43 protein-coding genes (1 of these 43 running past the window's edge) are annotated in these 57671 nt (G+C 40.1%); 20 read left to right on the forward strand and 23 right to left on the reverse strand.

Annotated elements, in window-relative coordinates; translation table 11 throughout:
- Positions 1 to 179 precede the first annotated feature (179 nt).
- The 5 genes from HMPREF9075_RS07660 to sufD are packed head-to-tail and all read left to right on the forward strand — an operon-like array spanning position 180 to position 4963.
- Positions 180 to 2042 (forward strand): M1 family metallopeptidase, encoded by a 1863-nt coding sequence (locus HMPREF9075_RS07660; protein ID WP_009415945.1) that lies wholly within the window; start codon positions 180 to 182, stop codon positions 2040 to 2042.
- Between the two features lie 31 nt (positions 2043 to 2073).
- A complete protein-coding gene (locus HMPREF9075_RS07665; protein ID WP_009415946.1) occupies positions 2074 to 2268 on the forward strand; it encodes a hypothetical protein in 195 nt (64 codons plus the stop codon).
- Between the two features lie 15 nt (positions 2269 to 2283).
- Positions 2284 to 2871 (forward strand): Uma2 family endonuclease, encoded by a 588-nt coding sequence (locus HMPREF9075_RS07670; RefSeq protein WP_009415947.1) that lies wholly within the window; start codon positions 2284 to 2286, stop codon positions 2869 to 2871.
- A 37-nt stretch (positions 2872 to 2908) separates the two neighbouring features.
- Positions 2909 to 3646 (forward strand): Fe-S cluster assembly ATPase SufC, encoded by a 738-nt coding sequence (sufC, locus tag HMPREF9075_RS07675; RefSeq protein ID WP_009415948.1) that lies wholly within the window; start codon positions 2909 to 2911, stop codon positions 3644 to 3646.
- A gap of 15 nt (positions 3647 to 3661) precedes the next feature.
- Positions 3662 to 4963 carry a Fe-S cluster assembly protein SufD gene (gene sufD, locus HMPREF9075_RS07680; RefSeq protein ID WP_009415949.1) on the forward strand — a complete coding sequence of 434 codons (1302 nt, stop codon included), beginning with the start codon at positions 3662 to 3664 and terminating at the stop codon, positions 4961 to 4963.
- Positions 4964 to 4971: 8 nt separating this feature from the next.
- Here the strand turns inward: sufD and HMPREF9075_RS07685 are convergent, their stop codons facing one another.
- The 8 genes from HMPREF9075_RS07685 to HMPREF9075_RS07720 all read right to left on the reverse strand — a co-directional run bounded on the left by HMPREF9075_RS07685 (position 4972) and on the right by HMPREF9075_RS07720 (position 12538).
- On the reverse strand, positions 4972 to 5655 hold the full coding sequence (locus HMPREF9075_RS07685) for a DUF6348 family protein (protein ID WP_009415950.1): 684 nt from the start codon (positions 5653 to 5655) through the stop codon (positions 4972 to 4974).
- A gap of 15 nt (positions 5656 to 5670) precedes the next feature.
- Complete coding sequence (locus tag HMPREF9075_RS07690; protein ID WP_009415951.1) at positions 5671 to 6687, reverse strand: SMI1/KNR4 family protein; 1017 nt, start codon at positions 6685 to 6687, stop codon at positions 5671 to 5673.
- Positions 6680 to 7672: an SMI1/KNR4 family protein gene (locus HMPREF9075_RS07695; protein ID WP_009415952.1), complete on the reverse strand. Its 993-nt coding sequence runs from the start codon at positions 7670 to 7672 to the stop codon at positions 6680 to 6682. Before HMPREF9075_RS07695 ends, HMPREF9075_RS07690 begins: the two co-directional genes overlap by 8 nt.
- A gap of 35 nt (positions 7673 to 7707) precedes the next feature.
- Positions 7708 to 8643 (reverse strand): hypothetical protein, encoded by a 936-nt coding sequence (locus HMPREF9075_RS07700; RefSeq protein WP_009415953.1) that lies wholly within the window; start codon positions 8641 to 8643, stop codon positions 7708 to 7710.
- Positions 8644 to 8743: 100 nt separating this feature from the next.
- Positions 8744 to 9529, reverse strand: coding sequence for an SDR family NAD(P)-dependent oxidoreductase (locus tag HMPREF9075_RS07705; protein ID WP_009415954.1), 786 nt, complete (start codon positions 9527 to 9529; stop codon positions 8744 to 8746).
- A gap of 24 nt (positions 9530 to 9553) precedes the next feature.
- Positions 9554 to 10078 (reverse strand): hypothetical protein, encoded by a 525-nt coding sequence (locus HMPREF9075_RS07710; protein ID WP_009415955.1) that lies wholly within the window; start codon positions 10076 to 10078, stop codon positions 9554 to 9556.
- Between the two features lie 28 nt (positions 10079 to 10106).
- Entirely contained in the window at positions 10107 to 11963 is a 1857-nt protein-coding gene (locus tag HMPREF9075_RS07715; protein ID WP_009415956.1) for an RNA-binding domain-containing protein, read from the reverse strand.
- Positions 11963 to 12538, reverse strand: a complete 576-nt coding sequence (locus HMPREF9075_RS07720; protein WP_009415957.1) for a Uma2 family endonuclease — start codon at positions 12536 to 12538, stop codon at positions 11963 to 11965. The genes HMPREF9075_RS07715 and HMPREF9075_RS07720 overlap by 1 nt, the downstream gene beginning before the upstream one ends.
- 302 nt (positions 12539 to 12840) lie before the next feature.
- On the opposite strand from HMPREF9075_RS07720, the gene HMPREF9075_RS07725 reads away from it, so the two are divergent.
- From HMPREF9075_RS07725 to ric, 8 genes are all read left to right on the forward strand, one after another.
- Entirely contained in the window at positions 12841 to 13668 is an 828-nt protein-coding gene (locus tag HMPREF9075_RS07725; protein ID WP_009415959.1) for a universal stress protein, read from the forward strand.
- Positions 13669 to 13941: 273 nt separating this feature from the next.
- Positions 13942 to 14205, forward strand: coding sequence for a DUF6364 family protein (locus HMPREF9075_RS07730; RefSeq protein WP_009415960.1), 264 nt, complete (start codon positions 13942 to 13944; stop codon positions 14203 to 14205).
- Complete coding sequence (locus HMPREF9075_RS07735) at positions 14202 to 14615, forward strand: PIN domain-containing protein (RefSeq protein WP_009415961.1); 414 nt, start codon at positions 14202 to 14204, stop codon at positions 14613 to 14615. The genes HMPREF9075_RS07730 and HMPREF9075_RS07735 overlap by 4 nt, the downstream gene beginning before the upstream one ends.
- Positions 14616 to 14743: 128 nt before the next feature.
- Positions 14744 to 15208: a ribosome assembly cofactor RimP gene (rimP, locus tag HMPREF9075_RS07740; protein WP_009415962.1), complete on the forward strand. Its 465-nt coding sequence runs from the start codon at positions 14744 to 14746 to the stop codon at positions 15206 to 15208.
- Positions 15209 to 15225: 17 nt separating this feature from the next.
- Positions 15226 to 16461 (forward strand): transcription termination factor NusA, encoded by a 1236-nt coding sequence (nusA, locus tag HMPREF9075_RS07745; RefSeq protein ID WP_009415963.1) that lies wholly within the window; start codon positions 15226 to 15228, stop codon positions 16459 to 16461.
- A gap of 71 nt (positions 16462 to 16532) precedes the next feature.
- Complete coding sequence (infB, locus tag HMPREF9075_RS07750; RefSeq protein WP_009415964.1) at positions 16533 to 19409, forward strand: translation initiation factor IF-2; 2877 nt, start codon at positions 16533 to 16535, stop codon at positions 19407 to 19409.
- 280 nt (positions 19410 to 19689) lie between these two features.
- The gene (locus HMPREF9075_RS07755) at positions 19690 to 32007 is read left to right on the forward strand and encodes a T9SS type B sorting domain-containing protein (protein WP_034557191.1); all 12318 of its coding nucleotides are present in this window, start codon (positions 19690 to 19692) and stop codon (positions 32005 to 32007) included.
- A gap of 632 nt (positions 32008 to 32639) precedes the next feature.
- On the forward strand, positions 32640 to 33362 hold the full coding sequence (gene ric / locus HMPREF9075_RS07760; protein WP_009415967.1) for an iron-sulfur cluster repair di-iron protein: 723 nt from the start codon (positions 32640 to 32642) through the stop codon (positions 33360 to 33362).
- An 80-nt stretch (positions 33363 to 33442) separates the two neighbouring features.
- On the opposite strand, the gene HMPREF9075_RS07765 is transcribed toward ric, so the two are convergent.
- Positions 33443 to 34438, reverse strand: a complete 996-nt coding sequence (locus HMPREF9075_RS07765; protein WP_034557201.1) for a phosphatase PAP2 family protein — start codon at positions 34436 to 34438, stop codon at positions 33443 to 33445.
- Between the two features lies 1 nt (position 34439).
- Entirely contained in the window at positions 34440 to 36962 is a 2523-nt protein-coding gene (locus tag HMPREF9075_RS07770; protein WP_232305081.1) for a BamA/TamA family outer membrane protein, read from the reverse strand.
- Between the two features lie 365 nt (positions 36963 to 37327).
- Here HMPREF9075_RS07770 and HMPREF9075_RS07775 point away from each other — a divergent pair, with 365 nt between their 5' ends.
- The 7 genes from HMPREF9075_RS07775 (at position 37328) to HMPREF9075_RS07800 (ending at position 44075) form a co-directional block, all read left to right on the forward strand.
- A complete protein-coding gene (locus HMPREF9075_RS07775) occupies positions 37328 to 38725 on the forward strand; it encodes an aromatic amino acid ammonia-lyase (protein WP_009415971.1) in 1398 nt (465 codons plus the stop codon).
- A gap of 147 nt (positions 38726 to 38872) precedes the next feature.
- Positions 38873 to 39142: a hypothetical protein gene (locus tag HMPREF9075_RS12890; protein WP_009415973.1), complete on the forward strand. Its 270-nt coding sequence runs from the start codon at positions 38873 to 38875 to the stop codon at positions 39140 to 39142.
- Positions 39143 to 39172: 30 nt separating this feature from the next.
- Positions 39173 to 40840 (forward strand): formate--tetrahydrofolate ligase, encoded by a 1668-nt coding sequence (locus HMPREF9075_RS07780; protein ID WP_009415974.1) that lies wholly within the window; start codon positions 39173 to 39175, stop codon positions 40838 to 40840.
- A gap of 85 nt (positions 40841 to 40925) precedes the next feature.
- On the forward strand, positions 40926 to 41630 hold the full coding sequence (locus HMPREF9075_RS07785; protein WP_009415975.1) for a MotA/TolQ/ExbB proton channel family protein: 705 nt from the start codon (positions 40926 to 40928) through the stop codon (positions 41628 to 41630).
- A gap of 12 nt (positions 41631 to 41642) precedes the next feature.
- Positions 41643 to 42029 (forward strand): biopolymer transporter ExbD, encoded by a 387-nt coding sequence (locus HMPREF9075_RS07790; RefSeq protein WP_009415976.1) that lies wholly within the window; start codon positions 41643 to 41645, stop codon positions 42027 to 42029.
- 9 nt (positions 42030 to 42038) lie between these two features.
- Positions 42039 to 42854 carry a hypothetical protein gene (locus HMPREF9075_RS07795; RefSeq protein ID WP_009415977.1) on the forward strand — a complete coding sequence of 272 codons (816 nt, stop codon included), beginning with the start codon at positions 42039 to 42041 and terminating at the stop codon, positions 42852 to 42854.
- Positions 42855 to 42857: 3 nt separating this feature from the next.
- On the forward strand, positions 42858 to 44075 hold the full coding sequence (locus tag HMPREF9075_RS07800) for a folylpolyglutamate synthase/dihydrofolate synthase family protein (RefSeq protein WP_009415978.1): 1218 nt from the start codon (positions 42858 to 42860) through the stop codon (positions 44073 to 44075).
- A 34-nt stretch (positions 44076 to 44109) separates the two neighbouring features.
- On the opposite strand, the gene HMPREF9075_RS07805 is transcribed toward HMPREF9075_RS07800, so the two are convergent.
- The 13 genes from HMPREF9075_RS07805 to HMPREF9075_RS07865 form a co-directional block, all read right to left on the reverse strand.
- Positions 44110 to 45183 carry a mannose-1-phosphate guanylyltransferase gene (locus HMPREF9075_RS07805; protein WP_009415979.1) on the reverse strand — a complete coding sequence of 358 codons (1074 nt, stop codon included), beginning with the start codon at positions 45181 to 45183 and terminating at the stop codon, positions 44110 to 44112.
- 16 nt (positions 45184 to 45199) lie between these two features.
- Complete coding sequence (locus HMPREF9075_RS07810; RefSeq protein ID WP_009415980.1) at positions 45200 to 45802, reverse strand: SprT-like domain-containing protein; 603 nt, start codon at positions 45800 to 45802, stop codon at positions 45200 to 45202.
- A gap of 96 nt (positions 45803 to 45898) precedes the next feature.
- A complete protein-coding gene (gene lnt, locus HMPREF9075_RS07815) occupies positions 45899 to 47527 on the reverse strand; it encodes an apolipoprotein N-acyltransferase (RefSeq protein ID WP_009415981.1) in 1629 nt (542 codons plus the stop codon).
- A gap of 10 nt (positions 47528 to 47537) precedes the next feature.
- Complete coding sequence (locus tag HMPREF9075_RS07820) at positions 47538 to 49577, reverse strand: oligopeptidase B (protein WP_009415982.1); 2040 nt, start codon at positions 49575 to 49577, stop codon at positions 47538 to 47540.
- Positions 49577 to 51640, reverse strand: coding sequence for a glycoside hydrolase family 97 protein (locus tag HMPREF9075_RS07825; RefSeq protein WP_009415983.1), 2064 nt, complete (start codon positions 51638 to 51640; stop codon positions 49577 to 49579). The genes HMPREF9075_RS07820 and HMPREF9075_RS07825 overlap by 1 nt, the downstream gene beginning before the upstream one ends.
- Before the next feature lie 16 nt (positions 51641 to 51656).
- A complete protein-coding gene (gene ruvX / locus HMPREF9075_RS07830; RefSeq protein ID WP_009415984.1) occupies positions 51657 to 52115 on the reverse strand; it encodes a Holliday junction resolvase RuvX in 459 nt (152 codons plus the stop codon).
- Positions 52112 to 52522: a DUF2752 domain-containing protein gene (locus HMPREF9075_RS07835; RefSeq protein ID WP_034557193.1), complete on the reverse strand. Its 411-nt coding sequence runs from the start codon at positions 52520 to 52522 to the stop codon at positions 52112 to 52114. Before HMPREF9075_RS07835 ends, ruvX begins: the two co-directional genes overlap by 4 nt.
- 15 nt (positions 52523 to 52537) lie before the next feature.
- A complete protein-coding gene (locus HMPREF9075_RS07840; RefSeq protein WP_009415986.1) occupies positions 52538 to 52876 on the reverse strand; it encodes a TM2 domain-containing protein in 339 nt (112 codons plus the stop codon).
- Between the two features lie 6 nt (positions 52877 to 52882).
- Complete coding sequence (locus HMPREF9075_RS07845) at positions 52883 to 53293, reverse strand: hypothetical protein (protein WP_009415987.1); 411 nt, start codon at positions 53291 to 53293, stop codon at positions 52883 to 52885.
- An 11-nt stretch (positions 53294 to 53304) separates the two neighbouring features.
- Positions 53305 to 53532, reverse strand: coding sequence for an AtpZ/AtpI family protein (locus tag HMPREF9075_RS07850; protein ID WP_009415988.1), 228 nt, complete (start codon positions 53530 to 53532; stop codon positions 53305 to 53307).
- Positions 53498 to 53914 (reverse strand): polymer-forming cytoskeletal protein, encoded by a 417-nt coding sequence (locus tag HMPREF9075_RS07855; protein ID WP_009415989.1) that lies wholly within the window; start codon positions 53912 to 53914, stop codon positions 53498 to 53500. Before HMPREF9075_RS07855 ends, HMPREF9075_RS07850 begins: the two co-directional genes overlap by 35 nt.
- Before the next feature lie 133 nt (positions 53915 to 54047).
- Positions 54048 to 56126 carry a peptide MFS transporter gene (locus HMPREF9075_RS07860; RefSeq protein WP_009415990.1) on the reverse strand — a complete coding sequence of 693 codons (2079 nt, stop codon included), beginning with the start codon at positions 56124 to 56126 and terminating at the stop codon, positions 54048 to 54050.
- A 26-nt stretch (positions 56127 to 56152) separates the two neighbouring features.
- Positions 56153 to 57671: the 3' portion of a putative porin gene (locus tag HMPREF9075_RS07865; RefSeq protein ID WP_009415991.1), read on the reverse strand. Its footprint extends 563 nt past the window's final position; the window shows 1519 of its 2082 coding nt (coding positions 564-2082); its start codon lies beyond the right edge, outside the window; it ends in the stop codon at positions 56153 to 56155.

The raw sequence follows: 57671 nt of genomic DNA on the forward strand, positions 1-57671 counted from the left end.
AAGATAACTGTAAACCTTTTTTAGGACGTGACACTTCCCCTTATCTTCCCCTTACCTTCCCCTTACCTTCCCCTTATCTATCGCTTAGGCGTGAGGGTGAATTGGCGTACTAAACACTAACGACTAACGACTTTTTTTTGTATCTTTGCACCCTGAATGTAATTAATATAAGAAATATAATGAAAAAATCTATCCTTACACTCTGTGCTTTCGCTTGGTCTATCGGCATTTTTGCTCAAGACAATGCTTGGCAACAACAGGCTGATTACCAAATGGATGTAACAATGAACGTCAAAAACTTTCAGTACAAGGGTGTGCAAAAACTTACATATACTAATAATTCCCCCGATACGCTCTCTACCGTATTTTTTCACCTTTATTACAATGCGTTCCAACCCAATAGCGAAATGGACACTAACCTGCAAAACCTACCCGACCCCGATAGCCGTATGACAATTAACAAAGGAACACGTCAGCAGCCGGTATATGAAAGTAGAATTGCCAAACTTGCCCCCGATGAGATGGGCTACCTGCGCATTAAATCGCTTACACAAGACGGCAAAAACGCTACTTTTTCGCACGAAAGTACAATCCTGAAAGTAATACTTCCTACCCCTATATTGCCTCATAGCAAAATAGTTCTCAACTTAAACTTTGAAGGTCAGCTACCGGTGATGATACGCCGTGCAGGGCGCAATAGTCCTGATGGGGTAGCGCTTTCTATGGCACAATGGTACCCCAAAATGGTAGCTTACGACCACAAAGGTTGGCACACTACCGAATATTTAGGACGTGAATTTTACGGCGTATGGGGTAATTTTGATGTAAAAATCACCCTTGATAAAACCTACCTTGTAGGTGCTTCAGGCGTATTGCAAAATCCTAACGAAATAGGCTTTGGCTATGAAGATAAGGGAGTAAAAGTGCCTGCTACTAAATCGCCTACCAAAACGTGGCACTTCATCGCAGAGCGCGTACACGATTTTACGTGGGCTGCCGACCCCGAGTATGTACACGACAAGCATCAATTGGCTGACGGCAAAACGATTCACTTCATCTATAAAAAATACCAAGATACGTGGAAAAAAATACAACAGCCTATGTTGCAGGTATTCGCTTACTACAATCAACTTGTAGGTAAATACCCTTGGCCTCAGTATTCGTTTATACAAGGCGGAGACGGTGGTATGGAATACGCTATGTGTACCCTTATGGTAGGTAACGAAAAGTACGAACGTTTAGTAGGCACTGCTGCACACGAACTCGCTCACGCTTGGTTTCAGCACCTACTTGCTACCGATGAGGCAGCTTATCCTTGGATGGACGAAGGCTTTACTTCTTATATAGAATATCTTGCCGAACACTATGTTTTGAATTTGAACCAAAGCGATGACCCTTTTGAAGATGCTTACGAAGGCTTCTTTAGAATGGTAAAAATGGGATTGCACGAGCCCACCATTACCCACTCCGATCGCTTTGCTACCAATCGCGGCTATACCGCTACTGCTTACTATAAAGGCTTGCTATTCCTCACCCAGTTAGATTATATTATGGGTAATGAAGCACTGATAAAAACCCTTAAACGCTATTATAAAGAATATGCTTTCAAAAATCCTACTCCCAACGACTTTATACGTATAGCTGAAAAAGTATCGGGAATGCAATTGCAGTGGTTCCTCAACGAATTTATGGAAACAAACCACACCGCCGACTATGCCATTGACAAGGTAGAAAGCAAAAACAACAAAACCGAAGTAACGCTAAAACGCTTAGATAGACTTCCCTTGCCTGTGGATATATGGGTAACCGACAAGGCAGGTAAGGTGCGCTATATATACATACCTTTGCGAATGACTTATGCCGAAAAGCCTAACGTTTATCCAGCTTATGAGCGTACAGTGTTGCCCGCTTGGGGCTGGGGAAACCCTACATACACTTTCACACTCGATATGCCACTAACCGACATAAAAAGCATTATTATAGATCCTAAAAATAGGAGTATAGATATGAACAAGGATAATAATTTGTATAATTCAAAATAATATCCGACCTTTGCGACTTAAATAAGAGTTTATGGAAGAAGATAAACCATTGTTTCTCATAACCGTAGGTGATGTACAATATTGGGCTGAAGAAAAATTAGGCAGAAGACTTACTTACGAAGAGCTTCAAAAAGCGCAAAAAGGCTTGGAATGGGGATTGTGTGAAGGAATAGATGTGGTATATAACGCTATTTTTGACGAAATGAAAACAGATGAGAGAACCTAAAATAAACAATGACGTATGGAAATCACTAATATCAACCAGTTAGACCCTCTGTATGGGGTGTATTCGTATGCTGATTATCTGTTGTGGAAGTTTAAAGAGCGGGTAGAACTCTTTAAAGGGAAGCTCTTTAAGATGTCTGCCCCATCGGCACTTCACCAAGAAATATCAATGCGATTGGCAGGGGAACTCTATCAGTTTTTCAAAGGAAAAGATTGTAAGGTGTTCCACGCTCCTTTTGATGTACGTCTGCTTAAAGAATCACAAGACGATAAGAACATTTATACGGTAGTGCAGCCTGATATTTGTGTGGTATGCGACCCTGAAAAGATTGATAAACGTGGTTGTGACGGTGCCCCCGACTTAGTGGTTGAAATCCTTTCACCTGGCAACTCTAAAAAGGAAATGAAATACAAATACGCCCTCTATGAGGAAGCCCAAGTGCCCGAATATTGGATCATAGACCCCGACCATCAGAACGTATTGGTATACATACTAAAAGACGGAAAATACCTAAACCCTATCAATATAGTAGAAGGCAATATCCCCTCACAAAAATTTCCCTCTCTTAGCATACACACCGATGATATTTTCAGCAATAACTAAAAAAATAACAGTTCAATAAATTATAAAATAAATAACGATGTTAATAATAAAAAATCTCCACGCTGGTGTGGACGGCAAAGAAATCCTTAAGGGGATTGACTTAGAAATAAAGGCAGGTGAAGTACACGCTATAATGGGACCTAATGGAGCGGGCAAATCAACGCTCTCTTCAGTGGTTGCTGGTAATGAAAATTTTGAGGTAACAGAGGGCGATATTCTCCTCAATGGCGAAAGTCTGTTAGAAGATGCTCCTGAAGAGCGCGCTCATAAAGGTATCTTTATGTCTTTTCAATATCCTGTGGAAATTCCTGGTATTTCGGTAACCAACTTTATCAAAACAGCTATCAACGAGAGTCGTAAGGCTCAAGGGCTTCCTGATATGCCTGCTGCCGAGCTGCTCAAAAAAATACGCGAAAAAGCAGCCCTTTTAGAAATCAATCCCGACTTTTTGTCGCGATCTCTCAATCAAGGGTTTTCGGGAGGAGAGAAGAAACGCAACGAAATCTTCCAAATGGCAATGCTAGAACCTAAAGTTGCTATTCTTGACGAAACCGATTCTGGTCTCGACATTGATGCGCTGCGCATTGTCGCTAATGGCGTAAACAAACTCAAAAACGAAAACAACGCTGTGCTTGTCATTACTCACTACCAACGCCTTTTAGACTATATTGTGCCTGACTATGTACACGTGCTTTCCGATGGTAAAATCGTAAAAACAGGCGATAAAAATCTCGCCTTAGAATTGGAAGCAAAAGGCTATGATTGGCTGAAATAATTAGCAAATTAAACTATGGATTTAAAAGAAAAATGGGTGGCTTCATTTGAGGCTTTCCCTCATAAAGATGATATATTAAAAGATATTCGCAAAGAAGCCCTTAGTTTCTTTGCCGAAAAAGGCTTCCCTCATAAGAAAGTAGAAGCGTGGAAATACACTTCACTCTCCAACCTTCAAGCTACTGATTACAGCTTATGGCAGCCTATTCACAATAAAACAACTCTTTCGCCCGAAGTGTTACATAAGTACGCCATTGCAGATTGTTATTTGCTCGTGTTTGTAAACGGCTATTACAGCCCCGAAATGTCCAGCAAAGCAATTGCAGGTGTTACTGTTACACCTTTATTGGAGGCACTACACAAAGGCGGTGAAGCGTTTATCAAAAAATACTTCAATACCAATACCGAAAAAGGCGATGTATTTACAGCCCTCAACACTGCTTTTGCCTCAGAGGGGGTATATATAGAAGTGCCCAAAGGGAAAGTGGTAGATAAACCTATACAGCTGCTGTATTTTAACGACGGAGCAGAAACTACTTGCTACCAGCCGCGCAATATTATTGCAGTGGGCGAAAATGCACAACTCAAAGTTATTGAAATACACCAAAATGTATCAAATACCGCTACGGCTATCCTTACCAATGCTGTTACTGAAGTGTTTGTAGCCAAAGACGCTTTCCTTGACTATTACAAATTGCAAAACGACCGCCTGACGGCTTCGCTCATTGATAATACTTATATTTCGCAAGAAGCTAACAGCCACGCCAGTGTGCATACTTTCTCGTTTGGCGGTACACTCACTCGTAACAATCTCAATTTCTATCACCAAGGCGAGTATTTAGAATCAACCCTCAAAGGTTTGAGCATTCTTAAAGGCTCACAACACACCGACCATTATACGCTGGTGAACCACGCTCACCCCAATTGCGAGAGTCATCAGGACTATAAAAGTATCGTAAATGATGAAGCGACCAATGTGTTCAATGGTAAGATAATGGTAGAGCAAATCGCCCAGAAAACGAATGCTTATCAGCAGAACGACAATATATTACTATCCGATAAGGCAACAGTATACACCAAGCCACAGTTAGAGATTTTTGCTGATGATGTGAAGTGTTCGCACGGCTGTACAGTAGGTTCGCTTAGTGATGATTCATTGTTTTATCTGCAATCACGTGGCATAGGCAAAAAAGAAGCCTCAGCTTTGCTTACCTATGCTTTTGCTAATACCGTATTGGAGAGTGTAAAGATACCTGCACTTTCAGCTTATATCAATGCTATTATTGCTGAAAAATTAGGTGTAACAGTAGATTTTTAAAAGGTTCATTATGATATAGGTTCATTATGTATTGCGTCACAAAGGCGGAATATTAATAGTTGTTTTATAGATAGAAATGAAGCATTGTCTTGCCAAACTTGGGCGTATTGTCGCAGACGTTCTGCTCCTTCGAGCCAATCTTCATTGTTTAATAAACATTCGGCTACATATCCGCCTTTTGTGCGTGCTACAAAACATTTCAGTGACTGGATACGGTATTTTGTAGTGAAATTTTGAGGTAAAATATCTATTAAAAGGTTATAGAAATCTCTTTCATTGCGAGGCGTTTGCCATTTTCCTAACAAATATAGTTTGCCTATAGAGGTATGCCAATGATAATTGTCCCGATAAATGTCGCAACCTTTATCAAAAAGACAACTCAAACTATTGATGATGGTTTGGAATGTAGTGGAGAGGTAATTTTCTATGAATGAATCTATTTTTTCTTCATCAGTATCACCAAAACCTGCTATATTATCCAAAATTCCTTGTGGAAAAAATCCATCTTCTAAATAAGTACCTATATGCATTGGCAACACACTTTTATGAATGTCAGAGGTGATGGGAATAGGCTCGAGCTCAATACGCATTTTGTCGCCTATTCGTATCATAAGATTAGGCAAATCAGGAGTAGCGTCATACCCTTGATCTCTTATCTGTTTAGAAAGTTCTAAAAGGATTATTTCTTCCATAATATCTAAATTTTATTAGCTTAGTTTTTCTAAAAATTCTAAGAAAGTTCCCGATACTTTACGCCATTTCCACTGACCTGCACCGTGGGATGCTTTGTAGATGGGAGCTTCATTTCCGTCACTTTTAGAAAGGTCGAGTATATAAGGATCGGCATCTTTATCAGCGATTACGAGCCAATGGGCTTTCCAATCGGGAAAGAGCTCATCATTGGGGCTACTAAAAGCATAACCGCATTGATGCGCTATTAAAGTATTAGCACCATACAGATTGATGTCTTTGAGGAAAGCATCCTCGGCAGGCGAAAAGCGTTCTAAGAAAGTGAGATAGACCGCAGGCAGCTGCCAACGTGTTTTAATCTCCTCGATAACTTGCTTTTTGGGTACTTCCAAAATAGTGCGGTTATATTGATATGATTTTACGTGCCAAAAATCTCTCTCTTTTGCTAAAACCTGCTCTATTTTAGCCATTATTTTTTCTAAGTTGGTTTGTGGATTTTGTATCAAAAAAGGAAACTCGTTTTGAGCTTGTTTTTTTGGATAACCTTGTGCCTGCCATTCAAGTACTTTTTCCATAGGTAGGGTTTTCCAATAAGCAGGGTCAGAGGGCAAATCGTTATTAAAAGGTTGTCCGCTATGCTCGGCTAAGGCAATGATAGCGCTCCCTTTATTCTCTTTACTATCTTCCTTTTGCAAGTAGTCTACCAAAAAAGGATAGCACTTGTCGCCTTCTACTTTCAGCAGTCCGCTAAAAGCCCAATAGGGTAAACCTTTGTTTATCATTTCGTAGAAGAAAGGCGCAAACTCAGTGTCGTTTTCGGTTACAAGTTCCGAGATACGTGCGATTACAAAGTTGCGAGCGTGGGTAATTTTGCTTTCTTTTACTGCTTGTGCTAAGGTTTGTAAGGTCTCCCGATGCATCTTCTCGCCGTACTTCTTCACTATTTTTCTTACCAATTCGTGATACTCACTACCATCGGTAGTGGTGAGGAGTTTTTGAGAGAGGTCGCTGAAATCTTTTTCTTGTTTAGTCATTGTTTACTTGTTCAAAAATTACGGTTACATTGGGGAATTGCTTCAGCGCCTCAATACGCTCTTTGAAAGCGCCTAAAATATACTCTTCCCACGGAACGCCATACTGGTCGTTGTAATACAATTGCATTTTCTTGCTGTACTCTAAGCGATCGGTAACGGCTTTGTTTTGTCGCCAATTCAGGGCTTTGAGGGCATCATACACTTTGTCGTTTTTGACAGGGATAGGACTTACTCGTACATATAGCGTTCCGTCTATATATCGCGGAGGGGTGCTTTCTACCTCATTTTCAGTTGTATACACAAAGGTCTTTTCGCCTGCTATGGGGATATGTTGCTGCAGAAGTTGCTCCAATTCTTCATCAGATAATAATCCTTGATAGGTTTGGGTAGAATGTGGCAACACACGTGTGAAATTGGTGAGTTTCCGGCTGTAAACTTCTTGTATTACTTGCCGTTGCGCTTCGTTGGTTATATAAGGCAGGTGGCTTTGTAGTAGGCGGGTAATATTTTCGTAGAAATCACCTTCACTGCGTACGAGCGATCCTTCATATATATCGTTTACCGAGTTGAGCATCTCATAGAAAAAGAAGTCTTCGAGGGTGTTTGCCAATAGCTCAGCCTCGTCCGAGTCGTGTTGTAACAAGGCAATAGGAGGAGTAGGTTTAGGAGCGTTTTGGTCGTACAAAAAGCAATAATAATCACCGCCGCCCGTTTGTCCGAATGGAATAAAAAGGTAATCGGGGTTGATACTGAACCAACTGTCCTCGCCGTTGAGTTCTTCGATAGTTTTGGCAATATTAGCAAGTGGAATCAACTCAAAATCACCGCTGTACAAAAAGAGTGGAGGGTGATTTTTCAAGCGGGGATATACTTCTTTACTCCAAAGTGAAGTATATTCGCCTATATCGAGCATTTGCTCAGCATAAAGCCGATGATATAGTTTAGGATATTGAAATTGGTATTGTTGTTCTAAGGTTCTTAACATAAGAGGAAATTAGTGAATTTTAATACTTCTCTTTATTAGTACTCATATTTCTCAATAGTACCGTCATACCCATCTATCACTTTGGTAATTTTAGTAGCGTAACTTTGCGGATTATTAGCTTCATTTTTATATTCTGTACTTAAGTATGGGTTACCTGTAGTAAGTCCTAAGTTGGGATTGTCAGAGTCTTTTAGTTGTTGGGTTCGTTCGAATACTTTCACTACAAGGTTTTTGCTATTAGTGGCTTCATAAAGCTCATAAAAGGTGTAATTTTCTAAAGGAGTGTTTGCTAACGCGATAAGTTGTATTTGCAGGTTTCTCTTCGGGTTTTTCTTCTGTAAGTCATATTCATATAGATAGGTCTTTCTAAAAGAAACTACTCCATTTGTGAGATTATCGTACACTTTCTTTATCAAGTTGCCTTCTGGACTAAAAGTATAAGTATATGTGTCGTATCCAGAATCTCCCGTTGCCACCACAGTATGGGCGTCTGGGTAGGTAAGATTGTAAACTGCTGAAGGGATAGGGGCAAATTTACTTAGCTTCCCATCTTTGTATTCAAAAGTAATAGACATAGAAAACTTTCCTAATTCACTTTTTTTAATTTCAGTAACTTGGTCTTGGTCGTTGAAGCTGAATTCTACAACTTCTTGAGCGATACCATCTTTATCAATATCTATTCTGGCAGGAAGCTTTTTACCTTTTAGGGGGGTAATCATCAAATGTTTGACCTCCTTTCGTTCTGATCCAGAAATTTCGTACTCTTTTGCATCTTTGATAAAACCATCCTCTACGGTGTAAACCATTTCGGTGGAACTATCTGCTGAATATTCTATGATGTACTTTTTAGGTAATATAATCTTTTCTTCCCACGGGTCAGGGATGTTGTTTTTATTATTGTTGTCATCATCATTTTTGCAACAAGCAACTCCAATGACAGCAAGACTTCCTAAGATTAACAGTTTCTTCATAACGTTTTTTTATTAAATTAGGGAATAAAGATAATGTTTTTTGTTGTAACATAATCCAAAAAATAATTAATTATCAGAGCAATCAACTTTGCTAAATTGACTAATTTGTCAATTTGTGAACGTGAATAGCATCTGCTTGATGCAGCGGAGTGACAGTAATATCAGTAATTTGAATTTTGTCAGGCAGATTGACGATGTAGGCGATAGTGTCGGCAATATCTTCGGCATATAAGGGCGTAATGCCTTTGTACACATTATCCGCTTTCTGCTGGTCGCCTTTGAAACGCACCTTGCTGAAATTAGTTTCTACCAGTCCTGGTTTTACGTTCGTTACCTTTATGTTTTTGTCCATTAGCTCTATGCGCATTGCATCGCTGAGGGCTCTTACGGCAAACTTGGTCGCACAATAGATACTGCCATTGGGGTAGGCTATTTCCCCCGCTACCGACCCTACATTCACGATCGTTCCCACCTTGCCAGTGGCGAGCATCAGCGGAATCACACTATTAGCGATATAAGTAAACCCTTTAATGTTGGTATCAACCATCTGGTCTATATCTTCTGCGGCGTAGGTGTGGAGGTGTTGCAATCCTATTGCCAAACCCGCATTGTTGATGAGCATATCAATTTGTCGCCATTTTTCAGGTAAAAACTGAATATTTTTCGCCACCTCTTGGTAGTTTCTCACGTCAAAAGCTAAGGTGATGACCTCCACAGCGTGTTCTTTTTCTATTTTAGCTTTCAGTTCAGCTAAAACATCTGCTCTTCGTGCACATAGAATAAGGTTTGCCCCCATTTGAGCCAATTTTTCGGCTACTGCTTTACCTATCCCACTACTGGCACCCGAGATAAAAGCAATTTTTCCTTTAATACGATTTAGTTCCATTTGTTTAGATATTTAAGTGTTAGGTTATTTCCATATTTTCTTCATTACCTCCTCCACAGTAGGTTGGAGATACTTACCATTTTTATACTCTGTGGTATTGAGCACAGTAGGGTCGAAATGCGGACAGTTCAGTGCTAAAAACTTATAAAAGTACTGATGCGCGTAGAACATATCCATCATAAACTTCCTTTGAAAGTCGTTTTCGCACTCAAATTCACAGTCTATGATGATACGTACAAAAGCAGCGATATCTTCACGAGTGAGGTTGTTGTGTTTTACAGGGTCGGGCATTGCCAAATCAAAAGCAAAAGCCTCAATACCATTACACTCCCACCATTCCCATAGCCAAGTATCGGAAAGGTCTTTACCAGTGAGTTCGCTGAGGTATTGCTCCATTGCTTTATATTCTTTATCAAATACTTCTTCGGGAGTATCTTCACTTTGAGCATCGCAAAAGGTTTCGTACTTAATCAAGCGGTCTAAAACTAAAGGGTACAGCTTTTCCGCTGTCGCAAAATCAGGGCGAAGTACTTTTCTTAGTGTTTTCATTAGTTTATTAATTTTATATAGTTAAAAGTTAGTGATTTTTCTTTGTATATATATCAGTTGTTTTATAGGCTTGTTCAGGGTGGTTGGGGTTTAGTGGGTATTTTTTCTCTAACTTTCCTTGTTTTACCATATTTGGAAAAATCTTGTTTTTTAGATAGTCTAATGACCGTTCTACTTGTTCTGCAATAACCTCCATCTTTACGTATTTTTCATTACAAATATCCATTATAAGAAACTCTAAACCACCCTTACTAATTCTCTTTGTAAGGTTAGAGGTGTCAACCTTTTGGCTTGAGGTGTCAACCTTTTTGGTCTTAGAGGTGTCAACCTTTTGGCTTGAGGTTGCAACCTTTTTTCCTTTGATATGGTAATTAGCCCAACGGCGTTTGTTATCACTTTCTAAATAACCTCTCTCTACCAATCCTTTTAACAAGTAGGTTATGTCAGTAGGGTGTAATTTAAGTATATATTGCAATCTATTGTTTGAAATACAGCCTTCTACACTACAAAAAGTAAGTGCTGTTAGCTCATTGGTAGTTAGCTCTCCTATGGTAGGAAACTGCTCCTGAAGATTTGCCATTACTTGTTCTGGCAATATGTGAAACATTGGCAAAATGAGTTTTACTCTATTAGGTTGCTCCTCTAATTTTAAGTAAGGTTTACTCCAATGCAAATCATCCCAGCCTCTCATAATTTTATCTACCCCACTACCTGATTTTTCTGCTCTACCAATAAGCATAAACATCTTTTGTAAAGAAGGATTTCTGCATTCACTGATACCCCCTTCGTAATATTGGTCCAGTGATACTAAAAGAGTACCAGGGTTAGAAATTACAAATTGTTGTTTTTCAAGAGTTACAATAATATTGCCACTTTGTGAATAATCAGTGTGTACTAAAGCATTTACAAAAGCCTCACGCAGTGCTATATGTGCAGAGGTTTCTTCTATACGAGTGTCTTTTTCTAAATGGAATGGTTTAGGAAGTACTGAAGTGATTTTAGGAAGTACTCTTAGGTAAAACTGCAAAAGATTGTGCTCCCAAGTACCATCGGGGTATATTCTATCTGTCCAACGAATAGCCTCAGAGAGATGTTCCCGATATTCAGGAAAGAAATTAGGAAGTGCCTCTTGTTGGTTAAGGCTATCTCCTTTGCCAAACATTAGCAATCCTGCCAAAGTAATACCCTCTTTACCTGTTTTTCTATCCTTGCGATAAGCCCCTATTTTAGTAAAAAGTTCTATATCGCTGAGAGCATTCCAAGGATGCGAAGCATTGAAAACAGAAAATAACTGTCTGAATTGTCTCACAGAAGTAGGGTCAAAATCCTCAGTGGTAAAACATTCTAAAATAAGGCTATCACGCCTCAGCTCACCTGTAGCATCAGCTATCATTTGCCGCACTTCATCATCTGTACAATGATAATCACCCTCATTATTCCGTTTGTAAGTATTCCCAAAAGGATTGGGAGTTAAATATATAGGTCGTTGTGTTCTCGTAGCAAAGGGCACTTTGAATACTAATACCTTCTTACCAGCAATTTGTAAGGTGCGTACATCACTATTGCTCAGAAGATTGGTGTTAATGGTGTTAGGATTGTTGCAGTTATTCCAGAAAGTTTTTTGGTAACTTTCAATAGCTTCATCGGTAAGACCTTCAATAAGTAAGCCGTCTTTTTTTTCTTTTATACCAAGAATGATAAAGCCCGTATGAGTATTGGCAAAAGCCGAATAAGTCTTCCAAAATTCTTTCATTGGAAAACCTTCCTTAGCCGATTTGTATTCAATTTCATAACTTTCCTTAGGCAGAAAAGCACTGTCTATCAAAGAACAAATGCTATTTTCATCATCAAAATCAAGGAAAGTAGGGGAGGAGGTGTTGTTCATTATTCTTCAAAAATTTTGTTTGCAGGAAAGCGCAAGGCAGGATAACTCACCGATTGCACCTCATCGTTTTCTAAAATAGGCGAAAGCGCAATATAGTTGCCTTCGCGGTACAGATAAATTTGCACCGTTTTATGGTAAGGATCTACTACCCAATATTCAGGCACCCCTTGCTCTTGGTAAAGGTCAAACTTCAGTTTGGTATCGTTGTTTTGAGAGCCTCTTGAAAGAATTTCAATGATAAGATTAGGAGCCCCTTCACAGCCTCGTGAGGTGAGTTTCTGGCGGTCACATATCACACAAATATCAGGCTGCACTACCGACTCTTTGCCGTCAGCACTCTTAAAAAACACATCAAATGGAGCAGAATAAATCTTGCATTGTTGTTCTTTAAAAAAAGGAATTAGTAGGGCGTTGAGATTCGTAGAAACTTCTTGATGAAACCTTGTTGGTGCAGGACTCATTGCAAAGATTTTTCCTTTAAAGAGCTGTATTTTCTCTTTGAGTTTCCATAGCAAATAATCCGCATAGGTATAACTACCTAAAGGGTCTAACTGACTGATATGCGTAATCTCCATAGTTTTAAAAACAAGTAATTAGGACACAAAGATAAAAATAATTTATCAATTAGCCAATTGAAAAAATGAAAAATCAACCAAAGCGAACCTTGAGCGAAGGATAAGCGAAGGAAAGTCGGTGAGCTGGCACAGCCGAGTATGTGACGAAGGATAAGCGGAAGATAAGCAGAAGATAAGCAAAAAATAAAAAAAATAGTAGAAAAAAATTGTTTATTCAAAAAATATTTGTACCTTTACATCGTCAAAAAGAAAATTCTGAATTTAGAATTAATAAATAATAATTAACTTAAATATATAACCTTATGAAAAACATTCTTGTAACTACCGATTTCTCTGAAAAATCTATCGCATCACTACACGTAGCGATAGGATTAGCAAAGCAGCACAAAGCCAAAATATACTTGTTGCACGCTATCGAGTTGCCCGTGCGCTTGATGACCAACAGTCAGGCTTCCTTGCCAGAAACGCTCTATTTCTTGACGCTTACCAAGCAACGCTTTGAAGAACTTCACAAAGAGCTCGATACAGATGTAGAAATCATAGACCTTGTAGAAACATCATCACTACCCGATGCCGTGAACGAAGTGATTGAAAAACACAAAATAGACCTTGTGTTTATGGGCTCTAACGGAGCTTCAGGAGCTAAAGAACTCTTTATAGGTTCTAATGCCGAAAAAGTAGTACGCTCGGCTTCAGTGCCCGTTTTGGTGATTAAAAATCCTCACGAAAAGCTCAAAATTAAGCAAATAATGTTTGGCTGCGACTTTTCTAAACGCTTTGCAAAACCTTTTGAAAAAGCCGTAAAACTTGCCAAAATATTCAATGCTAAAATAGATTTGGTGTATGTAAATACCCCCTATCAGTTCCTCACCACTACAGAAATCAATAAACGTATGCACGAATTTTTGAAAGAACAAAAAGGCTCACTCAAAAAGTTTGAAACACACGTTTATAACGATATACGAGTAGAAACTGGGATACTGAACTTTGTCAAAGAACACAAAGTGGATCTTATTTGTATGTTCCCTAATGGGCGCAAAGGTATTGCTCATTTTTTCAATGGTAGTATCAGTAGTGATTTGGTAAACCACTCCGATACTCCTGTGCTTACCATAAAGCTTGAAAAGTAAGGGATGGCGATGTGCTAATTCGTTAATTAAAAAAAATAGATATTAATCATTAAATATTGATATTTATTTTGTATCTTTGCACCGATAAAAAAAGAGAAGGCAGCAAGGAGCGCCAGCACCTGCCCGTTTTGCATAGGCACCTTTGGCGTTCAAAGGTGCTGCAAAAGTAGGTGATGCTAATGAATTTAGCAAAATTTTAACAGTAAAAAATAAAGGTTGCTTGCTTTTGTAGGCAGCCTTTATTATGATTAATTCTCTAAAAACTAATAAGCAATGAATAAAATAACAATAAACCCTACAATTCTGGAAAAAGCACAACGTTATGCTGAAGAAAATGAGATAAACCTTACTGAATATATAGAAAAACAACTCAAAAGTTTATATATTCAAGAAGAGCTTTTTGGTAAAGAAAGAAAAAATAGAGATATTACAACTCTTTTAGAGAATATTAGCGGAATATTACCAGAACTAACCGATGAAGAAGTGAAAAAAGAATGTGCTGACTATATTGAAGAAAAATATTTTGCATTAGGATGAAAAGAATATTTATTGATACCAACATTTTATTAGATTTGGTAATGGCGAGGCGCAAATTTTATCAAGATGCTAATAGGTTGTTCCAATATTGTGAGCAGCGAGGTATAAAAACCTATATATCATCTATTTCTATAGCAACAATTAATTATTTGTTGTTGAAGTCCTATAAAGAAGAAGAGGTGAAAAAAATTTTAGAAACAATATATAATCTTACTGAGATACTTCCTTTTTATAAAGATATTATCTTTAAAGCACATCAGTCTAATTTCAAGGATTTAGAAGACGGATTTCAATATTTTACAGCTAAAGAAAATAGCTTAAAAATTATTATTACACGTAATCAAAAAGATTTTAAAGTAGATGATATCTCAATACTAACACCTAAAGAATTTGTAGATTATCGTTTCTAATGATGGAGCAATGTACTCCAAAAAAACAAAAAAATCCTACAAAAAATTGTTATTCTAAAAAAAAGTTGTATCTTTGCAGCGATAATTAATAGGTGAGGGGGCGTTTAAGTCCCCTCTTTTTATAGAAAATGAATCTCGTAAACGATATTAATGCATTGGTAAATAAGGCGTTAGAACCCTATCCTGCCTTATTCCTTATCAAGCTAAACATTACCCCTGATAACGTTATCAAAGTAATTATTGATGGTGATAACGGCGTAGGCATAGACGATTGTGTGAATATAAGCAGAGCTATTGAAGGACAAATAGATGAAGAAACTGATTTTTCTTTAGAAGTAACCTCCTTTGGTGCCGAAGAACCTTTTGTAGTACCACGACAATACCAAAAGAATGTAGGCAGAACTGTGCAAATTACCACTACCGATGGCAAAGTGCAAGAAGGTGTCCTAAAAGGTGAAACCAATGGCATAGTAGTGATAGAAACCGAGACACGCGAACCCAAACCCATAGGCAAAGGCAAAATAACCGTAAAAAAAGAACATAATTTTGCCTTGCAAGATATAAAAGAAGCTAAAGTAATTATTAAATTTTAATTGAACGTCAAAAAAATATGAATAGTCTTGAACTAATAGATTCCTTTTCAGAATTTAAGAGCGATAAATTAATCAATCGTGAAACCCTAATGGCGATCCTTGAAGAGGTATTTCGCAATACCTTGAAAAAGAAATACGGTTCTGATGATAATTTTGATATTATCATCAATCCCGATAAAGGTGATTTGCAAATCTTTCGTAATCGTGTAGTAGTAGAAGACGATAACGTAACCGATGACAATAAAGAAATCGCCCTTTCGGTAGCACGTAAAATAGAGCCCGATTTTGAAGTGGGTGAAGACGTTTCCGAAGAAATTAAAATTGATAAATTAGGTAGACGTACTATCTTGGCACTTCGCCAAAACTTGATAGCTAAAATACACGAGTACGATAGTATGAATATTTACCAACGCTTTAAAGATATTATTGGGCAAATACACGTAGCCGAAATACACCACATTCGCCACAAAGCGGTTATCTTGTTGGACGATGAGGGTAATGAAATCATTTTGCCTAAAGAAAAACAAATACCATCTGACTTTTTCAAAAAAGGAGAACACGTGCGTGGTATCATCGAAACGGTAGAGCTTAAAGGTGCTAAGCCTACTATTATAATGTCGCGTACTTCGCCTTTATTTTTAGAGCGTTTGTTTGAACAAGAAATACCCGAAATTGCCGAAGGGCTTATCACTATCAATAAGGTAGTGCGCGTACCAGGCGAAAAAGCCAAAGTGGCTGTAGATTCTATTGACGAGCGTATAGATGCGGTAGGAGCGTGCGTTGGGGTACGTGGCGGTCGTATTCACGGTATTGTACGCGAACTTGGCAATGAAAATATAGATGTAATTTCATTTACTAACAATACACAACTGCTTATTACTCGTGCTTTAGCACCTGCTCACGTGAATTCGGTAACCATTAACGAAGAAGAAAAACGTGCGGATGTGTTTTTAGCCAACGAAGAAGTTTCTAAAGCTATAGGTAAATCGGGGTATAACATACGATTGGCAAGCCAGCTAACGGGCTATGAAATAGATGTATACCGCGAAGGGCTTACCGATGAAGATATAGAGCTTACCGAATTTGATGACGAAATAGAAAGCTGGGTGATAGAAGAACTGCAAAAAGCGGGCTTAGACACTGCAAAAAGTGTATTGGAACTTACACCTGAAGAGTTGATGAATCGTACCGATCTTGAAGAAGAAACCATTAGCGAGGTACAGCGTATCTTAAAAGCAGAGTTTGAAGAATAATTAACTATAAAAGCACACAGCTAACACAACTAACGTCATATATAAATAAAAAAAACTGACGACTAAAAAATATGAGTGAGGGAAAAACAAGATTAAGCAAAATAGTAAAAGAAGTAAATATCTCGGTAAGTACTGCTGTAGAATACCTTAGAACTGAAAAAGGTATTGAGGTAGAGGAGAATCCTAATGCGAAGGTATCGGACGAGATAATAAACTTGCTTTACCATAAATTTAAAGCTGATAAAAACAAGCGGGCTGCCTCAAAAGAAATTATAGAGGATAAGCGTAAAGACCGCGAGGCTATTCGTATGGAGCAAGAAAAAGAACAACAGGAAAAACGCAAACAGCAACAGGAAGTGATAAAAGCTAAAGGTAGCTTGCCAGGAATAAAAACCGTAGGCAAAATAAACCTTGATGCCGAAACCACTACTCCTGCGCAAGCTCCTGCTGCTACACAAGAGGTTACTCCTGAAAACACACTTGTTACTACGCAAGAACCTGCTAATACCGCTGCACCTGCTACGCCTCAGGAAAAATTTACTAAAGAAGCCGAAAAAGCCACTATGCAACAACCACACTCAAAACACGACAGTAAAGACAAGAAAAAAGAGAAGGATACTATGCAGCAGAAAGTCAAGTCGTCTGTTTATCAAAACCCACTTGTTCAGCAAGTAGCCGAACAAGCTAAAAAGAAAAAAGAAACCCCTAAACACAAAGAGGTAGACGAACTAGAAGTATTAGAACCTATAGGCGTTATAGAAACCCAGTACCAAAAACTTACGGGTCCTAAAGTAGTGGGTGAAAAGATTGACTTGAGCCAATTTGAGAAAAAACGCAAGAAAAAACGAGGCGGTAGCGGTAAAAAAGAAAAAGAAGCTGCTATTGCTGGAGCACAAGCTGCCGAAGGTGAAAAACGCAAACGCAAACGTATCCGTAAAGATGAACCTAATGCTGCTATCACTGGGGCTAATGGCAAGCGTACCGATACTGCTGTAGGTACTAAAAAAGAGAAGAAAGGTAATAAAATTATTACTAAAATAGAACCTACTGAAGAAGAGGTTCAAAAACAAGTACGCGAAACCCTTGAAAGGCTACAAGGTAAAAATGCTAAATCTAAAGGTGCTAAATACCGAAAAGAAAAACGCGAAATTCACCGTCAAAAAGCTGAACAAGAACTCGCAGAACAAGAACAACAAGAAAAAGTACTGAAACTTACCGAGTTCGTAACAGTAAACGAATTGGCTACAATGATGGATGTGCCTATCAACAAGGTCATAGGTGCTTGTATGTCGCTGGGAATAATGGTAACGATGAACCAACGCTTGGATGCAGAAACACTAAGTATAGTAGCAGACGAGTTTGGTTTTGAAGTAGAATTTGCTACAGCTAATATAGAAGAAGCTATCCATATAGAAGAAGATAAACCTGAAGACCTTGTGCCTCGTGCTCCTATAGTAACCGTAATGGGACACGTAGACCACGGTAAAACTTCACTGCTTGACTATATTCGTAAAGAAAATGTTATTGCTGGCGAAAGTGGTGGTATCACTCAGCACATTGGAGCTTATAGTGTAAAATTAGAAAGTGGCGAACGTATTACTTTCCTTGACACTCCTGGACACGAAGCCTTTACAGCGATGCGTGCACGTGGTACCAAAGTTACCGACATTGCTATTATTGTGGTAGCTGCCGATGACGATGTAATGCCACAAACCAAAGAGGCTATTAGCCACGCTCAAGCTGCTGGTGTGCCTATTGTGTTTGCTATCAATAAAATAGATAAGCCTAATGCCAACCCCGATAAAATAAAAGAACACCTTGCAGGTATGAACCTCTTGGTAGAAGAGTGGGGGGGTAAAATACAATCGCAAGATATTTCTGCCAAAAAAGGTATCGGTGTACAAGAACTTTTAGAAAAGGTATTGCTCGAAGCCGAAATCTTGGAACTAAAAGCTAACCCTAAAAAACCTGCAATAGGTACAGTAGTAGAGGCTTCACTTGATAAGGGTAGGGGATATGTATCTACCGTATTGGTTGAAACAGGTACGCTACGTGTGGGCGATTATGTGTTGGCAGGTACTAGCACTGGTAAAATACGAGCTATGCAAGATGAGCGTGGGCGCCGTGTGCAAGAGGCAGGACCTTCTACACCTATTAGTATATTAGGTTTGGATGGAGCGCCACAAGCAGGTGATAAGTTCTACGTATTTGAAGATGAAAAAGAAGCTAAACAAATAGTAGCTAAGCGCGCTCAGCTACAGCGAGAGCAATCGGTACGTACACAGCGCCACATTACACTTGATGAGATAGGCAGACGTATTGCGCTGGGCGACTTCAAACAGCTCAATATCATACTAAAAGGAGACGTAGATGGTTCAGTAGAAGCACTTACCGACTCATTCCAAAAGCTATCTACCGAAGAAATACAAGTGTCAATAATACACAAGGGGGTGGGAGCGATCACAGAATCGGATGTGTTGTTGGCATCTGCTTCGGATGCGATTATCATAGGGTTCAACGTACGCCCAATGACAAATGCACGGGCTTTAGCAGAAAAAGAATCTATAGATATACGCACCTACTCAATCATTTACGATGCTATCAACGATTTGAAAGATGCGATGGAAGGTATGCTTTCACCAGAATTCAAAGAAGAGGTTACTGGTACTGCTGAAATACGCGAGCTGTTCAAGATTGCCAAAGTGGGTACTATTGCGGGCTGTATGGTAACAGACGGAAAAATATTCCGCAACTCTAAAGTGCGTGTAGTGCGTGAAAATGTTGTAGTATATACTGGCGAGCTGGCTTCACTAAAACGTTTCAAAGACGATGTGAAAGAAGTAAGCAAAGGTTACGATTGTGGTTTGCAAGTGAAAAATTACAACGATATACACGAAGGTGATGTAATAGAAGCTTTCCAAGAAGTAGCCGTAAAAAAGAAGCTTTAATTGTTAAAGTTTTATATATAAAAAGTTAAAAAATAGCAGTAGCAAGGAATCGTAATAGGTTTCTTTGCTATTGTTATTTTTTGGGTATATTGTTAATTATGATAGAGTTAAAGAATGCATTAGGCTGTGATACGCAGCTTTTCAAATCTTAATACAGAGTATTATTATTTAACAAATCAGGAGAAAAGTTTTTGTTATGTCGGTAAAAAAGCGTACTTTTGTGCATTAAAGTATGAAGAATACTGTTGTTTCAAGAATAGCATATATAGCATTAAGCACTATGAAAAAGTTTTTTCTAACAATTTTCTTTTTAGTCATAACTACGGTGTCGGTAATGGCACAGGTGGCATTGAACAACTTTACCGTGGGTACAACACCGGGCGAGTGTAAGGCAGATGCAAAGCTGAATGTAAACTTGCTCAGCACTATGGGGCCTTCTGGAACTCAAGTGCAAGTAAAGTTGGAAGTTCCCAATGACCCTAATGGCAAGACGCAAGCCCTCAAGGTAGGAATATCTGGGCAAAATAGTTATGAATTTACAAGTTTGAAAGCGGGGATATATACCGTTACAGTAATAGAGGTGGCTACCAACAAAAAGTCTTCACCTCGTGTAGTGAATGTAACAAGTAATTATATACCACCCACCTTCAAAAATGTTTTAACTTTTGGTCCCTCTTGTAGTGGTTCAGGCAATGATGGTAAAATTATTGTTACTATACGCGGGGGCGCTAAGGGTCCTTTTGATGTAAAACTCTTCAAGGCAGGTGCGCAAATTTACAGCCAGCGTCATACAAAACCTAATGCGGCTAATGAGCTGGATATTACTATAGGTGGCGGAGGTGTACAAATGCCTTCAGGTTCTGATTATCAGCTGGTTGTAGAAGACTTTGCTGGAAGTCCTACTCCTAACCCCACTTGTGGTGAAACTAATAAAACAGCCATTACAATACCTCCTGCATCACTCTCGCTCAACTGCTTAGAGCTGGAGTTGGGGAATGGTAATGGTATCCGCGTGGGTGCAAACTGTAAGTTTGGGCTCTCGTTCTCATTGCATAGAAAAGACAACGGTTCGCTTGATGACTATGAAACTGCTATACAAGCAACAGGTTCGGCTATAGTAAAAGCCTATACAGCGGGAGGTACGCTTAAGTATGGGCCTGTTGATATTAGTTCTACTTATCGCAGTGCTTGGCGTGGCAACAATGTAGCCGCAGCTTATTCATTTATAACTGATTATGTATTTGAAGAAGGAGATGTGGTAGAACTATCTATCAATGTGGGTAAAACTCCTTTTACCAAAAAGATAAAGATAGACCGCAATGTAGTGGATGTAGCTCTTAACACTACTAAAGGTAACAATGCAAGTACTTTTATGGTACGTTCTGGTTCGGCACTTATAAGTGCTGATAACCGCTCTGATATTGCAGTTCCTCCTGTACCTTGTCCTACAGGTACTGAGCTTTTGCTGGCAGTAGATTTTAATTCGCGTGCTATAGAATTACCTGAAGACGGAAGTACCAACAAAGTAGGCTTCCAATACTATTGGCTTAATGGATTGGCTAACAACTGGATAGCTAACCCTTCTTCACCAGGTGCTGGTTATTATTACGAAATTTATAAGTATTTAGGTTCAGGCTACCCAGGTTGGGACGCTTCGTTCACAAATAATAATATAGACGAAACGGATACTAGTAAGTGGCAGCTGTTGTCATCGCCTATTGATTATACGTGGGTGAATAAAAACTATGCTGAAATGACAGGACAGCCTAATGGTTACTATTTGGTGAAGCTTGTAATGCGCGATGCGGGAGGTAATAAATTCTGTTATTCTCCTAAACGTGTAGTAGAAATGCGTCCTAAACCTACTTCTATAGGACGACAATTCCACTATATAGAGAAAGATAAAGGTATTTATAAGAATACAGCTACCCTACGCAAGTGGCTGTCGCCTACCGATTTTAGTTACCCTATTACCGTAAAACTCGATTTGAAGAACGGTGGTACAGGTACACGTACTGTCAACTTTGATACAGCACTTCCTTTTGAGAATGTACGCAGTGTAACTTACACATTCCCAGTAATAAAAACTATATTGAGTCCTGATGCAGGAGGTGATCCTACGTCCTTTAGCTTTGGTGACTTGCCTACAGGCTTGGGTGATTATCGCATTACCATTACCGATGCCTGCGGCAATACCAGCTACCGCGACTATAATTTGGACGATGTAGCGATGACCTATACCCGCGATGAGGTAAAAGCAGAAAGTATCTGTAAAAATACTTCAAAAATATCATATGATATAGCTACCACACCTAATGGTACGCTTAAAGGTGCTCTATTTGAATTGTTTAAGAAAGATAATGCTGGACAATATAGTATTCATATAGGTAGCTCACGTGATCTTGCACACACCTTTAATAACTTAGAGCCTGGTGATTATGTGCTCCAATCACGTGGATATTACTATGCACAAATAAAACGTGGGGTTTGGAAAGATGACAACCAAAGTGGCAACACAGGGGTGATGAATTGGGAAAACTTCAACGATACCAATGCTGCTATTAATGGATGGACTTTGGTAGAAAACACCGATACAAACAACCCAAGTAACCCTAACCACCATACAGGTGTATTGCACAATAGCCGTGTATACCTTACTATTACTCCTACAGGAGAATTGGATGTAGATGTGGTAGGCACTTCGTGTAATGCTTCTGCCAACTCAGGTTTGGTGGCTATACAAGTAAAAAATCCAGAATACATACGTTACCCACTGCAATTCTTGCTTAAGAGAACCAATGGTACTACTGTAACTTCATCGGTAGTGTTCCAAAGTGCTTCGCAAGTATCTAAATATGTGTTTAAGAATGTAGCCAATGGTAACTATGTAGCAGTATTATCACACGCTTGTGGTGATATACCTCAAGGAGTGAGTGTGAATACTAATAGTTATAGCCAGCCTGGTATTACTTATTCTTCTCGCTCACTGAATCCTTGTAATGGTGATGTGATGGATATAACCTTTGCAGGCTCGCCACAATTATATAATATAGAGTGGTTCAGAGTAGAGACTGATAATTCTGAAACTTCTATTGCTATAGATACTAAAACTATAAGCGAGACAGTGCGTCGTGATACTAAATATATAGTGCGCTATAGCTTGATAGACGCTACACTCTGTGCGGGTGGCGGTACAGGCGTGGCTTCAGTAACGGTGAGCTTTGGTAAAGATACAGTAAAACCTGTGATAACAGGTTGTCCTTCAGGTACTATTACGGTGAATACGCTGGCTAACCAATGTTATGGTGTAGCTACTTGGGGTGTAGTAACCGCTACCGATGACTGCCGTATAGATACTTGGAGCCAAACGCACCAAAGTGGAGACCGCTTTGATATAGGTTTGCACACGGTTACTTATGTGTTTAAAGATACTTCAGGAAACGTAGCTACTTGCTCGTTCAATGTAGAGGTGAAATCTAAAGCCATAGATATGGAGGTGAAAGATGCCTTTGTAGATGGTACTAATGGTGTGATAAGCAACCGCAAGCTTGCGAATTCCGAAAGTTTTGCTTATAGAATTACCTATCAAAACAAAGGGGTAGAGAATGTAACTTCTGCAACTATGGAAATTACATTGCCTAATCACCCTGCTCTTATTATAGGTACACCAGACTATTCGGGGGCTACTGAAAACTTGAATGCTCCTGTAGAAATGGGAAGGACTTCTAATACTATTACACTTAGTATCCCGATGCAAACTTTGCGTGCAGGAGGCCCGTTGCGCACCATCTTGATTCCGTTGCGCCTCAATGGTGATTGTAATGAGATAGGCAAGCCGTGTATGAACAGCCTAACAGCCTCATACTCATTTAAGTTTGAAGGTCGTCGTCCTACGTGTGTGGTGCCTGTACAAGAAAGTACAAGTTCTAAAACGCTTGAAATATCTACTGATAACTGTGTGCGTACCGAGATGTTCTGTCCTGGTACTAGCAATGTGCGCCTAACAGCTATCACTGGCTTTGACCAATATATATGGTACCAAGATGGTAACCTTATGGCAAACCCACTAAATAATAACTACGTAGATGCGCCTGCTGTAGGTACTTATCGTGTAGAAAAAGTGAAGAACTGCAATGGTACTACACTTACCTCTACTGAAACGATGCAGCTTGTAGATATAGATAACGTTACTGACCCTATTAGAGCACAAGCTAATGGTGGTGACCGTTGTGGTAGTGAAGATATATGGGTGAGTCACTTTATATTGTGTAACCAAACTTCAAAAACTATAACAGCTAATATTCGCGATACGCGTATCGCTTGGCAAAAACTGAAGAGCGGTGAAGCACCTCGCGCCTTGAACTGTCCTGCTACTGATGATGATAAATGGGAAACTGTAGGTACCGATCGCGATTTTGTGATTAGTACTACAGCACACTACCGCTTGCATTTGACTAATGCTGGAGGTGATTGTAGCAAGAACTTCTATTTTGATGTTTTCAACAGTGCACTTTCAGGTGAAATAGATAATACATTTACTCGAGATATCTCTGATTACCAAAATGGTAATATTAGGATTAATATGGCTACTTCGGGGCTTACTTATAAATATGTACTTAAAGATTCTAACGGAAACGTAAAAGCTACTTTCCAAGGGCTATCATCGTCAAAAGACTTTGTAATCAGCACTCCTGACACCTATACAGTAGAAGTAACTGCATTGGGCTTGCCAAGTACTTGTAAAGCTACCTTTACACAGAAGATAGAAAAACAAGTGCGCCTTGTACCTAAAGTTACAGCTAAGAATTGGAAAGGCTGTAACCTACGTGTGCTAAACTTCCAAGCTGGAGGTGGCGATGCTCCTTATGACTTTGCAGTATGGAGTATAGATGGTGTAATACTAAACGGTTATACTAACTATACCGATGTGCCTGATACTAATTATATAGCTACAGGTATACCAGCAGGTAATGCAGGTACTGATAGAGATATTAACATTATGCAGCCTGGTACGTATGTATTCTTGGCACGTGATGCGCAAAAAGCTTATGCGCTTACCCCAGCTATAGATATTTATCCTGATGAACTATTGGGCTATACGATAAACACTACTGATATTAAGTGTGGTTCGCTAAGCAATACAGGTGTTATATCAATTACTTATAATACACGCCAAAATGTGAAATCAACTTTGTATAAGTTTGACGAAAGCAATAATGAAAGCTATATAGATGAAAACCATACAGGTTACTTTAGTAACTTGGTGGCAGGTAAGTATAAATTGAAAATAGAAGTTACGCTTGGCTCATTGTACACTTGTACTTATGTAAATCCTAATCTTGAGATAAAAAGTATGGATAGCACCCTAAAAGCGTATGCTGGGGTGTTGGAAGATATCTCGTGTGATAGTGCTTCGCCTACAAAACAATATAAGGTGCGTATTAATAACGTATCAGGAGGTACAGGATTTGGCTATGAATATAGTTCAAATAACGTAAATTACTCTAACAACCCTGTACTAATGGTAGGTTCTACTGTGAGTGTGGTGTATGTGCGTGATAGCAATAAGTGTGTAACTGAATTGCCTATCAAGATTGTACCTATAGTACCACCAACGGTTACCAACACAGCCGTTACTTATGATTGTGATGGACGTGGTACCTTTACACTTACTACTACTCCGTCAGGAGCATTTGAATACCATATTAGTAATGCAGCAGGCACTATGAGCGAAACACGTACAAATAATGTGTTTACACTCAACCCAGGTGTATATAGTATCTATGCAAAATACACTCCTGCTATGGCTACCGCTACAACGCCTAATGTGTTGTTCAACGAAGATTTTGGTACAGGCTTAGATACTTGTGATAGCGACTCGGTATTCCTTACTTGTAACACAGCAGGTACAGCGCTTACCAATAACCAATACGTGATTACACGTCAGGTAACAGCAAACCCAGCTTTGTGGGTGTCACCTACACCAACTGATGCATCAGGGGTAACTGATGGTCGTTACTTGGCTATCAATGGGGCTTCTCCTAATAATGATAGTGGTGTAGTGTACAAACGCACTATTAAGGATGTAGTTCCTAATCAGGAATTGAACGTATCGGTGAATTTGTTTAACTTGATACCAAGTAGTTACGCAGGAGGTACGAACCCTAACTTGGTGGTACGTATTTACAACCCTGGTAACTTGGCTCAGTATGTAGAAAAATCAATAGGTGAGCTACAACGCAGCAATAGCTGGGTAAATAAGAAAGTGACTTTTGCAGCAGCTCAGGTTGCATACAATAGTGTAATATTTGAAATTAGAAATACAGCACCTACATCGGTGATAGGTAGCGACTTAGCGGTAGATGATATCAAACTATGGCAACCTACCAAGCTATGTGCGGTGCGTTCGGAAGGTATTTCAGTAAATGTAGAAAACAATAGACAATTCAAAGCTCGTGGTACTGCTTACGATGAAAAATGTGGTAAAAACGATGGTGAAATTGCCTTAGTAGTAGAAAATGCTCAGGGAGTTACTGTACAATATCAAGTGCGTGGTACTACAAGCTGGACTACAGTTACCCTTTCGGCTACAACTGCTACTCAGGGGGTAGCTACTATCACAAACTTATCGGCAGTACAAAGTGGTACGCTCTACGTGCGCAAGACTAATGAGCCTACTTGTATGACAAGCTTTGATTATACAATTAAGAGACCTACCCCTGCAGTGGTTACAGCTACTATTGTAGCTCCTGTAACTTGCTTGGATACACACGCTTCAGTACGTTTCACTGCTGAGGGTGGTGCTAAACCTTATCAATCATTTAGCTATGCACCTACAGGAGGTGGTACAGCACCTGCTACTAAAGCAGCGGTAAATAATGAAGCTGACTTCAACTTAGAAGCGGGTACTTACCGTATAGAAGTGAAAGATGCTAATGGTTGTGTAACTACCAATACTCTGGTAGTAGCTAATGCTAAACCTCTACGTATAGAGGTGGTAGATTTAGCTCCTTGTTTCCAAGGTGGTACTACAGGACGTTTACAAGTGAAAGTACTTGAAGGTAACGGCGATTACCAATTCAGTAAAGATGGTGGTACTACTTTTGAAAATGGTAGTGTGGCAAGCGGTACTTCTATTATTTATGAAGACTTAACAGCAGGCTTATACAATATAGTGGTACGCGATGGCGGTGCTTGTAATGCAAGTGCTACTTATACAATAGCGAATCCGTTGCGCATACAAACAGTGCCTGTTACGCCGCTAAATTGTGCACCTAATAGTAGGGCTAAATTTACGATTACTTATACAGGCGGTAGAACAGGTACTAGAGAGTTCTTGTGGAGCAACAACGCTACGACGGGCTTCTCTACAGCTATAGGAGCTGGGCTTTCATTGTCATCTTCGGGTAATGTATATACTTTTGAAAGTAGTGTAGAAGGAGTGTACTATTTCAAAGTTCGTTATTTAATGGATAATGGCGAATATTGTGAAGTAGTATCCGACCGACAAGAAGTGAAAGTAGTGAAACCTTACTTTACAACTACACCTACTGTAGAAGATGTAAATTGTGCGGGTGCTAATACTGGTAAGATATTGATAAATAACCGAAGCATAGCAGGGGGTGTACCTCCATTCTCAATATTGCTAAACAACGGTACGCTTACAAATACACATAATGCAGCCGACTTGGTGTCATTGCCAAAAGGTGTTTATACTCTTACCATAGTAGATAGCGCACAATGTAAATCGGAGCCTATGGCGGTACGCATAGCCGAAGTGCCTGCAATGGTGGTTACAACTACCCACACAAGTTTGGCTTGTAATGGTTCGGGAGTACAATTGGCAGATATTACCGCTATGGTTACAGCTGGTGGTACAGCACCTTATAAAGTTACACTCATCAAAAACGGTACTGCTATAGCTTCGCGTACGGGTGTGACAGCCAACGATATGCAAACCTTTAATGGTATGGACATTGGTAGCTACCAAGTGCTGGTGGAAGATGCTAAAGGCTGTCAGTTTACAGATGATTTCCAAGTAACATCAGAAGCTAATGGTTTGGATATACGCCCTGTATCTGCTCAATGTACTGCTAACTCTGCTGATGTAGCAGTATCGGTATATGACAGATTGGGTGGTGTGATAGGCAACGGACAGTATATTGCTATCTATAAAGAAGGTATGGGACGACCTACAGGTAGCCCTATCGCTCCTACAGTGAGTGTAACCGATGCTGATGGTGGTACTACTATTTGGTACAGAGCCGACCCACCTGTAGATACTACACTATCGGATGGTGTAACTGTAGTGAAAGCCTCTACCTATACCTTTACATCACTTTTAGGTACAGGACTTACCCCAGGGGTGCGTTATACCTTTGCAGTGTATGACTCTAATTCGGGTTGTTCATTCACTAAGGAAGCGAGTGCTCCACTACCATCTCAGTCGGCTTTAGAATCTCAAGTAACATTGGTACGTCCTACAACTTGTAGAGATGCTGATGATGGTAAGGTAACCTTCTTCTTGAAGAATTGGGGTGTATCTGGAATTACTAACTATAGGATATACAAATATCCACCTACAGCACCAGGATTTACAGATCCTACTGACCATAATGGTGGGTCTGTAACTGTGGGAGGTACTATCACACACCTTGCTTTACCTTCAGTAGGTGAAAACTATACCGCTCAAGGTATTCCTGCAGGACGTTACTTTGCAGTGTTTACTGATGCAGGAACAGGTTGCGTACAAGCATCGCCAGAATTTACCATAAAGCGTTCGGCATCACAACTTACTGCTTCGGTAACAATAGCGAAGAAAGCGAACTGCAAGCAACCACAACCTATCGGTATGGGTAGGGTAGTGGTAGATGCTCAAGGAGGTCAATCGCCATATGAATATTACTATGAAGGTATTAGCTCACCATTAGCACCTGTGCTTTCAGGTGTTACCTTAGATAATGCCTTTACAGCGAATGCTCACGGAGCAGCACGTGATTTGATTTCAGGAATGTATCGTGTATACATACGTGATGCGGCAGGTTGCTTGGTACACACTATCACTACGGTAGATTTAGACCCTAGTCCTGCTATAGCTTCAGTAGATGTATTGGATGCTTGTTCTGATAACTCCGACTATCCTGTAAATGTAGTGTTTGCTACTAAGGGTGTAGGACAACATCAGTATAAAGTAGATGGTATAAACGATTGGCAAAATCTTACAATGCCAGCTGTAGCAAGTGAAACGAATGTATTGTTGCCTATACGTTTGGCTCCTAATACTTCATCATATACGTTATCAATACGTGATGGTAATGGTTGCGAAACAAGCACTACCTTCAAAGTATATGACTATATAAATTTTGAGGCATCGCATACGCCAATAGTACCTTGTGGTAATGGGGCAGCAACTATTACAGTAAGCAACATCACAGGAGGTACAGGTTCTTACAAGATTAGCTTGTATCGTGTGGTAGATAGAGGTTCAAGCACACAACGTGCTGTACCACTTATCACTGCTGATAACGTAACGGGCAATAGCTATGTAATGCCAGCCTCTACAGGTGATGGTATCAGGGAAGGTGATTACCGCATCAGTGTATATGATGCAGCTACCTTTGGTACTGCGGCAGAATGTGCTAAAACACTTATGTTCAGAGTAGCACCGCCTGAGATGCCAAGAATAGAAGTGTTATCGGTAACTACTCCTACTTGTTATCAAGATGAGGCTACCGTACGTGTGAAGGTAACCCCTGTAGCTGATGGGCCTTACGTATTCAAAATTACAGCTCCTGATGGTTCGGCAGTGAGCCATACACTTACTGCAAATGCTAACTATGCTACTTTTGCAGGATTGATTTCAGGACCTGTTTCTTTGGGTGGTAAAGGTTACTTGATAACTGCTGAGTCAATACGTAGTTGTACAGTAGAAAAAGTAGTAACGGCTACTTCGCCTGATATTGTAAGTATCACAGCAGGAGCTCTTACTAAGAAAGACTACGAATGTGAAGTAGATGATGCAGGCTATCTAACAGGCGAATCGCTTTATCCACGATTGATATTTGACCTTGATGCTGTGAGTGGTGGTACAGGTATCTATGAAAGGATTGAGTTTAGGACAGTAGCTTCTAATACTTTGGTAGCTCAAAAAACAGTAGAAGCTGGCGAAAATATATATACTTATACTTTGCCTAACTACTTAACTGCTGATACCGACTATTACGTACAGGTATATGATAGCAACGGTTGCTCTATGACCAGCACTGTAGCTACTGTATCATCTACCTTGATAATGAGTGCGATAACAGCAAGCCAAACACAAGCACTTACTTGTGCAAACACAGGTGAGAAGTTTGATATAACCGTAAGCACTACAACGGTGTACAACAATGAGCCTATAGAGTATACCATTACTAAAATAGGTGAAATTGCACCAATTATAACGCACTCGGCTACTTCGCTTACATTTAACAATGTAACGATTACCGAACCTGGTTATTATGTAGTGAAAGCAGTGAATAAGAAAACATCGTGTGAGGTGAGTGTAAACTATACGGTGCTTGATCCTCAAACATTGTTACTTGAAGCTAAAGATCCTCAGCATATTACTTGTAAGGGAGGTACTGGAGAGATAACCTTTGAACTTTCTGATACACGTCTTTCTGACGGCGACCAAGTAATTGATGGTTTCAACTTTACGATTTATGACCTTGCTAATAATAGTGCGGTATTTAGTGGTACTACACACGGCACTACTACCCCAGGTAAATATCAGCAAACGGGTATCAGTGCAGGTAAGTATCGTGTAGAAACAACCTCAATAATTACAGGTTGTAAGGCTTATGCTACGTTTGAGCTTATAGAAGCAGATCAAAAATTGGATGTATTTGCTGAAGAAACACATAGTGTAACTTGTGATGGTAACCGTGCCGAAATAATGGTGAGAGTATCTGGAGGTTGGGCTCCTTATGAGATTACTATTAATGGTGCAGCAGTACCGTCTAAGATATTGAGCGAAGATGGAGGTAAGATACTATTTACAGGATTATCGGCAGTGCCTACACCAGGAGCTGTAACCAGCTATACTATTAGTATTAGTGATAAATGGGGCTGTACTGTATATTCAGGTACGCACGAGGTAGGTATTATTTATCCTGATGCTATTTCGGGTACAATTACTGTTACTCAGCACGCTACTTGTTCGGGTAGTTCGGATGGTATCATACAAGTAGTAACCTCTACTATTACAGGTGGCTCAGGCACATATAACTATACATTGTATAAAAATGGTAGGATATTATTTACTCCAGAAAAAGAAGAGTCTAAATCGGCTACCTATAAAAATCTTGCACCTGGTTTCTATGATGTAGAGATAATGGATACTTGGGGTTGTTCGCTTATAGAACGACAAATAGAGATAAAAGAACCTGCTCCTATTACTGTTTCGGTAACATCTCAAAACCTACAAGTGTGCTACAAAGGGCGTGATGGTTCTATATCCTTCCACGTAGAAGGGGGGCGTCCTCCTTATACAGTGAAAGTGGTGGATAAATATACTAATATACCATATCACAATGAGTCTGGTATCTATAGCAGTACGCCAGTGAACGTTCCTAATATGGTAGGCGCACCGCCAAGTGTAGCTTCTGAACAGTTGCCTGCAGGTGATTATAGAGTTTATATAACCGATAGCGGACAAGGCACGGGCGTAGGCTGTACAATGTCGCCAACGTTTGATTTCTCAGTTATTTCAGTGCCCGACTTGGAGGCTTCTACCTCACAAGGCTATAATTGTGATAACAATGAGTTCTCTACGTGGATAGAAGTTCGTTTCAAAGACGAAATAGATTTCAACAGAATGACCTTTAGCCTAAATGGTAGCACTCCGCTAATGTTCTCACGTAACAACGGCGATAGCAACCGCAAAGGTAATATAGGGTATATAGACCAAACACGCTTTGATATAACTGTAGCTACGCAAACTATGGAATTGTTCTATACAAGTGTACATTCAGCTACAGGAGCTGTAAAATCGTGCAGCCATACCCTTACTAATCCTGTGCATATTGAGGAAATCTATCAGCTTTCCGAAATCGTAAAAACTCCTACTACAGTGGTAAATACACTACAAGTGGAAGGTAAAGATGGTAAGAAACCGTATAAGTATGAGTTTAACGGTGAGTATTATGACGAAACAAACCTTTACGAACTTAAACTTAACGACCCCGACTATACCAACCCTGTAAGCGGCAAGAAACTCAAAGCCGTGAATGTAGTAGTATACGATGCCGCAGGCTGCGTACGCTCACGCACATTCTATGAAGAGTACTTTGATATTCTTATACCAAACTTCTTTACACCTAATGGTGATGGTATCTATGATACTTGGGTGCCTATAAATGTAGAGAAGTACCCTCAAATAAGAATTAGTATCTTCGACCGCTTCGGACGCCGCTTAAAGGTATTGAACTACCGAGAGTCTTGGGACGGTAAATACGAAGGCAATGATATGCCAACAGGTGACTATTGGTACATCATTGAAATGAACGATGAAAATGACGATCGTACCTTCAATGGTAACTTTACGTTATATCGTTAATAATAAAAAAGAAAACAAAAAAAAGCCGCCTAAAAAGGCGGCTTTTTTTTGTTTTCTATAATAACAATACCCAAACCGAATTATACTAGCTTTAAAAGCTCTTCTAGTACGCAAAAAAAGAGACTGCCGAGAATCCCTTCTCAGCAGCCCCAGAATTTAATAATAAAAAAGAAAACTTAAAAATAAAAATTATGAAAAAAACTTTTTTTTTACAATTTTACTTTTTACCACACAATTTTGATAGTTTGGTAACGGTTTATGAAAAAGTCTCATATCTTTTTAACGCTGCAAAGATACGCTAATTTTATGAACCACCAAAAAATCTCTTAAAAAATATTTAAAAATATTATCGTATTCTAAAAAATATCCCATTTTTACAATGATTTTTTCGTATTTATTCGCTAATATTTTACTTTTTTTCTTTATAAAGCCTCCTTTTTAATAAATAAAAACTAAGCATATTATTAAAAATGTAATAATAATGCAAAGAGTGTTAAAGTTTATTTTCTGCCTAAAATAATTCTTGTTTTTCTCTATCAAACCCTATTATAACCTTATTAATAAAAAAGATACAAAATTCTTTTATTATCTTAATTCTTTTTCTTACCTTTGCACCATTAAATAATAACACTATGAATTTTGATAACAAAACTATCGGAGAAATAGTAGCTGACGACTTCCGTACAGCTGCCATATTTAAAAAACACAACGTAGACTTCTGCTGCAAAGGCGGACGTACTATTGACGAGGCTTGTGAGAAAAAAAACATAGACAAACAAGCACTTATTAACGACCTGCAATCATTGCCAAGCGGTAATAGCAATGAAGTAGATGTACGCGACTGGCCGCTCGACCTCCTCGCTAATTACATCGTGCGCATTCACCACCAATACGTGCGCGACAAAACTCCTATGCTACTCCAGTTCCTCGATAAAATCGCTAAGGTACACGGCGATCACCACCCCGAGCTACACGAAATAAATCGCATATTCCAAGAAAGTGCCCGCGACCTTGCTTCGCACTTCGTAAAAGAAGAAAACGTACTGTTCCCTTATATAGAACAGCTCGTGCGTGCTAAACAATCAGGGCAACCTTTAGGCGAAATACCTTTCGGTACTGTTGAAAACCCTGTGGCTATGATGATGCACGAGCATAGCGTAGAAGGCGACCGCTTTGAGGAAATCGTAAAGCTTACCAATAACTACACTGTTCCCGCAGATGCTTGTAACACCTACCGCGTGAGCTTCCAAATGCTACAAGAGTTCGAAAACGACCTCAATAGGCATATTCACTTAGAAAACAATATCCTTTTCCCTAAAGCTATTGCTTTAGAAAAAGAATTGCGTGGCAAATAGTAATACTCAACTATTTACAAAAAAGACAGCCAAAGTTTGCCCAAACTTTGGCTGTCTTTTTTTACTTGCGTTCTTCACGCTCAAAATTGCACATTTACTCCTAATAGTGCATACCCATCATACGTACGCCCACTACACCACTGCCACTTGTATCGTTGTTTTTCAAGTATTTTAGCAGTGTTATTAGCTTCATTGTTATATTCCTTAGTAATACGCCTATCTGCAATAGTTTTGCCCGTAATATAGCCTAAAAATAAGGCGATAGGATAATCAGAAGCCCAATGCACCTTGCTTTGCATCATCTCGTAGCACATTAGTCCCAAAGCAGTGTACCCTACAGGGCGTATCCATCGCTGGCGCGGATAGTTCTCAATAAGTACCGTTAGTGCCGACATTGCCGTAGTTAAATGCCCCGAAGGCATCGCATCGTATAGCGGAGTATGCTCCTGATACGCCTTAAAACTCGGTGCAAACGTCCATCTACTATGCCACCTGCCTGCTTCAGCCGTAATAAACGGACTTTCACGCCCCGTGAGCCGCTTAAAAGGCTGTACAAAAGCCCCCGATACCAAGATACTTTCCAATAATTGTAACGATACACTCTTGGCGCGATAATTATCGGTAATGAGCCCATAGGTAGCCAGCCCTCCGCTGATGATAATAAAAGTAGTACCATTCCCTACAAAATATAAAGCCGAATTTACATCCGCAGGCACAATCTTCAAGAATCCTAATTTTTTATACGTATGCGCTTCGCTGAAACCTATGGATTCCCCTAAATTTCTGCTTTCGCGAATAAGCCAAGGGTCAGCAGGCAATATAGCCAACGTAGCTCCCAAAGCCCCCAGCCCGTAAGGATAATACTTGCGCGAAACCATACTGCTGGCAGATTTGCCTATGTTGCGCGGCAACTTATCTACCAAGTGTATCAAGCGCGGTTTTTTATATACATACGTAACCCCATCGCCCACCTCATAACGCTGGGTAGGGGCAGAGCTTACCCCCAGCGTATCAGCCTCTTGCGCCATAACACAACTGCTTGCAATACATAACAATCTCAAAAAAGTCTTTTTCATACTAAAACGGATAATTAATACCAAAATTAAACACAATATCGCGCAGCTGTACGTTCTTAATCCATCGCTCGCCGATGTCGCCTGTAGGCACATAAGTAGGTAGACCCATATCCAGCCTAATAACAAAAAAGTTAAAGTCATAACGCACCCCCAAGCCTGTGCTTAGCCCCACATCTTTTAGTGATGAAAATCCCTTAAACTTATTTTCTTCAAAACGCGTATTATCAGCCACATTCCAAATATTTCCCACATCGGCAAACAAAGCACCTTTAATAGCACCCAAGATAGGAAAACGATATTCACCATTGAGCGTAAGCTTCATATTCGCCTCGTTGTAATCAAAAAAAGAATGACTACTACCCGGTCCCAGCCTATAAGCCTTAAAACCTCTATTATCGGTAGTACCCCCAGCAAAGTAACTCTGCGAGAAAGGAATGTTGTCCGAGTTGCCATAAGGAATAGCAACCCCCAAAAACGACCGGAATGCCAGCGAACTTTGTTTGCCTATAGGAAAATGCTTGATGTAATCCAGCTCTACCTTTGCATATTGAGCGTATTCTACCCCGAAAATTTTATTTTTGTCATTCTTATTATCTACCACGTTATACATCGTATAAAGCAAATTTAGCAGCCCACCAGCAGCCTCACCCTTGATGCGAAACTGCGAAAAATCACGTTCAAAAAACTGCGATTTACTATTGATGATATACGTAAAGCTCGAAGAAACGATAAAGTCGTTGTTAATAATCCTATTCATCCGTTCCAAAACACCAAAAAAAGGCACATAATCATCAGAATTTAGGATAGTATTGCCCTTCAATACATCTTCCATAAACAAATAAGTCCCCCTTATAGGCGTTAAATTCCCTCTATTATCCACATAATTACTACCCAAATGGTATTTGCGAGCAATAGCATTCAGTTTTTCATAAGTACTTTGGTAAATATTGAAAAAGTTAAGCGGATTTAAGTTGTTTACGTACTGCACATTCACAAGGTCAAAAATAGCCTTATCTTTTTGTTTGTGAGGATTCCACACATAGCGCAAAATCCCCGATGAGGTACGTTTATCCAGCCCTATATTCTTTTGGTAACTCACCCCCGTTTGAAAAATTGTTTGAGGAGTCATATAGTAAGGAATGAGCCTTTCGGTATTTAGCGGAAACATTATAGACGGGAAAATCAACCGAATATCACCACTAAATTCCGAAGTGTTAAAAAAGTGAGTATCATTCAGCGAAGGTTGAGCCGCAAATGTACCTTGCAAGTTCAATTCCAAAGTCTCAGCCCCCCTGAAAATATTACGAGCCGAAAACGAAGTCCCAAGCCCAATACCAATAGCCTCAATTTCCGACCGCTTAATTTCATTGTTAACCCGCAACGAAAATTTATCTAAAGCCGAAAGATAAACATTAGCATCCAATTTATTTTCAAGCGTATCTACCGTAGCATATTTAAAATCGATATTGGGATAGCGAAACACACGCAAGTTATTTAGCTGTTTATAAGTATTACCACGCCTCAAGTCAGAATACACCTGCCCGTGCTTAAAATCCAAAGCGTGAGCCAGTACCTTAGGGCGATAGCGCAACTTGTCTTTGTAATAAATCACAATATTCTTATGCACCAATGAGTCCATAGCCGCTTTGTCGCTACCCGCCTCATAGTCAGTATACACCCTTATCTTGTTCAGCCTGTGCACTTTGTATTTTTTCTGAGTAATCACATCGCCATCGCGCTCTATCAAGTCGCCTATGATTGTTGTAACCTGTAATTTCCTATCTTTAGATGTCCCCACAGTATCGCGCACCACCTCAAAGCCTATAGAACTTTGCTGGAAGGTATAAAAACCATTATTCCTAAAAAGCTCGTAAAGTCGCCCCTTTTCAGCCGAAAAATCAGCCAACTGATAAGCATCGCCCGTTTTCAAAATACGTTTGCTTACATATTTTTGATATACAGAATCTATTTGAGGCGAAGAGATAGACGTCTTCAAGCTGTCAATCAAATAACGGTCTCCAGTATTGATGTAATAGCCCACCAAAGCATATTTGTCGTGCTGGTTTTGTTTCAGGAAAATACTATCTTTCACCTTAGCGTTGAAATAACCAATACTTTTAAAGTAAGCCCCCAGCTGTTTAGTACTTTTGCGCACCATAGCAGTATCCAATACCGAAGGAGCTTCGCCTATACGCATCAGCTGTCGGTCTATTCCCGATACCAAAAAAGACTTTTGCAGTCTGCCCACTTGTTTTTCAGAAAGCAATCCATTCAGGAAGCGATGCCAGCGAGGGTGCTTTTCCAGCCACAAGTCAAAATCCTTTTCAGCATCAGGGTTTCCCCAGTTGTATATATACAAGCTTAGGGGCATACCCAGCACGTATGAATTGGGTTTTTGCAGAACAAAGTTATTCACTTTGCTGTCATCAGTAGGCACTCCGTTTATATAAGCAGTATAGTTGCGCAGTAAAACTTTATTTTCAGGCACCCTTTTAGAAACCTCACAACCAGCAGAGAGCAGCAATCCCCCTATAGTACCGCTTAGAAATAATATTTTTAAAAGAAAGTTTTTCACTATATAGATTTTAGGGCTCAAAATTACAAAACAATTAGTAATTAGCAAAAAAAAATAGCTGTTAGTCCTCGTCCGCCAATTCAAAATTCAAAATTCAAAATTCATAATTTCCCCCAGCGAACCCTGAGCGAAGGTTGAGCGAAGGTTGAGCGAACCTTGAGCGAAGGATAAAAGCTTGTGCGGCTCGCACCGAAGGAAAGTCGGCGAGCTGGCACAGTCGAGTATGTGAAGCTTGTGCGGCTCGCACCGAAATATTAATCATTAAACATTATTTTGTATCTTTGCCGAAGAAAAAAACTCCATAAAATACCCCTATGACACACTACATTTCAAACCAAGTACTTGTATTAGAGCAAATAGAAGCTCTTATTGAAAGCAACAGCCAGCTAAAATTATCCGAAGAAGCCCTGCTCAATATCCAAAAATGTCAGCATTTCCTGCAAAATGCCTGCAATACCCCACCACTACAATACCTCACACAGTTGGAAGGCAAGCAACACCAGCTTTTGCGCAACTACGCCTGCGGTATAGGTAGCAAGCTGCCCAACCACATTGTCAAACTAATGCTCCTCTTAAAAATACAATCTTTATCATATGGTTATAGCGGCGTACGATTAGAAGTTGTACAACGCCTGATAGACTTCTACAACCAAGAAGTTTACCCCGTAGTCTATACCAAAGATATTCCCGATGAGCGCATCGCTCTCGCACACCTTTCCCTGCCACTCTTCGGCGAAGGCGAAGTCTCTATACAACAAAAAACCTATGCAGCACAAGAATTACAAGCCAAATATGGCTGGCAACCCCTATCACTTACCCCACGCGAAGCCGAAGCACTCATCAACGGCACCCAACTTACCACTGCCTATTGTGCCTACAACCTCATTAAAGCACTTAAAATCATACAATGGGCAGATATAGTAGCCTCTATATCCACCCAAGTATTTGGAGGTAGCTTAACAAACTTCTCACCAGCCATACAAATTGTACGCCCCCATAAAGGACTTATAGAAACCACCGAACACCTTCGCAACCTTCTCAGCAACCACACCGCTCCTTTTGAGAATAACAATTTTAAAATCCTTCCCGAAGCGTTCAGCTCTATACCCCAAATACACGGTGCCGTGCGCGAAACCATCGCCTCTATACGAAAAGTTATCAAAACCGAAATCAACTCAGCTACCGATAACCCCATACTGTTTCACGAAAACAAAGAAGTCATCTTTGGAGGGAACTCACACACACTCCCACTATCTCTCAGTATGGATTTTCTCGCTATTACCCTCACCAGCTTGGGCAACATCAGCGAGCGCCGCGTATTCTACCTAATCACCAAACACCAAGAACAAAGTGAGCTGATAGAATATCCTATATTCCAACGAATTATTGAAGGAATTTTAAATGAAAACAGACGGCTATCCACACCATCAAGCATAGAAAGCCCTATTTTGTTTGAAAAATCAATAGATATTAAAGGAATGGGAGGAAGTGCAGCCGTAAAATGCGAACAAATCATTCGTAATATAGAACAAATATTAGCAATAGAGCTTATTTTGGCAGCTTCAGTATGGAAAATGAGGAAAATATCTTCCTATTCAGCTATATTTGAAGAATATTTATCCTTTATGGCAGCAAATGAAGGAGATAACACTCTAAAGCAAAAAATAGAAAACACCCTATCCTTCTTTAATAAATGCAAAGACAACGTTTAATAACAAATACAACTAAAAAAACAATGTACGTTTTTTTGCACATCACCATTTAATTTCCTACCTTTGCCCTGAAAAAAATTAAGCAACCCAAAATGAAACCATCTTTAAAAATAAAGTAAAAAACATCAAGCTGAAACTTATTTATTTTTGAAGAAGAACAAAGATAATACAACTGTGATTATTGAAATATTTGGTAGCAAAAACAATAAATTACGGCTAAAAACTATGTATAATAGTATCAAAACAGAAGAAAAAATAATAGAAGATGAGTTAAAATCCTTACTCAACACGTCCGATAACGCTTCTAGGTTATTAGCCCAGCGAGTCTATGACTTTAACTCATCTTCGGGTACAAAAGTACAACATTTCTTGCGATTCGCCAAAGAATTACCAATAAAAATAAATATTATCTCATAAAATTATTAATCATAAATCATTAAGCTCCTTATGACAGACCTTGAAATCGCTCAAAACGCAAAGCTACTCCCTGTAAAAGAAATAGCTAAAAAGCTAAATATCAACGAAGATGATATAGACCCTTACGGAAAGTATAAAGCTAAACTCCCTCTGCACCTTATAGATGCCCAAAAGATAAAAAATAGCAAATTGGTGCTTGTTACCGCTATTACCCCTACACCAGCAGGCGAAGGCAAAACTACTGTGAGCATTGGGCTTACCGAAGGACTTAATAAAATTGGCAAAAAAGCCATCGCTGTATTGCGCGAACCTTCATTAGGTCCTGTATTTGGCATCAAAGGAGGGGCTGCGGGCGGTGGCTACTCGCAAGTAGTGCCTATGGAAGATATCAATCTCCACTTCACAGGCGATTTTTCTGCTATTGAAAAAGCCAACAACCTCCTTTCAGCAGTTATTGATAACAATATCCAAAGCAAAACACACAGCATCGGGATAGATCCTCGCACCGTAGTATGGAAACGCGTAATGGATATGAATGACCGCGCTCTACGCCACATCGTAGTAGGCTTAGGCGGAAGCACTCACGGCGTACCACGCGAAGACGGCTTCAATATCACCCCTGCCTCAGAAATTATGGCTATCCTATGCCTCGCCGAAAACTTCTCCGACCTGAAGAGGCGTATTGGGAACATCTACGTAGGGAAAAAGTTTGACGGGACTCCTGTTTTTGCACGCGACCTCAAAGTTGTAGGAGCTATGGCTCTGCTGCTAAAAGAAGCTATCAAGCCCAATTTGGTACAAACCTTAGAAAACAACCCCGCTATATTGCACGGAGGTCCTTTTGCAAGTATTGCACAAGGCACTAATACTGTCTTGGCTACCAAAATGGGACTTTCTTTAGCCGACTATGTAGTTACGGAAGCGGGCTTTGGTGCCGACTTGGGGGCTGAAAAGTTCCTCAATATCAAATGTGTATCGGCAGGGTTAGCCCCCAATGCTGCTGTAATTGTAGCTACTATACGTGCGCTACGCCACCACGGAGGTGCTAAAAAAGAAGAATACAATACCCCCGATTTGCAAAAAGTGAAACTCGGTATTGGAAATCTTGAAAAACACATAGAAAACATACAACAATTTGGGCTTAAGGCTGTAGTAGCTATTAACTACTTCCCTCACGATAGCAATGAGGAAATCGCTTTTGTACAAGAATTTTGTAAACAAAAAGGGGTAGAAGCCATCGTAAGCAAAGGCTTTTCTGAAGGGGGCGAAGGCACTAAAGCACTCGCACAAGCTGTAGTAGCCATAGCCGAAAGCAACGAAAGCCATTTCAAACCTCTTTACGACCACCAAGCAAGCATAGAAGATAAAATAGCAACCATAGCCACCAAAATATACGGAGCTCGACAAGTACATTACAGTAGCAAAGCCCTAAGTCAGCTAAAACAAATTAACAAATTAGGCTTTGATAAGCTACCGGTGTGCATCGTAAAAACGCCAAAGTCATTGAGCGATGACGAAAAGAAACTTGCCCGTCCCGCCGATTTTGATGTAACGGTACGCGAGTTTGAATTTGCCTCTGGTGCAGGCTTTGTAATCCCAATTTTAGGCGATACAGTACGTATGCCAGGACTGCCAAGTGTGCCTGCTGCCGAAGGTATGGATATAGATGATGAAGGCATCATCACAGGCTTGTCGTAATTGTTAAAATTGTTAATCTTTTGTTACCAATTACGTTATTTTTTGTACTTTTGCAAGATTTTAAAAGATAAATTATTAAGGAAAAATGTTAGGATTGCAAACTACAGCTACAGCTGCCGCAGCAGCTGCGAACGACACTGCACAAGCAGCCCAAGAGAAAACACTTTCAATTATGGATATGATTGTAGGAGGAGGAGCTGCAAACGTTATTATCATTGGCATTCTTTTTGTTATGCTAGGGGTAGCACTTTATATTTACTTTGAACGCTTGCTGGCTATCAGGGCAGTATCTAAAGTAGATAATACTTTCATATACAAAATACGCGATAATATCGCTTCAGGAAAAATTGAAGCTGCTAAGTTACTTTGTGCTCAATCCAACTTGCCTGCAGCACGCCTTATAGAAAAAGGGATATCACGCATAGGAAAGCCTTTAGAGGATATCAACAAAGCTATTGAAAATGCAGGTACACTTGAGGTATATAAGTTAGAAAAAAATACAGCTATTTTAGCTACCATTGCAGGGGCAGGGCCTATGATAGGCTTCTTGGGTACTGTAGTAGGGATGATACTTTCGTTCCACGAAATGGCAAGTGCTGGTGGGCAAGCCGAAATGGGTGCCTTAGCAGGCGGTATTTATACTGCAATGACCACTACCGTAGCAGGACTTATTGTTGGGATTATTGCCTATGTAGGCTACAACCACTTGGTAGTAAACACCGATAAGGTTGTACATACAATGGAAGCTAATGCAGTAGACTTTTTAGACCTATTGAACGAACCTTTTTAAAACAAGCTGTCTATGAAGATAAAAAGCCGAAATAAGGTAAGTCCAGAGTTCAGTATGTCGTCTATGACCGACATTGTGTTCCTATTGCTTGTATTCTTTATGATTACAGCCAATAGCCCCAATGCACTCGATTTGCTACTGCCTAAGGCAAAAGGAAAATCTACAAACACGCAAAACGTATCGGTAAGCATAGATAAGAACCTAAACTTCTTTGTTGATAAAAAACAAATCAATGCCGAGAACTTAGAATCTGAACTAAAAACAGCCCTCAATGGTGTAGAAAACCCTACAATCATTTTGCGTGTGGAAGAAAGTGTGCCTATAGAAAATGCCGTAACCGTAATGGATGTAGCCAACCAAAACCAATACAAAGTTATTTTGGCAGTACGTCCCAAATAAAATTACTTTATGAGTTTCATTAAAACAGAATACGAAAAAAAATCATTTGCTATTACTTTATTGGTAATGGTGCTATTGGTACTTTTACTCTTTTTGGCAGGGATGCGTTATTTAGACCCCGCACCCGAAAGCGGTGTGGAAGTAGTCTATGGTATAGATTTAGAAGGCTCTGGCAAGTATACTCCTCCCCCTTCACTGCCTAAGCAAGAAGAAATACCTACCCCCGACACCCAACCTGAAGAGGCTACCTCGCCCGAGGTAAAAGAGAACCTATTGGCACAAGATAACGACGAAGAAGTAGCTGTCCCCGAAGTACCTAAAAAACAAGAAAAAAAGAAAGAAACCCCTAAAGAAGAAAAAGAAACTCCTAAACAACAAAAGCCTTCACGAGAGGCATCGGATGCGCTTTCTAATATATTAGGAGCTGCCAATGCAGGTGGCAATAATACAGGAGGACAAGGCGATTCTAACCACTATGGCTATCAAGGGAAAATAGATGGTAGCCAGTACGCCGACAGTTATTATGGTGCTGGTGGTGGAGGTAATACCGGCAAAGGTTGGGGGCTGAAAGGGCGCACCATTGCTTCACAAGGAGAAGTACTACAAGATTGTAATGAAGAGGGGCGCGTAGTGGTGCAAATAGAAGTAGACCGCAGTGGCAAGGTAGTAAAAGCTACCCCTGGTGTAAAGGGTACTAACAGCCCTGCTAAATGCCTTTGGGTAGCTGCCGAAAAAACCGCCTATAAGCATACTTGGAACGCCGATCAAAACGCTCCTATACGACAAGTAGGCTTCATCGTAGTTAATTTTAAATTAAGAGAATAAAAAGTGAATTATCAAGAAACACTAACTTGGATGTTTGCCCAACTACCAATGTTTCAATCACAGGGGCGAGCAGCACTGAATAACAAACTCGATAATATAATAAGCTTTACCAACTATTTGGGCAATCCTGAAAAACAATTGCGCACGGTGCATATAGCAGGCACTAATGGTAAAGGCTCTTCCAGTAGTATGATAGCTTCTATACTTCAGGAAGCAGGATATAAGGTAGGGCTTTATACTTCACCGCATTTGAAAGATTTCAAAGAGCGTATCAAAATAAATGGGGAAGAAATAAGTGAACAATATGTAATAGATTTTATAGCTAAACACAAACCTTACTTAGAGAATTTTAAGCTATCGTTCTTTGAGATGACTGTAGGGCTTGCTTTTAGCTACTTTGCCGATGAGAAAGTAGATATAGCAGTTGTTGAGGTAGGCTTAGGCGGCAGGTTTGATTCTACTAATATTATCACACCCGATGTGTGCCTTATTACCAACATCTCTAAAGACCATACTGATATATTGGGTAATACACTTGCCGAAATAGCTTATGAGAAAGCGGGTATCATCAAGTATGAAACACCTGTGGTAATAAGCGAATATCAAGAAGAAACAGCTCCTGTATTCATACAAAAGGCTGAAGCGCAAAAAGCGCCTATTCTCTTTGCCGATAAAACTATATCTACGACCTTCACCACTGATTTACAGGGTAGTTACCAAGAGAAGAACATCAAAGGAGTTGTTGCTGTTATGCAGCTAATGATAGATAAAGGTTGGGCAATAAGTACAACGAATATAAGTGAAGGATTGATGCACGTAGTTCGCAATACCCATCTACAAGGTAGGTGGCAAACTCTTAGCGAGCATCCCACAATAGTATGTGATACAGGGCATAACATCGGAGGGCTTACTTATGTAGTTGAACAACTTAAAAAACAACAATATACCCATCTTCATATAGTATTAGGCTTTGTAAAAGAGAAAGATGTAAATGCTGTATTAGCACTCTTTCCTCGTGAGGCTACTTATTACTTCTGTAGCCCACATATAGCAAGAGGATTAGATGTAACTACACTACACCAGATAGCTACCAGCAAAGGACTGCAAGGCGAGGCCTACCCCTCAGTAGCAGAAGCTTTGGCAGCTGCCAAAGCCAACGCCACAACTACCGACTTTATCTTCGTAGGTGGCAGTACCTTTGTAGTGGCAGAAGTTTTATAAAAAAAGCTACCTTTTTAGGGTAGCTTTTTTGTCTTTAATGTAATCCCCATTTGTTTTTTACTTCGGCAGCAACTTCTTTGATGTGTTGTTCTTTTGCCTTAGGATAAATGAGTAGCACATCATCTCTATCTACAATAATATAATCACTGAGGTCTTCTATGATGATATATTTCTTATTTTGAGTGCGAATAATGTTATTTTGAGCATTTCGTAGCAAGGTATACGCATTGATAACTGCATTTTGTTGCTCATCTTTTTCGGTTTTATCATAAAGAGAACCCCAGGAGCCCAAGTCGTTCCAATCAAAGGAGGCGGGTAATACGTATATATTGGGTGAGGGCTCTAATATAGCGTAATCCACCGATATATTTTCAGCCAGCGGGTAAGCTTCAGTTATAAAATCAGGTTCCTCAGGAGTATTGTATACATTTTCACCACGACTGAAGAGGTCGTACATTTCAGGCTGATACTTTTTGTAGGCTGCTAATACCGTGTGAGTACTCCATACAAAAATACCTGCATTCCAAAGGAAATTGCCTTCTTGCACAAAGGTTTTGGCAGTTTCATAATTAGGTTTTTCACGGAATTGTAGTACTTTCTTAATTGTATTCACATCATTGTGAGCGTGTTGTATATAGCCATAGCCCGTGTTCGGAAATGTAGGTTTAATACCAAGTGTAAGGATATGCGGATTATTTTGGGCAGTTTCAAAACAAGTAATAACATCGTTTTTGAAAGCATTTTCGTCTTCTATCCACGCATCGCTGGGCGCTACAATCATTACCGCATCAGGGTTACGCTTATTAATTTTCATAGCGGCATAGGCTATACAAGGAGCTGTATTACGCATACAAGGCTCCAACACTAAGTTTTGAGGCTGTATATGGGGTATTTGTTCTTCTACGATACCTTTGTATTGCTCGTTGGTAAGAATGAGGATATTTTCAGCAGGAATAAACTTCTGCAAGCGTCCATAGGTGCGTTGCAAGAGGGTTTGCCCTGTGCCAAGCATATCGTGAAATTGTTTAGGGTACTGGGTGGTACTTACAGGCCAAAAACGAGACCCTATACCGCCTGCCATAATAACGGCGTAATAATTACTATTCATTAATATTCTAACTTTATTATCCCGCTTTGATGATTTCTACTTCGGCGTGAGGCTGGAATATATATTTTTTGCCAGTGCTCACTTCGGTACAGTCATAACATTTTATGCGGCGTTGTCCTTTTACAAACACACGTCCGTCTTTGATACGAAAAGTACTACCAATGGGTAGTTGATATATAAAACTCACAGTTTCGTTCTCGTCATATTGTTTGAGGGCAATAGCCAAAAGAGGGTCTATATCACTACTAGACATTGGGTTTAGGAAATGTCGTAGCAATACACTAAGCAGTTGTTGAGGGAATATTTCAGGAATAAGAAAAGGCTTCATCATTTGTTGGAAAGTGTATTTCCATTCATTACCGTGAGGTTTTATAAGTTTGCCGTATCTTTGGAATGCTATTAGGTGAGCAACTTCGTGAATAAAAGTAATTAGAAAGCGGTATTTATTGGTGGTAGCGTTCATAGTGATGAGGTGTTGCCCTTCTTTTAATTGCCGATAATCCCCATGCCTTGTTTTTCGCTCATTTACAATTTTTAGGTAGATATTGTTTGCCTTGATGAGTTCGAAGCAAGGGTTCACTGCATATTCTGGCAAATATTTAGCGAGTATTTCTTTCATAGCATTTTCATAGTGCGCAAATGTACGAATTATTTTTGAAAAGTGCAAATTTATTTTTTACTCTTTAGCTACCGCCAATTCCACCCTCAGGTACAATTACTTATTTGTTTTCTGAAATGTTATCTCTCCTCGCTTCTTCGCTATAGTATATAAGAAAATAAAAAACGCTAAAAATCCTGCAATACGCGCTATATAATCTCCCATACGCACATAAAACGTTACTTCTTCATTAAGTGCAATAGTGCATCGTAGTGTGTTGAAATCTCTATAGGGTAGTGCTTTGAGTATGTCCCCGCGCCCATTGATAAATGCTGAAATACCAGTATTAGCACTGCGCGCTACACTGCGCCGTGTTTCAATGGCACGCAAACGTGTATAACTGAGCAGCTGTTTGTAACCTTGAGTGTCGCCCCACCAAGCATCGTTAGTCAGTACCGCCAAAAAATTAGCTCCTTTCTTGATATAGTCAGTTACAAATTCACCATAAACTGTTTCATAGCAAATAATGGGAGCTGCTTTGCCAGCTGTGTCTCTCCCTGTAAATACACTTCGTTCACTTTGAGTCGTTTTTAACGCTATGGTACCCCCCAAATTGATAAGCATATCTCCCAAAATAGGCTTTAGTAGCTGTTGGTATGGAAAGTTTTCTACTGCTACCACCAATTTGCTTTTGTGATATAGTGGCAAAGTGTCGCTGCGAAAGTAATCGTAATTGAGCAAAAAAGCCGAATTATAGTCGTTGTACCAAATGTCCTTCTCGGCTAAATAATTGCTTTGTGCAGTAACATCTTTTTTATCCTCTATAAATTTCAGTAACGAAACTCCTACTACCCAATTTACTTGCGGAAAAGCTAAAAATATATTTTTCAGATTATTTACAGGGGCACTATTAGCCAATTCATCAATGAGTATGTTCCTTGCCAACATAGTTTCAGGGGTGATGATAAAGTTAACATTATGGTCTAACTTGGTAAGTAAAAAATAGCTCATAGCTTTAGAGGTATCTTCATTGCTAAACTGATATTTCTCTTCGTAAGGGTCTATATTAGGTTGCAATACTACTACATCGGCTGTTTTTAGTCCTTTTTCGCTGTAGTTGATGTAGCTATAATATGATATAACAACAGGTATTGCAAAAAATAGCATCGCAATGCCCACTCTTTTGGCTAATAAAGCGCGGTTTTTGTCGGTAAGATAGTCTTTTGCAGCAATATAAAAAATAATATTTAGTAGCCAAACCCATAGGCTACCGCCAAAAGTTCCCGTATATTCATACCATTGTATCCAAGTGATTTTTTCAGAAAATACATTCCCTAAGTTTAGCCAAGGCCAAGAAATGTCCCACCAAAGGTGAAACTTCTCAAATGATAACCATATAGCTACCAAAAAGATAAGTGATAGTTTTTGGGTAGAACGTTTGGCTACGAGGTGGTATAGCAAAAAAGTAAGGCTCATCAGTAGGCTATTGATTGAGATAGCTAATACAGCACCTACTTGGGTAGAGTTCCATATCCACCAAGTACTTACGATGTTCCAAATGAGGAAAGCGATATAACTAAGTATAAAAATCTTTCGTTTGGTGTGCTTGTAGTGGCTACGAATGTGGCTATCGGCAAGCAATAAAGGTACGAAAGCTATAAATATTAGCGGAGTAATACCATAGGTTACCCACGATGCTGCTAATAAACTTCCTGATAGTATGGCGAGAAAGAAATTTTTTTTCATATAGAATATTTTATTGTTCTAAACTTAATAAAAAAGCGTATTCTTTGGCAGTTTCTTTCAGTGATTCGTATCTGCCTGAAGCGCCTCCGTGTCCCACTTCCATATTTACATCCAAATACAGCGGATTATTGTCGGTTTTTAGGTCGCGCAATTTAGCCACCCATTTGGCAGGCTCAAAGTATTGCACTTGCGAGTCGTGCAAACCTGTGCTTACGTACATCGCTGGGTAGTCTTGAGCTTTTACTTGGTCATAGGGCGAATACGATAGCATATAGTCGTAATACGCTTTTTCATTAGGGTTGCCCCATTCGTCATATTCACCTGTCGTCAGAGGGATTGTTTCGTCAAGCATTGTAGTTACTACGTCCACAAAAGGCACTGCAGCAATTACGCCTCGGTATAGCTCTGGTGCTTGGTTGATTACCGCTCCTATCAATAAACCACCTGCCGAACCTCCTTCGGCATATAAATGAGCTGGCGAAGTATAACCTTCGGCTATCAGATAGCGCGAGCAGGCAATAAAATCGCTAAATGTGTTTTTCTTTTTGAGTAATTTGCCGTCTTCATACCATTGCCTGCCTAAATATTCACCACCTCGCACGTGTGCAATGGCAAAAATAAACCCTCGGTCTAATAAACTCAATCTGCTGCTCGAAAAATATGGATTGATAGTAACTCCGTAGGCGCCATAGCCGTAAAGCAATAGTGGGTTATTGCCGTTTAAAGATATATCCTTGCGGTAAATTACCGAAATAGGCACTTTTACCCCATCGTCTGCTGTAGCCCATAGGCGTTTTTCGGTATAATTGCTGCTGCTGAAGTGAGGGTCTATCACCTCTTGAGTTTTTAGCACACGCTGGGTGCGTTGTGCCATATCATATTCAAAAAGCGTAGCAGGAGTTGCCAGCGATTGGTAGCTATAGCGAAGCAGATGAGTGTTAAAATCTACGTTTTGCGTAGTATAAGCCGTATAAGTTTCGCTTTCAAAAGGCAGGTAATAAGCCTCTCCTGCTTCCCAAGGCCGTTTTTGTATACGCTCCAAGCCATTGTAAGTTTCCTCAACTACTAAGTAATCTGCAAAAAGCTCTACATCGTTTAGGCGCACTTCGTTGCGGTGGGCAATAACCATCTCCCAGTGCTCTTTAGTGGTATGGCTTTCGTGAGTGCGCATTAGGCAGAAGTTCGTAGCGCCATCTTTATTGGTGAGTATGTAAAAATAATCGTTGTAGTGGGCTATGCCATACTCCAAACCCTGAGTGCGCTCTTGGAATATTTTGAAATTGCCTTCAGGAGTATCAGCACGCAATATTCGGCTTTCCGAGGTAAGCGTACTTTCCGAACTGATAACGATATACTTACGAGATTTTTCGCGGTATACATAGCAGTCAAAAGTCTCATCTTTTTCATTGAAAACAAGAGTATCTTCTTTAGGATTGTTGCCCATATAGTGCCTGTATATCTTAGAAGAGCGAAGCGTCTTTGGGTCGTTTTTTGTGTAGAAAATAGTGCGATTATCAGCAGCCCATACTGCCTGCCCATTAGTGTTTTTTATTTGGTAGGGCAATATTTCACCTGTGCCTAAATGCTTTATTTGCAGTGTATATTGTCGGCGCGAAACCGTATCTACGGCATACACCACCCATTGGTTATCATCACTTATGGCAAAGCTTTCCAAATGAAAGTAAGCATAACCTTTAGCCATCAGGTTGCAGTCAAATAATAACTCTTCGGGGGCAGTCATATTTTCTTTATGCCTGAAGTAGATAGGGTATTCCTTGCCTGCTTCGTAGCGTGTGCCATACCAATAGCCGTTGTAAAAGTAAGGCACCGAACTATCGTCTTCCTTCATCCGTCCTTTCATTTCAGCAAATAATTGCTGTTGCAAGGGTAGGGTAGGGGCGGTTTGTTCTTGGTAATAGGTATTTTCTGCCTCCAAATAGGCTAATACCTCACGGTTGCCACGCTCGGCAAGCCAGTAGTAATTGTCTATGCGTTCGTTGCCAAACTCGCGGAATATATGGGGCTTTTTAGGTGCTTTGGGTGCATTCATTACTTGTCTTCTTTTATGCTGATAGCCACCCCTCCACTAGGGGCAAGCCGTTGTTTTATAATTGTTTTATGATGTATCTTTTTGCTGCTAATTTTATAACTTTTAGGCTGAGTGCGCCAGTCGGCATCTTTACCATCGGCATAAATAGTAGCGGTATAGTTTTTCCCTGCGGGTAAAAAACTGAAGTCTATCACTGCCTGCCTTGCCTTCTCGTTGGTAATGCCGCCCACATACCATTCTTGTTTTCCTTTCGCCTTTCGCGCTATGGTAAGGTAAGCACCTGGTTCGGCTTCCAATACGTAAGTATCATCCCAATCGGTAGCTACATCTTTTATAAACTGAAAGGCATCTAAGTGCTTTTCGTAGTTTTCAGGCAAGTCGGCTGCCATTTGCAACGGACTGTACATTGTTACATATAGTGCCAATTGTTTCACTAAGGTAGAGCTCAGTTTGGCTTTATTATCGCCATATAGGCTAAGGTCGCCTTCAAAAATCCCTGGCGTATAGTCCATAGCGCCTCCTTTTATACGGGTAAAGGGGAGTATGGTTGTATGATTAGGAGCAATACCCGTAAACGATTCAAATTCTGTCCCCCTCGCCGATTCTTGTGCTATCCAGTTCGGGTAGGTACGGCTTAAGCCCGTAGGGCGCACCGCTTCGTGCGAATTTACCATAATCTTGTAGCTGGCAGCTGTTGCTGCTACATAGTTGTAATGGTTCACCATCCATTGGCTATCGTGGTACTCGCTGCGTGGAATGATAGGACCTACATAGCCCGTTTTTACAGCATCATAACCATTGCGTTTCATAAAATCAAACGCTTGGTGCAGTTGCCGCTCATAATCCACTACCGATGAGGTCGTTTCGTGATGCATTATCAGCTTTATCCCTTTAGAGGCAGCATAATCGCGAAGTTGGGCTACATCAAAATCAGGATAAGGTTCTGTAAAACTGTAAATGTGTTCTTTGTAGTACGCAACATTGTCTTCCCAACCCTTGTTCCAGCCTTCCACCAGTACAGCATCAAAACCGTGAGTAGCGGCAAAGTCTATATATTTCATCACGTGCTGAGTGTTAGCAGCGTGGTAGTGATGAGAGTTTTCTTTGTATGCCCAAGTCGAACCTCCTCCAATAAAGTATTCCCACCATACCCCTACGTATTTTATAGGCTTTATCCACGAAGTATCTTCTATTTTGCAAGGCTCATTTAGGTTGAGTATCAGGTTAGAAGCTATAATATCACGAGCATCATCACTTACAATAATAGTGCGCCAAGGACTCATTCCCCCTGTCTGTATATAGCCACGCACCCCATTCTTGTCGGGTACTAAATGTGCGGTAAGCAGATGCTCCTGTGCATTCAGGTTCAGCATCAGGGCAGGAAAATCTACCAAAGCCGCCTCGTGAAAGTGTAAGTAAAGTCCATCGTCAGTCTTTAGTAGTAAAGGCGTTTGTACGGCTACGTTTTCAGTAGGCGATTTCGCAGCCAAAGGCTCTTCGCGCACCTTGTCTATAAGCGAAGGTATAGCCTCCAAAGTGCTGATAGTGGTAGGAAACTCATTAGTATCATAGTCAGCAGGCAACCAAAAAGCCTTGTGATTGCCCATAAGTTTAAAAGCAGTATGTTCATTGCCTATAGCAAAGTGTCGCAAATGCGGCTGTTCTGGAAATTCATAGCGAAAGCCCAAACCATCGTCAAACAATCTAAACCTAATATGCAGTACATAATCAGTGTTCCATTGTTGCAATTTCACTAATAATTCATTGTGATGATCTCGTATTTGGCTATATTCACCCAAAACAGGCTGCCATACACTATCTTTTTCCATTTTGTAACTGCCTTTCAGCTCAAAACCAGCGTTCAAGTTAGTCGCAGGCATAATAGTAAAGCCCATTTTGCTATCAGCAATCACCATTTTTCCTTTGTATTGTAGTGAATACATAGGTTCGCCCTCTTCAGTAAGCGAAAAAGTAAGTTGTAAGTTTCCATTGGGCGAAGATAAAGTTTGCGCCCTCAAAAGCCCTGTAAGTATTACAAGGCTCAGTAGCATTAAATGTTTCATTGGTAATAATGTTTTTTTATTTTCCCAACCCTTCTATTAGGTTAATTCCCAAATGAGGGTGGTTGATTTTCTTTTCCAAGAACTGCTGTAGTATCAGCGTAGCACTTATTTCATCTATAAGTGCTTTGTCCTGCCGTTGTTTCTTTTTTAGCCCGCTGTCTATCATCGTCTGAAAAGCTATTTTAGAGGTAAAACGCTCATCTTGCCTATATATAGCAATGTCAGGAAATTCTTGTCGCAGCTGGCTGATAAATGCTTGTATCAGCACCTCCACATCACTATCTTCGTTGTTGAGTCGCTTGGGTTGCCCTATCACAAAGCTCTCTATAGGCTCTTCGGCTGTATATTTTTTCAAAAAAGGCAACAATTCATTAGTAGCTACCGTACAAAGCCCCGAAGCTATCATTTGCAGCGGGTCGGTAATTGCTATTCCCGTACGTTTGCTGCCGTAATCAATGGCTAAAATTCTTTTCACAATCCTTTTTGTATGTTCCAAATCCAGTTCAGCACTATCAGTACTCCAAAAATAATACCTATAAAGCGATATTTTTTCACCATTTGCCCTATAGCTCGTTCGCTGTGGTATAGGGTAGGGGTTTTGGTATAAAAATCATAGAGCAACCAGCACGGAAGCACTACCCCGCCCACTGCCACTATCCACGATAGCGGATTGAGCCACAAAGCCTCCTGCCAATTGCCTAACCATAATTGTATCACCCCTCGTGTAGTACCACAAGACGGACAAGGATAACCCGTAATATGCTTCACAGGGCAACTTATGAACCCTATTCCCCTGCTGTTTAGCCAATAATTGAATGCTACCCAGCAGGGAATCAGTAGATAAAATACAACTACAAGCTTGTAAAATTGTGTTATCTTCAATAGTAATGCAACTTATTAGTTAATAGCTGCTGCCAATAGTTCAGCGTTGCGGTCGCGAGTGCTATCCATTATCAGAAACCAATCCACAATAGTCCATACGCTAGCACCTCCGCAAGTAAGCAGTTTTAACAGCCCAAGTGTAGTATTGCCAATATAAAAACGATCAATACCTAAATAACCCAAAAGAATAGAAACAATAAGAGCGGTTGTTGGGTCTTTATACCCCACCGATTGTATTGCTCCCCATTTAGAGTCGTCCAATGATAGTAGCTTCTCACGTATTGAAGTTATCATAGTAGGCTTGAAGTAGCGCGCATTGGCTACTATAAACATATCCACTTTTTGTGCGTCCATTTGTTTTTATGATTTTGTTAGTTCTTTTATTTTTTTGTCGTTTATCATTAGCACACTTATCACAGCCTGCACGAGTATTAGTACAAAAGTACCCCCACCCATAAATGCCAATTCGTAAATAGGGTTTATTTCGGGGTGAAGTGCTTTGCTCAATGGTATTTCAGCAATACTTATTCCTATAGTCTGCAGTAGTAGCCCCACTACAAAGCCAAAAGCCGTATAAACTCTGAAAAAGTAAAAAGTAGCAAATACAATGAGCATTGCCACCAATGATAAGCCCGTGTGCAATAACCCTATAGTGATAGCGGGGTAATACAAGCCTATTCCCCACAAGTTTATACACTGGTCAGCAAGCACATAAAGAGCGGTGCCTACTATTACAAGTACACATAAGTAGATGCCAATATATTTCTTCATTATACAAGCGGTTAAGGTTCTTTACTCATTTCAATAGCTTTCTTAATAATAGTGTATATTGCCCCAGCTACGCCCAATAATGAGCATACAATCGTACAGAGCGAATAGTCATTGGGTAGCTTGCTATCCAGCCATACCCCAAAAAAACTACATACCCCTATAGTGATAGCCATTTGCAAGCCCGCTTGCGAAAAGTATATCCACTTATTTAATTGGTTTTTCTCCTGCTGGTTTTTCATTGCCAAAACCTTTTGCTCCCTTCATAGCACAAGATACGTTGAATACAGCGCCAGGTTCAATAGAAAGTTTATCTACAAATACCTCGCCTTCCACCACTGCAGTCGATTTTAAGCTAAGTAGGCTATTCACCTTTACTGTGCCTGTTACTTTTCCTTCAATATCCGCATTTTCGCAGATAACAGTACCTTTTATAACACCAGTACGCCCCACTACCAATTTCCCTGTAGTTTGAAAAGTACCTTCCACTTCTCCATCAATTCTAAAATCCGATTTAGAGTTGATTTCTCCCTTAAACTTAGTCTCTGCAACGATACGGTTGCTACTTCCCGAAGTATTGTCTGCTGCCATAGTTCTCTTGTCTTTGTCTTTACTGTTAAACATTTTTTTGTATAATTAGTGTTTTGATTATTTCTATATAAGAATATTGCGCCAAAGGTATGGTAAAAAAATAATAAATGCAAATTTTTACTGTCTTTTTTCTTAGTCGCCAATTCCTCAACTTTGCTTCCAGCAATCACTTCACCCCGTGCATCAGTTTCTTTACAAACGGATTGATGAGAATGATAAGTGTCCCCGCTACGGCAGGTACAATAGTGAATATCAAAAAGAAAGTAGATAAGCTGTATTCTTTAGTAATATTGTCTATCTGTCCCCCCACAACGGCTGCCAATTTATGCCCAATAGCCACTGCCAAATACCATACGCCAAACATAAAGGCAATCATTCGCGCTGGTACCAATTTAGATACGTACGATAAGCCCACTGGCGATAGGCACAGCTCTCCCATAGTGTTGAACATATAAGCAAATACAAGCCATAGCATACTCACTTTTACCCCCTGAGTAACTCCGTAAGCCCCTATAGCCAGCAATCCAAAACCTATAGAGAGCATCAGCAATCCTATTCCGTATTTCACTGCGGCTGGAGGATTAAAGCGGCTGTCCCACCAGCGCGAGAATAAGCTCGCCAAGGCAATGATAAAAAATGAGTTTAGTATCGAAAACCACGACACGGTTACCTCCACCCAATTGTCGCGCACTTCTTTCACTTGCGCAGGTATCAGTCCGTTGTCTTTAGCCCCAATAGAGGCAGCGTGCTGTTTTGCCCACACCTCTTTAGATGCATCTACAAAGCCAAACGAAGTGTTTTTATTGTTTTTACTCAGTAGTTTTATGGGCGAACCTTCCTTCAGTTGCAGGTCGGCAACACCTATAATAGTACTGCGCTCCACCTTTTTTTTGCCTAAGTAGGCACTCGCATTCGCATTGTATTCCGTTACGGGTACATAAGTAATAGAGCCATCGTCATTGGCAATTTCGTATGCCATATAAGTAACGTTGTAAGCTGTCGTGTTAAAATCCCGTTTAAACATCCAGCCTACGATGCTCCACACCAAAGCAAAACATAACACCAACACCACTATAGCAGGCAGTATTTGCTTATAAGTCCTTTTGATAAGCAAGAACATCACATAGCTAATCAGTAGCAGCGGTATGAGTGTCAGCAAAGCGTTGCAAATGTTATAGGCAATAGCCCAAGTGCCGTGCAGTTCGCGTTCTACGCTATCCCGAGCAAAGATAATAAGCGAAGAAGCTCCTTGTTCAAAAGACAGCCAGAAAAACACCACAAAAAAACCAAATATCACCACCGTAAGCATACGATCGCGCACCACTTTGGTATAACGCATAATGCGACTGCCCACTACAAAAAAGAAAGCAATAAGAGCAACAATTACCACCACGTATTGTCCTTTTAGGCTGTCAGTAGCAGCCCAGCGGAACAAGTCTACTTTCCATATTTTCGACAGAGGGTCATTTAGCGCATAGCCTACCCCAATAATTGCTGTAAAGGCGATGAGCAATTTGTCTATTAAGGTAAAAGGATTGCGTTTGTCTTCGTCTTTAAGTGTCGTTTCAGACTTAGCCGTTGTTTGTTGTTTTTGCTCAGATGAAGGCACATTCCCTATTTCCCCAAAAAGAGGTTTGGCAACCCAAAACTGAATCGTTCCCAAAAGCATAAAAATACCTGCCAAGCCAAAGCCCCAGCTCCAGCCAATACGTTCAGCCAAATAGCCGCAGAGCATCATTCCAAAAAAAGCCCCCGAATTAACCCCCATATAGAAGATTGTATAAGCAGCATCCTTTTTTTCAGGCAAATACTTGTACATTTCCGAAACAAACGACACCATATTAGGTTTAAAGAACCCTGTTCCTATCACTAGCAATGCCAGTCCCAAGTAAAGTGATTTTTCAGTTTCAAAAGCCATCGAAGCGTGTCCCATTGTAATTATCACAGCCCCAATGATTACTGCCCAGCGGTAGCCTGTAAGTTTATCAGCTATGATACCCCCCAATATAGGCGTAAGGTAAAGCAACATTACATAAGTGCCAAAAAGAGCCCCAGCGTTTTCTGTGCTCCAAGCCCAACCAGGATTATAACCAATAAGCGTCATTGTCAAAAAATTGACAAGCAATACCCGCATACCGTAAAATGAAAAACGCTCCCACATTTCAGTGAAAAACAATACAAATAATCCCGCCGGATGCCCCAATACCTGTGCATCAAAAATCGTCTTATTACTCCTTTCAGTCATATTTATGTAAAAATAATGTTTAGTTATTAATTAAACAAGTTCCAGTTGATACCCAGTCGCAGTATAAAGTCCCTATAAGGTTGGGTTGGCGTACTATAGTAGCGATACGGATTGCCCAAAGGCATCCAGCTAATATTACTAATAGGCACTTGCCATTGTTCCAATGAAAAGAAGATACGCATTGTGCGCACTTTGGCATTGATAAATAAGTCAAGAGCAGGAAAGTTGCCTATTTTCCTTTCCGTTTGGGTTGCGTATTCACCCAATAACGGATTGTATTCATTAGCGTAATATTTTGTGAAGTAATTCAGTCCGATGCCCGCTTGCAGTATCATTGCCCGCTGAAACATAGGCGTTTTGATATACAAACTATTGCGAGTTACTATTGTAGGCACATTCAGCACCTTGCTGTCCTGCACCACCTGTTGGTACAAAATAGTGTTGTCAAGTCCAAACTTGCCCACCCTAATGTCTTTGTACAATTTCAGTTGTAAGTATTGTATGTTGCCACTATATTGCTGCGGACGCACAATGCCTCTACCTTCGCTTGCAAAATAAGTATAATTATTAATATTTGTAATGTCCAAATGCGCTTCCCCCCATTGTGTACGCACGCTTCCGTAAAGAGTTTGGTAGTTTTCTTTCTGAAAACTATCGTAGTTATTCCAGTTAAAACGCTTGTAATCACTTTGGTAAAGCAAAAAGTTAAAGTTAGGCATCGCCGAGTGTAGTGTCATTCCAGCCGATAGTTTATTTTCAGCGTTGAAAGCATAAGCCAACGTTGCTGCAAGGTGCGTACCCGTCATTTTGCCAATAAAAGTCTGTTCCCCCTGTGCATCTATGCTAAAACCCTTCACCTTTTTGTGCCATTCTACCCCCAAACTCATATCCGTATCCTTTATTTGGCGGCGTTGCAATACCCCCGATACGTAGTAAGCATTAGGGAAAAAATAGTTGTAATGGTACGCGTTTGCAAAGAGGAATGTTTTGCCCAAATAAGGCAATTCCACTTCCACCCCCAGTTTGTTAGTCATCTTCCTCAGGTTTACACTATCCAGCAAACTTTCACTCACAAAAGCATCACCCAAAAAACTATTGCTACGGCTTTGTTTAAAGTTGTAGTGTTCTTTTTCATAGCTAAAAAGATGCCTAAAGCGCAACTGTTTATTAGTTTTTAGCGAGTCCGAAGTACGCAATAAAGCATAGTCGTGTTGCAGAAAAAAACGCTTGCTTTCGCGGTTATTTTCAGCGTCCAATAAGTTGATATTTATGGTAGCGCGGTTTTTAAAAACGCGTTCCCCCCCTTCAAACTGACTGAGGGTAACAATCCCCCCATTCTCTTGGCTATAAGTATCGTTAGTAGCGTAATGCGTAAATACAGTGTATTTTTTGTTAGCAGATACATAGCTGAAACCCGTCCTAAAATTACCATTACTCACAAGAGCACGCCTATATTTCCCCAGCGAACGCAATCCCCTATAAGCTATAAAAAAATTAAACTGAGGAGTTAAGTTAGCCGAGAAAAGCACATCCAAGTTCTGCCCC

The sequence above is a fragment of the Capnocytophaga sp. oral taxon 332 str. F0381 genome, assembly GCF_000318275.2.
Classification (GTDB): Bacteria; Bacteroidota; Bacteroidia; order Flavobacteriales; family Flavobacteriaceae; genus Capnocytophaga; species Capnocytophaga bilenii.

Excerpts from the sequence above, each read along its gene's own strand:
- HMPREF9075_RS07660 (WP_009415945.1), top strand. The coding sequence starts at position 180 with ATGAAAAAATCTATCCTTACACTCTGTGCTTTCGCTTGGTCTATCGGC.
- HMPREF9075_RS07665 (WP_009415946.1), top strand. The coding sequence starts at position 2,074 with ATGGAAGAAGATAAACCATTGTTTCTCATAACCGTAGGTGATGTACAA.
- HMPREF9075_RS07670 (WP_009415947.1), top strand. The coding sequence starts at position 2,284 with ATGGAAATCACTAATATCAACCAGTTAGACCCTCTGTATGGGGTGTAT.
- sufC (WP_009415948.1), top strand. The coding sequence starts at position 2,909 with ATGTTAATAATAAAAAATCTCCACGCTGGTGTGGACGGCAAAGAAATC.
- sufD (WP_009415949.1), top strand. The coding sequence starts at position 3,662 with ATGGATTTAAAAGAAAAATGGGTGGCTTCATTTGAGGCTTTCCCTCAT.
- HMPREF9075_RS07685 (WP_009415950.1), bottom strand. The coding sequence starts at position 5,655 with ATGGAAGAAATAATCCTTTTAGAACTTTCTAAACAGATAAGAGATCAA.
- HMPREF9075_RS07690 (WP_009415951.1), bottom strand. The coding sequence starts at position 6,687 with ATGACTAAACAAGAAAAAGATTTCAGCGACCTCTCTCAAAAACTCCTC.
- HMPREF9075_RS07695 (WP_009415952.1), bottom strand. The coding sequence starts at position 7,672 with ATGTTAAGAACCTTAGAACAACAATACCAATTTCAATATCCTAAACTA.
- HMPREF9075_RS07700 (WP_009415953.1), bottom strand. The coding sequence starts at position 8,643 with ATGAAGAAACTGTTAATCTTAGGAAGTCTTGCTGTCATTGGAGTTGCT.
- HMPREF9075_RS07705 (WP_009415954.1), bottom strand. The coding sequence starts at position 9,529 with ATGGAACTAAATCGTATTAAAGGAAAAATTGCTTTTATCTCGGGTGCC.
- HMPREF9075_RS07710 (WP_009415955.1), bottom strand. The coding sequence starts at position 10,078 with ATGAAAACACTAAGAAAAGTACTTCGCCCTGATTTTGCGACAGCGGAA.
- HMPREF9075_RS07715 (WP_009415956.1), bottom strand. The coding sequence starts at position 11,963 with ATGAACAACACCTCCTCCCCTACTTTCCTTGATTTTGATGATGAAAAT.
- HMPREF9075_RS07720 (WP_009415957.1), bottom strand. The coding sequence starts at position 12,538 with ATGGAGATTACGCATATCAGTCAGTTAGACCCTTTAGGTAGTTATACC.
- HMPREF9075_RS07725 (WP_009415959.1), top strand. The coding sequence starts at position 12,841 with ATGAAAAACATTCTTGTAACTACCGATTTCTCTGAAAAATCTATCGCA.
- HMPREF9075_RS07730 (WP_009415960.1), top strand. The coding sequence starts at position 13,942 with ATGAATAAAATAACAATAAACCCTACAATTCTGGAAAAAGCACAACGT.
- HMPREF9075_RS07735 (WP_009415961.1), top strand. The coding sequence starts at position 14,202 with ATGAAAAGAATATTTATTGATACCAACATTTTATTAGATTTGGTAATG.
- rimP (WP_009415962.1), top strand. The coding sequence starts at position 14,744 with ATGAATCTCGTAAACGATATTAATGCATTGGTAAATAAGGCGTTAGAA.
- nusA (WP_009415963.1), top strand. The coding sequence starts at position 15,226 with ATGAATAGTCTTGAACTAATAGATTCCTTTTCAGAATTTAAGAGCGAT.
- infB (WP_009415964.1), top strand. The coding sequence starts at position 16,533 with ATGAGTGAGGGAAAAACAAGATTAAGCAAAATAGTAAAAGAAGTAAAT.
- HMPREF9075_RS07755 (WP_034557191.1), top strand. The coding sequence starts at position 19,690 with ATGAAAAAGTTTTTTCTAACAATTTTCTTTTTAGTCATAACTACGGTG.
- ric (WP_009415967.1), top strand. The coding sequence starts at position 32,640 with ATGAATTTTGATAACAAAACTATCGGAGAAATAGTAGCTGACGACTTC.
- HMPREF9075_RS07765 (WP_034557201.1), bottom strand. The coding sequence starts at position 34,438 with ATGAAAAAGACTTTTTTGAGATTGTTATGTATTGCAAGCAGTTGTGTT.
- HMPREF9075_RS07775 (WP_009415971.1), top strand. The coding sequence starts at position 37,328 with ATGACACACTACATTTCAAACCAAGTACTTGTATTAGAGCAAATAGAA.
- HMPREF9075_RS07780 (WP_009415974.1), top strand. The coding sequence starts at position 39,173 with ATGACAGACCTTGAAATCGCTCAAAACGCAAAGCTACTCCCTGTAAAA.
- HMPREF9075_RS07785 (WP_009415975.1), top strand. The coding sequence starts at position 40,926 with ATGTTAGGATTGCAAACTACAGCTACAGCTGCCGCAGCAGCTGCGAAC.
- HMPREF9075_RS07790 (WP_009415976.1), top strand. The coding sequence starts at position 41,643 with ATGAAGATAAAAAGCCGAAATAAGGTAAGTCCAGAGTTCAGTATGTCG.
- HMPREF9075_RS07795 (WP_009415977.1), top strand. The coding sequence starts at position 42,039 with ATGAGTTTCATTAAAACAGAATACGAAAAAAAATCATTTGCTATTACT.
- HMPREF9075_RS07805 (WP_009415979.1), bottom strand. The coding sequence starts at position 45,183 with ATGAATAGTAATTATTACGCCGTTATTATGGCAGGCGGTATAGGGTCT.
- HMPREF9075_RS07810 (WP_009415980.1), bottom strand. The coding sequence starts at position 45,802 with ATGAAAGAAATACTCGCTAAATATTTGCCAGAATATGCAGTGAACCCT.
- lnt (WP_009415981.1), bottom strand. The coding sequence starts at position 47,527 with ATGAAAAAAAATTTCTTTCTCGCCATACTATCAGGAAGTTTATTAGCA.
- HMPREF9075_RS07820 (WP_009415982.1), bottom strand. The coding sequence starts at position 49,577 with ATGAATGCACCCAAAGCACCTAAAAAGCCCCATATATTCCGCGAGTTT.
- HMPREF9075_RS07825 (WP_009415983.1), bottom strand. The coding sequence starts at position 51,640 with ATGAAACATTTAATGCTACTGAGCCTTGTAATACTTACAGGGCTTTTG.
- HMPREF9075_RS07840 (WP_009415986.1), bottom strand. The coding sequence starts at position 52,876 with ATGGACGCACAAAAAGTGGATATGTTTATAGTAGCCAATGCGCGCTAC.
- HMPREF9075_RS07845 (WP_009415987.1), bottom strand. The coding sequence starts at position 53,293 with ATGAAGAAATATATTGGCATCTACTTATGTGTACTTGTAATAGTAGGC.
- HMPREF9075_RS07850 (WP_009415988.1), bottom strand. The coding sequence starts at position 53,532 with ATGAAAAACCAGCAGGAGAAAAACCAATTAAATAAGTGGATATACTTT.
- HMPREF9075_RS07855 (WP_009415989.1), bottom strand. The coding sequence starts at position 53,914 with ATGTTTAACAGTAAAGACAAAGACAAGAGAACTATGGCAGCAGACAAT.
- HMPREF9075_RS07860 (WP_009415990.1), bottom strand. The coding sequence starts at position 56,126 with ATGACTGAAAGGAGTAATAAGACGATTTTTGATGCACAGGTATTGGGG.